Origin of the sequence: Vibrio sp. MMG023, assembly GCF_021654215.1 — a bacterium.
Classification (GTDB): Bacteria; Pseudomonadota; Gammaproteobacteria; order Enterobacterales; family Vibrionaceae; genus Vibrio; species Vibrio jasicida.
Genome location: NZ_JAKFZP010000016.1, coordinates 1 through 48881, shown reverse-complemented (window position 1 = coordinate 48881; position 48881 = coordinate 1). Strand labels below are relative to the sequence as shown.

Here is a 48881-nt window from a genome sequence, read left to right as displayed (position 1 = left end):
CAATCGTGTTCCTTCCTAGTTATGATTCGCCGTGATCATTATTGATCCCGACGCGCCAGAAATTGTTATTTTATGCGCCAACGCCTGTTAGCGCAATATTTGGACGCATTGATCTTTAAAAAAAGCTGGACTTTTTTTCAGCTCAAAGCGTTTTAATTAGTAACCACGGTCTGCAATGATTTTATCTGCGAAGTTTTTCGGTACTTCAGCGTACTCGTTAAACTCCATAGAGTAAGACGCACGGCCTTGAGTTGCAGAACGTAGGTCCGTTGCGTAACCAAACATCTCAGATAGTGGTACTTGAGCGCGGATGATCTTAATACCAGCCACACCATCGTCCATACCTTCGATCATACCGCGACGGCGGTTAAGGTCACCAACAACATCACCCATCCAATCTTCAGGAGTAGTTACTTCAACATTCATCATTGGCTCAAGAAGAACAGGCTGTGCTTCTAATGAACCCTTCTTGAATGCCATCGAGCCAGCGATCTTAAACGCCATCTCGTTAGAGTCAACATCGTGGTAAGAACCATCAAACAGAGTGGCTTTAATATCTAATACAGGATAACCCGCTAGAACACCGCTGTTCATTTGCTCTTCGATACCTTTCGCTACCGAGTTGATGTATTCCTTAGGAACAACACCACCCACAATTTCGTCAACAAAGACAAAACCTTCGCCAGGTTCAGATGGCTCCAGTTTGATCCATACGTGACCATACTGACCACGACCACCAGATTGACGTACAAATTTACCTTCAACTTCCGCGTTGCCACGGATTGTTTCACGGTACGCAACCTGAGGTTTACCAACATTACAGTCAACGCTGAATTCACGTTTCATACGATCAACGATAATATCTAGGTGAAGCTCACCCATACCAGAGATCAGTGTCTGACCTGTTTCGTCGTCCGTTTCTACGCGGAATGATGGATCTTCTGCCGCTAGTTTACCTAGTGCAATACCCATCTTCTCTTGATCGGCAACAGAGCGAGGCTCTACCGCGATCTGAATTACCGGATCAGGGAACTCCATGCGCTCTAGAATCACTTTGTGGTTCTGGTCACATAGCGTGTCACCTGTTGTAACGTCTTTCAGACCGATAGCAGCTGCGATATCACCAGCGCGAACTTCTTTAACTTCTTCACGCTTGTTCGCATGCATCTGTACGATACGACCGAAACGCTCTTTCTTGTCTTTTACTGAGTTGTAAACTGCATCACCTGAGTTCACAACACCTGAGTAAACGCGCATGAAAGTTAGCGTGCCCACGAATGGGTCAGTCGCGATCTTGAATGCTAGTGCTGAGAACGGTTCGTTGTCGTCTGCGTGACGCTCAACTTCGTTCTCTCTTTCGTCGATGCCTTTAATTGCAGGAACATCAACTGGCGATGGCAAGAATTCAATCACTGCGTCTAGTACTGCTTGAACACCTTTGTTTTTGAACGCACTACCACAAGTAGCCAGTACGATTTCGTTGTTTAGTGTACGAGTACGTAGAGCTTGTTTGATCTCAGCTTCAGACAGTTCACCCTCTTCAAGGTACTTGTCCATTAGCTCTTCAGTTGCTTCCGCTGCCGCTTCAACTAGGTTGTTGCGCCATTCTTCAGCAAGCTCTTGCATGTCTGCTGGAATTTCGTCGTATGTGAACGACATGCCTTGGTCGGCTTCATTCCAGTTGATCATTTTCATCTTGATTAGGTCGATAACACCACGGAAATCATCTTCTGCACCAACGTTCAGTTGGATTGGAACAGGATTCGCACCAAGACGGTTTTTAATTTGGTCCACAACGCGTAGGAAGTCTGCACCTGCACGGTCCATCTTGTTTACAAATACCATACGTGGAACGTGGTACTTGTCAGCTTGACGCCATACAGTTTCAGACTGAGGTTCAACACCAGATGAACCACAGAACACAACAACTGCACCATCAAGTACGCGCAGAGAACGCTCTACTTCGATAGTAAAGTCAACGTGTCCAGGGGTATCAATGATATTTACGCGGTGCTCTTGGAATTGTGCTTCCATACCACGCCAGAAAGTAGTAGTTGCAGCTGAAGTGATAGTGATACCACGTTCCTGCTCCTGCTCCATCCAGTCCATGGTTGCTGCGCCATCGTGAACTTCACCGATTTTATGAGACAGACCAGTGTAGAACAAAATACGTTCAGTAGTGGTTGTTTTACCAGCATCTACGTGAGCACAGATACCGATATTACGGTAGCGCTCAATAGGAGTTTTGCGAGCCACGATTGAATCCTCTTAACTTAGAGATAGGGACTATTGCTATAGCTAAAAATGCTATCCCCTAGATATAGCAATAGTTCCTAGCATAGGCATAGGAACTAAAGAAGTGCTGCAAGGAACCTTGCAGCACTGAAAAGGTATTACCAACGGTAATGTGCGAACGCTTTGTTTGCGTCAGCCATGCGGTGAACGTCTTCACGTTTCTTAACCGCAGTACCTTTGTTCTCAGACGCGTCTAGCATTTCAGCAGCTAGGCGTTGAGCCATAGATTTTTCACCACGCTTACGCGCAGCTTCAACCAACCAACGCATAGCAAGTGCGTTACGGCGAACCGGACGAACTTCTACAGGTACTTGGTAAGTTGAACCACCTACACGGCGAGATTTAACTTCTACCGCTGGGCGAACATTTTCAAGAGCTTCTTCAAAAATAGCTAAGTGGTCTTTACCAGACTTTTCAGCCATAGAATCTAGTGCAGTGTAAACAATTTTCTCTGCAGTAGATTTTTTACCGTCAACCATTAGGATGTTAACGAATTTTGCCAGCAGTTCAGATTTGAACTTTGGATCTGGAAGGATCTTACGCTGACCAATGACGCGACGACGTGGCATGGATTTTCTCCGTTGTCTTCTTCAGGTTTTATCCAAAACTTTTCAGTTTTTTCAAAAAATTAAAAATAATTTAGTGTTTGGCCTTACTTAACGGAATCCATTAAGACTTAGGACGCTTCACACCGTACTTAGAACGACCTTGTTTACGGTCGTTAACGCCAGCACAGTCAAGTGCACCGCGAACAGTGTGGTAACGTACACCCGGAAGGTCTTTTACACGACCGCCACGGATTAGTACAACACTGTGCTCTTGAAGGTTGTGACCTTCACCGCCGATGTACGATGTAACTTCGAAGCCGTTTGTCAGACGTACACGACAAACTTTACGAAGTGCTGAGTTAGGTTTTTTAGGTGTAGTTGTGTAAACACGAGTACATACACCACGTTTTTGTGGGCACGCTTCTAGTGCAGGCACGTTGCTTTTAACAACTTGCTTTGCACGTGGCTTACGTACCAACTGGTTAATAGTTGCCATTAACTAGCTCCTGATTTACTTGAAAGTAAGCTTTGTGAAAAATCTATCCCTAACGACTCTTGGCAGTTAGGGACGCAAAATTCTATGCAGCAGTGAGAGGTGTGTCAAGAAATATACGGATCTTTTTTGTTCAATTAGGGTAATTCGTCCGTAAAGCTCAATCGACAGGAATAAAGGGCTAATCCCAAGTCAGAGATTTCGCCTGTTTTGTCGTGAGTTCGACAAAACCTGAATAGTTTATAACGGTAATAGACGGGCTTATACGATTGGTGATTCCGCGAGCTTCGATATCACTCTGTAAAGCAAACACAGCGGGGCCTTTTACCTTTGTAAATGCTTTATGTTGAGGGTTAGCGGCATAAACCGCCTCTTCAATCAGCAAGACATCATCTTGCTCACTGTACAGTGCCATTGCATCGTCTAATGCTGCTACGGATTTGATGATATGTAACATGGCTTCCTCAGAATGACAGCAGTTTGCTAGCTTGTTGCAGTTTAGCTTTGAGCTGCTCGGTATTTAGAGACTCGGCATCAATGACTAAATCGGCTTGAGCCAAGCCACGCTCGGCAAGCGAATCAGCACAAACAAACACTTGCTCAATATCGTACAAGTCGAACAGCTTTAGCATTGGTGCGTAGTCTTTGCTTAAGATGCCATTTGGCTCCTGTCCAAGCAGTAACTGGTAGACACCATCACCAACAAATAAGACGGTGATGTCTTCACAGTACGCCGACGCCGCTAGCAGCGCATCCACACCTTCACGCCCCGCATTACTACCATGAGGTGCGCTACGAAATAGGTAAGTTAACTGACTCAAAACTGCACCACTCTATCTTGCGTTAACATAGCTTCGGCTAAGCTGCCCAAACCGGCTTGTTCGAACCCTGTCGCTAGGTTGTTCTGCTCAAGACCATGTTGATTGGCTTCATCTTCGCTGATGATACCGCGACGTAAAGCCGCTGCCACACACGTTTCCAAACGAACATCGTGTTGCTGTGCGAGTAATTGCCATGCTTTAGCTAGGTCAAACTCATCATTGGCGGGCACACTCAGAGCTGTACCATTGGTGACGCCGTCTTGATAAAAGAACACACTCACTAGAGTGTGTTCTTGTTCAATGACTGCTTTAGCAAATTGGTATGCACTGCGTGCCGATTGGCTGCCGTAAACCGGACCGTTCACCACTAGCGTGTAAGTTAATCCACTCACGCTTATTCGTCCTCAGTTTTACGCTGACGAATGTAAAGGTAAACCGTATGCTTAGAAATGTTTAGACGATCAGCAACGCGGTTGATGGCGTCTTTAATATCGAAGATACCTTTATCGTACAATTCCATGACGATCTGACGGTTTTTCGTATTGTTCGATACCGATTTGTCTGCATTGATTTCTTCAATCGTGCGCTCAACGGTTTGATCGACAAGTTCTTCAACATCGCTGGCGAAGTTTACTGAAGACGCCGCCTCTTTTGCTTCTTGTGTCGGCATAAAAGATTGCAGCACTTGGGAGAACGGCGCATCAAGGTTGACGTTAATACAAAGCAGGCCAATCACTCGGTTTTCACCATTGCGAATAGCAACGGTGATCGACTTCATGAGTACACCACCTTTTGCACGGGTGAAGTACGAACGTGAGAAGTTACGTTCAGAGCCTTCAATGTCTTTCAACATCTTTAGCGCTAAGTCGGTAATCGGAGAACCGACCTGACGGCCAGTGTTTTCACCATTGGCGATTTTGATTGCAGAGGTATTGAGATCTTCAAGAGAGTGAAGAACGATCTCACAAAAGGGACCAATCAAACTGGCGATGCCGTCCACGACCGCTTCGTAAGATCTCAAGATGATTTTATCGTGCTCAGAAAATGGCATCACGTTGACAGATTCCATTTCGAGCAACATCTCCGCATTTATTGTTTCTGTAGTTGTCATAAGCCTTCGAGCGAAAAATCAACAAATTGGTGTAAGTTTATCAGAAAATTTGAAAGGCAACCTAGCAAACTCATCAACTAGTGACCTAGAACAAAAAAGGCCCGTAAAACGGGCCTTTTTTCATCGAGTTATCGCTGTCTGTTATTACTTAGCAGCTTGATCGTTCTCAACTTTTAGTAGTTCAACTTCGAATACAAGCGTTGAGTTAGCTGGGATGCTTGGTGTGTCTTGATCACCGTATGCTAGCTCTGGCGGGATAACAAATTTGAACTTAGAGCCTACAGGCATTAGCTGAACACCTTCAGTCCAACCAGGGATAACGCGGTTTAGTGGGAACGTTGCTGGCTCACCACGATCGTAAGAACTGTCGAACTGAGTACCGTCGATCAGAGTACCTTTGTAGTGTACTTGAACCGTATCAGTGTCTTTTGGCTTCTCACCTTCAGCAGGCGTGATTACTTGGTAAAGTAGGCCAGAATCTGTCTTAACTACGCCTTCTTGCTTTTCGAACTCAGCACGGAAGTCATCACCTGCTTTCTTCGCTTCAGCCGCTTTTTCAGCGGCTTGCTTTTGCATCTTCTCAGCAACACGCTTATCTAGAGACTCTAGAGCAGCACGAGTTTCTTCCTCGTTTAGCGCAGCTTTGTCTTTGAATACGTCTTCGATACCTTTAAGAACTAGGTCTTTGTTTAGGTCGATACCGATTTCGCTTGGCTTATCGATACTCGTGCTCAGGTAGTTAGCAAATGAAACACCGATCGCGTACGCCGCTTTGTCATCGTCGGTTTTAAAGTGAACTGCTTTACCAGTTTCTGCTTGAACTTGTTCTGCTTGAGGTGCTGCTTCTGGTTTTGTTTCTTCTTTTTGACAACCTACCGCTAGCATTACTGTTGCAGCAAGTAGCGACACTTTTAAAACTGATTTCATTAAATTCTCCCAATAATGGCTTAGCCACTGGTTGTTGTGCACAAATCTTCGATGAGACTAGTGAAGACAATCGTTATACCAATATACTAGCTATATGTCTTAAGACACAAACCGGATTATTAGATGTGATGCAAAGAATTTCTCATTTATTCCTATATTTAATTGTCATCACCACGTTAAATGGATGCTTTTTTACCGATCATGACGTTCAACGTTGGTCACTCGAACCACAAGGTTCCACCAGCTTTGCGCTCAGTCGAGATGGCCGATTTGCACTGCTGTACTCCAAAGAGCACCAGTTAGTTCTTTGGGATTTGGAGCAAAACAAACAACTCGCAAAGCTGGGTGAACTCGATCAAGCTGCCAATGTGGTCTCCCATATTCGCATTTCGGACAATGGCCGCTATGCCGTCACTGCAAGCCAAATGAACTTCGCAGTATGGGATCTCGGATGGACTCAAGCCGAAGGACTTTGGTCTATCGATGACGCGCTAATTCGAGACGTTGATATCACCAGTAACGGAGAACAAGTGTTGCTTGGCCTGTCCAACGGTAAAGCGATTCACGTCAACTTAGTCACTGGTCGTAGGCTAGAGTTCCTTGCACACCAAGAAAAAGTCAATTCTGTCGCTATCTCGCCCAACGGGCGTTTCGCTCTAACGGGTGGAAATGATTACAAAGCTTACTTATGGGATACCGAAACAGGCCAAGTACTGCGCAGCTTTGAACACGAGCAACGCGTGGTAAGAGTCGCGCTTCAACGTGATGGGAAACTGGCCATGACGTCCGATGGCGGTAATCAAGCCATCATCTGGGACTTAGAAACTGAAGAAGAAGTGACACAGCTAAGCAGTTGGTCTCGTCAGTTGATATTCTCCACGGCTAGATTCTCAGACGATGGCAACTTATTAGTTACAGGAACGCCTTCAGGACGCGTGATGGTTTGGGATACTCACACAGGTAAACGAGTGGATAGATTTGAAGTCGAGCCGAAAAAAGATACTCGCCCTCCTCGTGCGGTCGTGTATGATGCAGCCTTTGATTCCAAGCAACGTATAATTACTGCCACTTCTGCGGGCATTGCCCAAGCTTGGCAGCTAGAGAACGGATCATGACAGAAAAACTTATTCAGCAATTGGAAGCTCGCATTAATGACTTAGAGTGTCAGCTTGCGTTCCAAGAACAGACGATTGAAGATCTGAACGGTGCCTTGTCACAGCAGCAACTGCAAATCACCAAGATGCTCGATCAGATGAAATACGTGGTAGGTAAAGTGAAGAATATGGATTCGTCGAATTTGGCCGATCCATCAGAAGAAACACCACCACCGCACTACTGATTCATCCGAATCCTAGTGCAGTAAATAACACAAAGCCCAGACTCTTATCTGGGCTTTGTTGTCTTTAGGAAAGCGAATCGCTACTCGTCAGAGTAAATGTTTACGCTCAACTCACCTTGAGTGTTGATCCCTGCTCGATACATACCAGAACTGTTCATCGCAAAGTGCAACTCACCTTGTGCATCGATGGCAATTAGACCGCCCTCTCCGCCCATCTCTTTAAGTTCACCTTGGATGATATGTTCACAAGCCGTGTGGACGTTTTCTTGCAAATAACGCATGCGCGCTGCGACATCTTCCGCCACTCGTTTACGGATAAAGAACTCGCCGACACCTGTAGTGGAAACCGCTACAACACCATTCTCTGCCACCGTGCCGCACCCAATCAGAGCGGAATCTCCCACGCGACCGTATTTCTTGTTGGTCACACCGCCAGTGCTGGTTGCTGCCGCTAAGTTGCCTTGTTGATCCAATGCAACCGCACCAACCGTACCGTGTTTACGGTCATCTGGGTAACGGGACTCGGAAAGAGCAAACAAGCCTTTCTCGCGCATAGAAATCAGTTGTTCATAGCGACGATCAGTGAAGAAGTAATCTTGCTCGGTGTACTCGTGGCCTTGTTCGAAAGCAAATTTCTCAGCGCCCTCGCCAACTAACAGCACATGGTTGCTGTTTTTCATTACATCACGAGCGAGCTCAATGGGATTCTTAATATGACGAACACCGGCAACAGCACCTGCCTCTTGGTTTCTACCATCCATTACAGAGGCGTCCATTTCTACCATTTCAGTATGAGTAAGAACCGAGCCTTTGCCTGCATTGAAATTAGGGGAGTCTTCTAGCACTTTTACCGCAGCAACGACCGCATCTAAGGCTTCACCACCTTTTGTTAAGATTTGATGACCCGCTTTCACCGCAGCTTCTAAATCCGTCAAAATGGATTGTTGCAGTTCATCGCTCATCTGTGCCCGCAAAATGGTACCTGCACCACCGTGAATGGCAATCGAGAAAGGTTTCGTCATCGCTTTGTCCAACTGTTATTCCTTGTATGATTTGCACTACACCCCAGATAAACAAAAAGCGCAAGTTGAAACCTCAACTTGCGCTTTTCAAAGCTTGTTCTAGATAATGCTATCTAGAGGAAGAGCGTGCGATTAGTGAGAACCGCAACCGCCGCCGCCACAGCATTCGTGGTCGTCAGCTTTTTCTTCGCCACCGCAGCAGCCGCCTTCGTGGTCATGGTCGTGACCGCCACAACAACCGCCACCTTGGTGGATGTGACCGTGTTCGATCTCTTCAGCTGTTGCTTCACGAGTAGCCATAACTTCAACTTCGAAAGTTAGTGTTTGGCCAGCTAGCATGTGGTTGCCGTCTACAACAACTTCGTCGCCATCTACTTCAGTCACTTCTACAGGGATTGGACCTTGGTCAGTGTCTGCTAGGAAACGCATGCCAACTTCGATTTGCTCAACACCTTGGAATACGTCAGCAGGAACGCGCTGTACTAGAGCGTCGTTGTGATCGCCGTAAGCATCTTCAGGAGCTACTGTTACTGAAAACTTGTCGCCAGCCACTTTACCTTCTAGCTCTTTCTCAAGACCAGTGATTAGGTTGTTGTGACCGTGTAGGTAATCAAGAGGCGCGTCAGCTGTTGATTGATCAACAACAACACCGTCTTCCATCATTACTTTGTATGCAAGGCTTGCAACAACGTTCTTTTCAATTTTCATACTAACTCCAGGGAGATTAACTGACTTAACCAAAATGGGGTTAAGTACCGAGATGGTAGTATTATGGGGATCAATTAACGAAGTTCAATTACTCAGGCTTAAAAATCCCGATCATTTCTTGTTCTGAGTGTTTATTTTTTTCTACAGATTGCGGTTTACGCTGCTCGGTGTAATCACAATCTACACATTCAACTAACTCGATATTGTTCTCAATCCACCAGCGCAACGTATCTTGCTGGCTACACTGCGGGCAGCTTGCACCCGCGATAAAACGTTTCTTGGCTTTCACTTTTGTTCCTTTTCCCGCTTAATACCGTGCGGGTACTACTTCCAATGATTTGGCGACTGTTGATCGCTTTCCATTTCGCGACCGAAGATTTCTTCTAGTTCTTTGCGTGCCTCTTTCGAGCGTTGAGCAAGTTCTTTATCCTCATTATGTTGAGGCAATAAGTCTTTGAGCATAGCATTATCTAGTTTACGAAAATGTGCTTCTGCCCGCTTTGCTTGATACGGATGCATGCCTAGTTCTACGAGCGCTTGGCGACCTAGATCTAATGCGCCCAAAAAGGTTTCACGCGAGTAGTTTTGCACACCGTGATTCATTAACTGATAAGCTTCCACACGGCTGCGTGCACGCGCAAGGATCTTCAAATTCGGGAAGTACTCACGACAAATGTCGACAATCGCCATCACTTCGTCAGGTGAATCCGTACAGATCACTAAGGCTTCAGCTTTATCCGCACCTGCGGCACGTAACAAATCAATCTGAGTCGCATCACCGTAAAACACCTTATAGCCGTATTTACGCAGCAAGTGAATTTGGCTCGCATCACTTTCTAGCACCGTGACTTTGATCTTATTGGCATACATCAAGCGCCCAACAATCTGACCAAAACGACCGAAGCCGGCAATGATCACGCGCGGTCGACGATCCACCACATTGGTCGTCACGCTCTCTTCTTCTTGATTGAGCGTGTGAGCAAACCACTTCTTTTGCCCCATGAGCAACAGCGGCGTCGTCACCATCGACAAACTCACCACAACCAATAAGAAGGAAACTTGCTCTTTGGTTAAGATCCCTTCTTGGCTTGCCGCGGTGAAAATCACAAACGCAAACTCACCACCTTGGCTCAAAATCGCCGCCATACGACTACGCGACTTTGCGCGAACTCGGGCGGTACGCGCCAGAACGTAGAGCACCAAACCTTTAACTACAACAAGGGCAATCACGGCACTAATAATCGCAAACGGTTGAAGTGCTAATAAGCCCAAATTCACCGCCATACCAACAGCGATAAAGAACAAGCCAAGTAGCAGACCTTTAAAAGGTTCTATCGCGATTTCCAGCTCATGACGATATTCACTTTCCGCCAGCAATACGCCCGCTAAGAAAGTACCGAGTGCCATCGACAGCCCCAGCTTTTGCATCGCAACAGAAATGCCAAGTACCACTAGAAGAGCAGCAACGGTGAAAAGTTCACGCACACCACTCATCACGACAAAACGAAATAAAGGGCGCAGTAAAAAGTGACCACCTATCAACAAACCGATCACTGAGGCTAACACCCACAAGGCATCCAGCCAATCACCGCCACTGGTGCCACCAGCGAGTAATGGCAACATGGCAAGCATTGGGATTACAGCAATATCTTGGAATAACAGTACCGCAAAGCCCGATTGCCCGGTTTCTGTGCCGGCTTGTCCTTGCTCTTCTATCACTTTAAGTGCAATCGCAGTGGATGAGAGTGCTAATCCCATGCCGATCACTAAGCTCACTTGCATGCTCAAACCAAACAGGCTGACGATGCTGCCAATCACGGCAGTCGTCACAATGACTTGAGCCCCCCCAAGTCCAAGTATTGGTCCACGCATTTGCCATAGTTTTTTGGGGTTTAACTCCAAGCCAATTAAGAACAGCAGCAACACTACCCCAAGTTCAGCAAAGTGGAGAATCGCATCCACATCGCTGATCAAACCCAGTCCCCAAGGACCAATTAAAACACCAGCAATCAGGTAGCCAAGCACAGAGCCCAAACCAAGTCGCTGAGCAATCGGCACTGCTACGACAGCAGCAGAAAGGAATACCACGCTGCTTTGAAGAAACTCACTGGTTATCGCCATGATGACCTCCTTGTACTCCCCACTCATTCAAAGGGTTGTTCAGCCATTGACGATATTGTTCCGCATGCTGATAACGCTCAATATCCGAGACATTACGTGACCAGTACAACACCAGAGGTTCCATCCAGTGCATTTGACAAAGAGCAGCGGTTAACTCGAAAGGTTGTAAGATCTGTTCTAATGGATATTTGTTATACCCAAGTGGGCTAAAGGCATCTTCTTTGCCTCCCGTGGTGATAACACTACGCCAATATTTACCTTCAAGTGCACAGCCATCGCCAAACGCAAACCCTTTACCTAGCACGCGATCTAACCACTCTTTTAGTAGCGCAGGGCAAGAATACATATAGAGGGGATGATGAAAAACGATCACATCGTGCGTCATCAACAGGTCGTGTTCGTAATTCACATCAATAAAGAAATCAGGATACGCACCATAAAGATCATGCACAGTGACGTGATCAAGTGATTGAATTTTTTTTATCATCACTTGATTGGCAATGGAGTTTTGCGGCTCAGGGTGAGCATAAATCACCAGAACTCTTGGGGGATAAGACGCTGCAACAGCCAAATGGTCGTCCTTGTTTTAATTTCTCAGGGAAAATTATCGTTATCAGTTTGTTATACTTTTTTGTATAGCATAATGCAATTAAAGGTCAGAGATCGACTTTTCCCGCCAATAGCCCTACTATTCACCGCGAGATAAATGACGAAGAAACGCGCGCTGCGCAAAGTGAACTAAAGCCCTATGATTACCTTTTCAGATATTCAGTTACTGCGTGGCGGTAAACCTCTTTTAGACCAAGCTTCTGCAACCATTCACCCTGCCGACAAAGTGGGTCTGGTTGGTAAAAACGGTTGCGGTAAATCTACCCTATTCGCACTCCTGAAAGACGAATTGTCGATTGACGCTGGCTCATTCAGTCAGCCGCAACATTGGGAATTGGCATGGGTAGCGCAGGAAACTCCCGCACTAGACCGCAGCGCAATTGAATACGTCATTGATGGTGATCGAGAGTTTCGCGGTCTTGAGCAACAACTGATGATTGCCGAAGAAAAAGACAACGGTACGTTGGTTGCAGAGATCCACGGAAAAATTGAAACCATTGGTGGTTACAGTATTCGCGCGCGTGCTGCCGAACTGCTTGACGGTCTGGGTTTTAGCCAAGAACAAATGAGCTGGAATCTGACCCAGTTCTCAGGTGGCTGGCGTATGCGCCTCAACTTGGCTCAAGCGCTATTGTGTCGTTCAGACCTACTGTTACTTGACGAACCAACCAACCACTTGGACTTAGATGCAGTAATGTGGCTGGAACGTTGGTTACAAAACTATCCAGGCACATTGGTTCTTATCTCGCACGACCGTGACTTTTTGGATCCAATTGTTGGTCGTATTATTCACATCGAAAACCAGCAGCTAAACGAATACACAGGCAACTACTCGTCGTTTGAAAATCAGCGCGCGCAAAAAATGGTGTTGCAACAAGCCATGTTCGAGAAGCAACAGAAACAGATGTCGCACATGCAAAGCTACATCGACCGCTTCCGTTACAAAGCATCTAAAGCCCGCCAAGCACAAAGCCGCATCAAAGCTCTAGAACGTATGGAAAAAGTGCTGCCAGCACAGTTCGATAACCCGTTTAACTTTCAATTCCGCGAGCCAGCGGCTTTGCCAAACCCAATCATGATGATGGATGAGGTATCGGCAGGTTACGGTGACAACCTGATCTTAGAAAAGATCCGCTTGAATCTGGTCCCAGGCAGTCGTATTGGTCTACTTGGTCGTAACGGCGCAGGTAAATCAACCTTGATCAAACTGTTGTCTGGTGAGCTAAAAGCGCAAGGCGGCGATCTCACTTACTCACAAGGCGTGAAGATCGGTTACTTCGCACAGCACCAACTAGAAACACTGCACCCAGAAGAAACGCCGCTACAACACATGATGCAGATTGCACCAGACCAAACTGAACAACAACTGCGTGATTACTTAGGTAGCTTTGGCTTCCAAGGTGATAAAGCACTGGAAAAAGTCGCACCGTTCTCTGGAGGTGAAAAAGCGCGTTTAGTATTGGCATTAGTTGTGTGGCAAAAACCCAACCTATTGCTACTCGATGAACCAACCAACCACCTAGATTTGGACATGCGCCAAGCATTGACCATGGCACTGCAAACCTTTGAAGGTGCGATGGTCATTGTTTCGCACGACCGTTACTTGCTGCGCGCAACAACGGACGACTTGTATCTGGTACATGACCGCCAAGTCGCACCATTTGATGGTGACCTCAATGACTACTACAAGTGGCTAACAGAGCAACAAAGAGCCGAGCGTAAAGAAGCACAAGCGGCACAACCAGAGAAAGACAACAACAACAGCGCTGCGGCAAAAAAAGAGCAGAAGCGACGTGACGCAGAATTTCGCAAACAGACAGCGCCAATTCGCAAAACCCTGACACAGTTAGAAAATAAAATGGATAAGTTAGGCGAAGCATTGGCATCAGCAGAAGAGCAATTATCGGATAACTCTCTGTATGAAGCAGAAAACAAGGCTAAACTTAATGAAGTGTTGGCACTTCAAGCGTCGAGTAAATCTGAGCTTGAAGACGTAGAGATGGAATGGATGTCTGCTCAAGAAACGTTAGAGCAGATGGAGCTAGAGTTTAATCAATGACAAAAGAGCACGCAGAATACACTCTCACCCTAGAACACCTTTGGCAGTTCAGTCTGCAATTTTATGGTGTGCGAGAAGTGAAGGAAGCGTGCTTGTCGTTGCAAAATAACTATCACGGCAATGTGAATCTACTACTGCTGCTCAGATGGCTCGATGAGCAGCAAGTCATTTTCCAAGAACAGGACTGGCATTTAGTTCAAGGTTGCCTTGGTCGAAGCGAAACCCTTCTGCACTCCTACCGTGAGTTACGTCGCCATCTAAAATCGCAAGTCAACGATGCCCTTTATCGCGAAGCACTACAGTTCGAACTGCAGTTAGAAAAACAACAACAATCCGACCTCGTTGACTGCGTCAACTCGTTAAAATTAGTCAGTAACGATGGCGATCCATTAACGCTAAGATATTGTCGGCAGCTCGGTGGTGAGCACCTTCAACAAGCGTTTTCCCTTCCAGTTCCAAAAATTCAGCATCCATAAATCAGTCATAAACCAGTAAAATATCTATACTAAAGCTATAAAGGATTATATTAATAAGTTCTTCAGCGAACATTGAAGGACCATATAAGAGCAGTTAGGTATGACACAATTTTTCGCAGCCGCCGGGATTAAGAACCCGCACCTTCAGACGCTATTACCGCGCTTTATTCGCAAGAAAGCGCTGTTTACGCCTATTTGGCAAACACTCGATACACCGGACGGTGACTTCCTCGATTTGGCGTGGTCCCAGCAGCCAGATTCCGAAGCCGCACGCAACAAACCAATCTTCGTCCTCTTTCATGGCTTGGAAGGCTGCTTCTACAGCCCATATGCGAACGGTTTGATGAACGCCTTCTCTAAATCGGGTTGGCTCTCAGTGATGATGCACTTTCGTGGTTGCAGTGGTAAGCCAAACAAGAAAGCCCGCGCCTATCATTCTGGCGAAGTAACGGATGCTCGTTTCTTTCTTGAGCAGCTCAATCAGCAGTTCCCCAACAATCCAAAAATCGCAGTAGGGATCTCCCTCGGCGGTAACATGCTGGCGAACTATTTAGCTAAGTACAAAGGTGACCCGATCTTGAGTGCCGCGACGATTGTCTCTGCACCGCTTGATTTAGCGGCATGTGCCAATCGTATTGAGCAAGGCTTCTCGAAGGTCTATCGACGTTACTTACTCTCTTCACTAAAGCGTAATGCACTGCAAAAGCATGACTTAATCCAAGGCGAACTCGCACTGTCGTATAACTCGATCAAACGTGTGACTCGCTTGTATGAGTTCGACGACTTGATCACAGCCCCTCTGCATGGCTTTAAAGACGCACAAGATTATTACGATCAATGTTCTGGCTTAAGCAAGCTGCAACAGATCACTCTACCGACGCTGATAATCCACGCAAAAGACGATCCGTTTATGACGGAAGAAGTGATCCCGAAATTTGTGTTGCCAGATAACATCGATTACCGACTTTATGAGCATGGGGGGCATGTGGGTTTTCTTACGGGAACCGCTCTCAAACCAAAGTTTTGGTTAGAAGAAGCCCTACCTGCTTATTACGAAAGTATCGCTGCGGAGTACCTTTCTGCTGTATCCGTGCCACGAACACAGTAAACTACTTAGGCGCGCCAGACTCCAACCCAAGGCGCGCTTAAACATCATAAAAGTTTGAGGTATTTATGGTCATCCCTTGGCAAGACATCGCGCCAGAAACGCTGGAAAATTTGATTCGTGAATTCGTACTACGTGAAGGCACCGACTATGGCTCGGTCGAAGTTTCACTGCAAAGTAAAATCGATCAGGTCAAATACCAATTAGAAAAAGGTGAAGCACTCATCGTCTTTTCTGAGCTACATGAAACAGTAGATATTCAATTAAAAGCAAAGTTTTAGACCCTTCACATTTTACCGTATCCCACTCGATGACAAGGGCTTGTTACGTGCTATAGTGGGTTATCGACCGTGCAGCATACGCATGCTGCACTTTACAGGTAAGTAATTTTCGACAAGGTTTGTCATGTCAGCTAAACATCCAATCATTGCGGTTACTGGTTCATCCGGTGCCGGTACCACCACCACATCTGAAGCCTTCCGCAAGATGTTCAATATGATGAACGTCAAACCTGCATGGGTCGAAGGCGATAGCTTTCACCGTTTTACTCGTCCAGAAATGGACGTCGAAATCCGTAAAGCCCGCGAGCAAGGCAAACACATCAGTTACTTTGGTCCACAAGCCAATGACTTTCCGGGGTTAGAAGAGTTCTTTCGTCAGTTTGGTGAAGATGGCACTGGCAGCGTGCGCCGTTATCTGCACACCTTTGATGAAGCAGTCCCATATAACCAAATGCCGGGCACCTTTACACCTTGGCAAGATCTGCCAGAAAACAGTGATGTCTTGTTCTACGAAGGCTTGCATGGTGGCGTGGTGGATGGCGATGTCAATGTGGCACGTCACGTCGACTTTCTAATTGGCATGGTGCCAATCGTCAACTTAGAATGGATTCAAAAGTTCGTTCGTGACACGCGCGATCGTGGTCACTCAAGAGAAGCGGTCATGGATTCGATCGTGCGCTCAATGGATGACTACCTAAACTACATCACCCCGCAGTTCTCCCGGACGCACATCAACTTTCAGCGTGTCCCAACGGTCGATACATCCAACCCACTCAATGCCAAAGGCATCCCAAGTTTAGATGAGAGTTTTGTTGTCATACGCCTTCGCGGCATAAAGAATGTCGACTTTCCTTATTTACTGGCAATGATTGATGGCTCATTCATGTCTCGCCACAATACTATTGTGGTACCGGGCGGTAAGATGAGCTTTGCAATGGAGCTCATAGTAAGGCCGATTCTGCAGCAACTTATCGAAACAGGGAAAATTGGCTAAAAACCTTGCCATCGTAGTGTTTACTTTTCATACCGTGATCATGTGCACAGTTTTGCTTACAAAATCTCAATGATGGCACGATTAAAATCAAGAAATCGTTTTCGAAAAAGGATACTATTTCTAACCGAAACACAAGAGAGCTTGCAGCATATAAAAAGTGCTCTTATTCTAGTAGGCCAATTCAGGCTTAGCTAAAATATGGATAGCGCAAGCGTACCCTGCAGAGGAAGTGAGATATTATGGTTCTAGGTAAACCTCAAACCGACCCAACATTAGAGTGGTTTCTTTCACACTGTCATATTCATAAGTACCCATCAAAAAGCACGCTAATTCACGCGGGCGAAAAAGCAGAGACTTTGTACTACATCGTTAAAGGTTCTGTTGCGGTTCTTATCAAAGACGAAGAAGGTAAGGAAATGATCCTTTCTTACCTAAACCAGGGCGACTTCATTGGTGAACTTGGTCTATTCGAAGAAGACCAAGAGCGTACAGCTTGGGTTCGCGCTAAATCTCCTTGTGAAGTGGCTGAGATTTCTTTCAAGAAATTCCGTCAACTTATCCAAGTTAACCCAGACATCCTAATGCGCCTTTCTGCGCAAATGGCTCGTCGTCTACAAGTTACTAGCCAAAAAGTGGGTGACCTAGCGTTCCTAGACGTAACTGGTCGTATCGCTCAGACTCTTCTGAACCTTGCTAAACAGCCAGATGCGATGACGCACCCAGACGGCATGCAAATCAAGATCACTCGTCAAGAAATCGGTCAAATCGTTGGCTGTTCTCGTGAGACAGTAGGTCGTATCTTGAAGATGCTAGAAGAGCAGAACCTAATTTCTGCGCACGGTAAAACTATCGTTGTTTACGGGACTCGTTAATCTCGATTAACGTTTAAAAAATTTAAAAGCCACCAAATGCAAGTTTGGTGGCTTTTTCTTTTTTGGGAATCGGGAACGGAAAGCAAAGAATCGAGAGTCGAGAACACTGCGTTCCGAGAGCGGACTTCGTCCTACGAGATATAGCCCTCTCAGATTCCGGGAGTTAAAACCTCCCGCAGTGAAGCGTTCCGGCATCTAGAGGGCGTAGCCTCTTCTTTAACCGTTGGTGCTTTCGAAGATCTTATCTGCCGATGCAGCCACAAATCCTGGGTACAACTCACCGTTATCCATTGGATAACGCTTAGCAAACTCATAGAAGCCACCAGGAATCACCTCAACACCTTCAGTAAAGCTCACTGGCACTTTGTCTGCCATGGTCGATGATTGCTCTAGTAGCACCTCTGGCGTGCCTTTTACTTCACCGCCATTCTCGTTGATGGTGAAACCAGCAGTGCGTAGGTAGTCGTTCACTTGCTTCACTTCTTGATGCTGGTTGAGTTGATTAACGCTCACTGTGAAGTGGTTAGCTCCGTAACCGTGCGCGGCAAGCCAAGAAGCGTATTCACTCTCTTTCGCCAAGGTTTGGAAGTCAGCGTAACTGAGGTTCCACAAACGTCCGCCGTATAAGAAATCACTGCCGGTCAGTTTAGAAGCATCAACCTGCTCTACCAATTTATGAACAATGGCCTGTAGCTCTGGTGAGCACTCATCCACTTTCAATTCACTGATGAAGACTTTTGGTTGTTTTGGATCTGGGTGCTCAAAATGTTTTGCTACCAGCTTTTTGCTTTCAAATACGTAGTCACCACAGGCTTTGTAGCCCACCACCAAGAATGGCTTCGCTAACGTTTCAATGCCTAGGGGATCGACATTAAACGTACGTAGAGCAATATGGTCATTAATCAGAGGCTCATCTTCTTGAAGAAGTTGATGGACTTTAGCTGCGGAAGGACAAAGACGTTTAATGTAGTCTTGCCATAGCGATTCAAATAACACATCGGGCGTCATAACGACTCCTTGTTATGCAATGTAGAGTTAGGGGTAAGAGAAGTTGACCGCTCGTTCACAGCCCGGAGGCTGTCCAGAATCACGAACGAGCGGTCATCAACCTGTGACGGTATGTGTGGCATAAGTGCCAGTCAGTCAACACGCACTGGAGAGTCTTAAGCTCGCCTTTGGCGTTTGCCAGCGCGCTTACCAGAATCCTAACTTGGTAAATAGCTCCGGCAGAGAGAAGCGGCGATACTTTGTCGCCGCTTCGTTTTTCTCTATTACAGGCTTACACCCGGACTCAATGTGGCAGGCAAGACCGTCTCTTGTCCTTCCATTGATGCCATTGGATACGCACAGTAGTCTGCTGCGTAGTAAGCACTTGGACGTAGGTTGCCCGATGCACCCGGACCACCAAATGGTGCATCACCACTTGCGCCCGTTAGCTGGCGGTTGCGGTTCACGATGCCGGCACGAATGTGGTCCACGAAGTATTCCCACTCTTGGTCGTCGGTTGAAACCAGACCCGCAGAAAGGCCAAAGCGTGTATCGTTAGCTAGTTCTACCGCTTTCTCTAGCCCTTCGTAGCGCACAACTTGCAGAAGTGGACCGAAGTACTCTTCATCTGGCAGTTCAGCAATGTTCGTCACATCAATAATTCCTGGAGAAACAAATGCCGCTTCGCCTGCTTTCGCTTCAATCAAGCTTTCTCCACCAAGTGCTTGTAGGTTTGCTTGTGCATCCAGAATGAATTTAGCTGCCGCGACCGAAATCTGTGGTCCCATAAATGGCGCAGGTTCTGCAAATGGTTGGCCGACTCTAATATTGAGTGTCGCTTCCACCAGCTTAGTAATGACGGCATCACCCTTGTCGCCAAATGGAATGTAAAGACGACGTGCACAAGTACAGCGCTGACCTGCACTGATAAAAGCCGATTGGATGATGGTATAAACCGTCGCATCTAGGTCGCCGTAGTTATCCGAGATAACCATCGGGTTATTGCCACCCATTTCAAGCGCCAGCATTTTGCCCGGCTGACCAGCAAACTGACGATGCAGAACATGACCGGTGTTTGCACTACCGGTGAACAGCACTCCATCAATGCCTTTCGCATCCGCAAGCGCAATGCCAGTTTCTTTCGCGCCTTGGACTAGGTTAATCACGCCTTTTGGTAGACCGACCTCCTCCCACAGCTTCATAGCGAGTTCACCCGTCCATGGCGTTTGCTCAGACGGTTTAAAGACAACGGTGTTACCAGCCAGTAGTGCTGGCACGATGTGACCGTTTGGCAAGTGACCTGGGAAGTTATAAGGACCGAATACCGCCATCACACCCAGTGGGCGGTGGCGCAATACAATTTGGTTGCCTGCGGCTTCACGTGCAGCTTCACCCGTACGGTCGTGGTAAGCACGGATGGAAATCGCAATTTTACCTGCCATTGCTGCCGCTTCGGTGCGTGTTTCCCAAATCGGCTTACCGGTTTCTTTGGCAATCACTTCGGCGATTTTTTCGCTGTGCTCTTTTACTTTTTCAGCAAAAGCCAACACGATCGCTTCTCGCTCTGCAAATGGGCGCTTCTTCCAATCAACAAACGCTTCACGTGCCGCCGAAACCGCTTGGTTCACTTGTTCTGCCGTTGCACCGTTGCCTTGCCATATCACTTCTTGGTTGTACGGCGACAGAGACGTAAATCCTGCACCCTGACCTTGTACCCATTCACCTGCAATCCAATGTGTCATTGTTTCTATCCTTAAATTCTGTCGTCAGTTACTGCGGAAGAAGGCGAACAAAATCCCCTTCCTCAACCAAAAGCGCATCAGCAAGTTCAGGAGCCAATACAACGCTTTGCGTTTCAGCGTCGTAAGCCGCTTTTGCAGCTGCAGCACGGAAGTTCTCGAATGATGAGTTACACATCAAGAAGTCTTGAGTACTGGTATGCTCAGAGATTTTGACTTGGGCACGGAACGAGTGACGTACCGATTCGATATTGCGTAGGTCACACTCCACCGTTGGGCCACCATCGAAGATGTCGACGTAACCACGGTTAGTAAAACCTTCGCGCTCAAGCAGCTTCAATGCTGGACGTGTGTTGTCGTGCACTTTACCAATCACGGCTTGTGCTTCTGGGCTCAATAGGTTGATGTAGATTGGCAACTTCGGCATCAAGTCGGCGATAAAGCCTTTCTTGCCGATACCAGTTAGGTAATCCGCCAGAGTGAAATCGATAGAGAAGAAATGCTCTTGAAGCCACTGCCAGAATGGTGAGTTGCCCTGATCATCAGAAACACCACGCATTTCAGCAAAGATAGTTTCCGAGAAGCGTTCTGGGTGCTCTGCCATCATTAAGAAACGACACTTAGACATCAGACGCCCGTTCAAGCCACCACGGAATTTCTCGCGTAGGAACAAGGTACAGATTTCGCTGTTACCCGTGTAGTTGTTACCAAACGTCAGCAGCTTAACCACGTTGTTTACGCCAAGCTTTGGTGACGAGTGCACCACTTTACTGATGTGGTAAGAATAAAAAGGCACATCCCAGCCGATTGAAGCTTCAATACCTGTGGTACCTGCGACTTCACCAGTTTCAGATTCAAAGCCCACCATTAGGTAGCCTTCATCACCGGCTTCGTTCACGTCAGGTTTGCCAAAACTGTACTCTGAATGTTTAATTCGATTGGTTAACAGTTCTTCGTTAACCGGTAGAGATGTAAACCCATGACCAGACTCAACCGCACAAGTGTGCAGCGCGTCATAATCCGACATTGCGATAGGGCGAACTACTAGCATCAATACTCCCTCCAGATGCAAGAAGATCCTAACTATATTGTAGGAACAATACCCCCATCAGAGATCCTTGATGGGGGTTTCTAGGTTGACGATAAATGGGGACCGCGCTTAGACCAGTGTTGCGATCGCTTTATCTAGCTTCGCCAAACCTTCTTCGATTTCTTGTTGTGTGATAACGAGTGATGGTGTGAAACGTACGACATTGGCACCCGCAACCAATACCATGAGACCTTGTTTACCCGCAGCAACCAGTACGTCACGCGCACGACCTTGCCACTCTTCGTTCAGTGCAGCACCAAGCAGTAGACCTTTACCGCGCACTTCAGAGAAGATGTTGTATTTCGCGTTGATCTTATCTAGACCCTCACGGAACATCGCTTCGCGCTCTAGTACACCAGCCAGTACTTCTGGTTTAGTCACTTCATTAACGACCGCTTCGGCAACGGCACATGCTAGCGGGTTACCGCCGTATGTCGAACCGTGCGTGCCGACTTTCATGTGTTCAGACAGTTTCTCTGTCGTCAGCATGGCACCGATAGGGAAACCGCCGCCTAATGATTTCGCAGTGCTTAGAATGTCTGGCGTAATGCCTAGACCTTGGTATGCGTAGAAGTGACCAGTACGACCGTTACCAGTTTGAACTTCATCGAAGATCAGCAGTGCGTTGTGCTTGTCACACAGCTCGCGAACCGCTTGAGCGAATTCAGGTGTTGGTGGAATGATGCCGCCCTCACCTTGTAGAGGCTCCATCATCACCGCACAAGTGCGATCAGACATATGTGCTTGCAGCGCTTCGATATCATTGTAAGGGAGGTGCGTTACGTCGCCTGGTTTAGGACCGAAACCGTCAGAGTAAGCCGCTTGGCCGCCTACCGTTACGGTGAAGAAAGTACGACCGTGGAAACCTTGTTTGAATGCGATGATTTCAGATTTCTCAGTGCCATGAACGTCTGCTGCATAACGGCGCGCCAGCTTCAGTGCTGCTTCGTTCGCTTCTGCGCCAGAGTTAGCAAAGAACACGCGCTCGGCAAAGCTCACTTCTGTTAGCTTCTTCGCCAGTCGAAGTGCAGGCTCGTTAGTCATAACATTACTTAGATGCCAAAGCTTGTTACCTTGCTCAGTCAATGCGTTCACCATAACTGGGTGACAATGACCAAGACAGCTCACCGCAATACCACCAGCAAAGTCGATGTATTCATTTCCGTTCTGATCCCAAATACGTGAACCTTCACCTTTTACAGGAATCATTTCCATCGGGTTATAGCAAGGTACCATTACCTCATCGAATAAACCGCGCTCTACTTTGTTTTCCGTTGTCATTGCACATTCCTTCTTGATACCGCATGCCTAGCAGATAAGCGAATTTAACCAGCACTCTTTGCCAGCAAATAATGTTTTGCATTTAAGCTAATACGGCATTGTATTTACATTTGATTAACCATTTCAATAGTGATTTATTCTTTTCGTATGCGAGCGTAACACCTCATACTCACTATCTATGATTATTTATGCACCAAGAAACGCAAATAGAGAAGCGATTTTTTATAAAAACCATGCATGACAAGGTTCAGAAAGAAATGAGAAAAATGAATAGGCCCTACCTAATTGGCAGAACGCATAGTTTTGCACTCCCCTTCTCAGGCACAAAATATGAAGAATTTGTTAAGAAAAGTGATCGCGATCAGATCGTTTTACGCGCAAGAAAGTTTGCGAGTAGTTCGTGGCCTTGTTCTGTCTTAATTGACTCTGGATGAAACTGTACTGCATCAATTGGCAGGGTTTTATGCTGATAACCCATGATTTCATCCATGGTTCCGTCAGGCAACTCAGTCCACGCAGTCAATTCAAACACCTTTGGTAACGTACCGTTTTTCACCACAAGAGAGTGGTAGCGGGTTACCGTCAATGGGTTGTTAAGGTTTTTAAACACACTGCGACCGTTGTGACGAATTGGTGATGTCTTGCCGTGCATCACTTGTCGAGCACGTACCACTTCCCCTCCAAACACCTGTGCAATCGCCTGATGACCAAGGCAAACGCCCAAGATAGGTAACTTACCGGCAAAGTGCTCAATGGCTTGTAGAGAGATACCCGCTTCGTTAGGAGTACATGGCCCTGGAGAGATCACCAAATGAGTTGGGTTGAGCGCCTCAATGCCTTGGATGTCGATTTCATCGTTACGCACCACCTTTACGTCTGCACCAAGTTCGCAGAAGTATTGGTAAAGGTTGTAGGTAAAAGAGTCGTAGTTATCGATGATCAACAACATAAAAGGTCGGTTGCTCCAATCCGTTTTGGCAATGCTTACGTGGTGATCGCCACGTTCGTGACAATCAAGGGCGGTATTTTGCTATACCAAGCAAGAAAGGCAAGTTTTTGCTGAATAAAAAGGCCAGCATAGGCTGGCCTTTGGTCTTTACAGCTATTTAGGAACTGTTTGTCAGGAAATGAATTCGCTTAGCGGCGACGGCGGAATAAGCCTAGACCTAACAGCGCAATTAGCGCGCCAAAGCCAAATGAGCCACCATCATCATCGTCTGATGGGTTAGTGCTCGACGGCTCTAACGTAACATCGCGAGAATCACTGAACTTAACGGTGTTGCCCGTCGAATCTGTCACTTTCTCTTCTAGTACGTACTGGCCTTCTGTTGGAGCTTTGTCGAATTCCACACTGACACTGCGAGCATCAATGTCCGCTTGTGTCAAAGTTGCACTCGCTTCGTAGCCATCAGCATCAGAGGTTGACGACGCCGCTTGAGTTGCTTCCATTAGGCTTACCGTCACGATATCACCAACAACTGCGTTTGGTGGCAGACGAACTTCCACCGCTAGGTTTTCACCTGAGCTTGGTAGAACGATGTCTGTATCCGGGAAATCAATCGCGATGATCACTGGATCGTGGTCAGATGCCGAGAACGCATCTTTGTACTTCGGCATATCACCGGTGTACTTGCTGCTGTATTCGAACAAGTTACTTTCTAGTGAGTTAATGTGCCAATCTTCAATCGCCACCACTTTTTGTGCCAAGCTGTTGCTCGCCAACGCGTGGTCTAGGTTACCTAGCTCACCAGAGTAGGTGTATGAGAAGGTGTCTGCGCCGTGAAGTACCGTGTTCAGGTTATGGTAACCGTAACCTTTTTCAATTTTGGTCTTCTCTACTTGAAGCTCACCACCACCAATGGTTGTGTAAGCAGCAGTGTAGATATCACGGCCGTATTTCTCTTTCGAGTAATCAGTCAGTGTAAGCAGAGGATCTTCCATGCCGTAGGCGTTTAGGTCACCCATTACTAGCACGTCACCTTCAATGCCTTTCAGAGCGTCACCCACAACGTTGGCTGCAGAAACACGGAAGTTGTTACAGTTGCCTTGCAGATCCGCCGGCTCAGAGTCTTCTACACCCGCAATCCATTCTTCAATACATTCAGAGCCTTTCGATTTGAAGTGGTTAACCACAACAGATAGATCTTTACCGGTCTCTTTCACTGTAAAGGTTTGTAGCAGGCTATGACGCTGGTATTTGTCGTAAGCCGGGTTGCCTTCTGCACCGTCATTACGCGTAATGGTGTTTTCTTCGATGTGCTGCTCTGGTGTCACAATCACTTTCGCAACTTCTTTTGGCGTCACTTCGTTTGCACGGTATAGGATCGCCACCATGATCGCATCACTACCAAAGTATTCGTCTTGGTATTTGTCTTGATCCGCGATTTCAACGTAAGTGTAATGATCTTCTGTGTCTTCGATTTCAGCATTCAATGCATCCACCAAGTTCTTCACCGCACTGCTGTCACCAAAGCCGTTGTTTTCGACTTCCATTAAGCCAATGATGTCAGCGTCCATCTTATTCATCGCCGCAACGATTTTCGCTTGTTGGATCAGGAACTCATCGAGGTTTTCTGCCCCACGGTTTTGTCCGGTTGGGTTTTCATGACCGCTGTCAGCCACAGAGTTGAAGTAGTTCAGTACGTTAAAGCTCGCGATACGCAAATCTGAATCCGCAATCGCTGGCGCATCTTTACGAGCCACGTCGAAGTCTTCACCTGAAGTCACGAAGTTGGTGTTATCGACTTCATTGGTCGCAATCAGGCGGTATTCGTTGTAGCTGTAAGCCACCACGCCTTGTAGACCTTCTACTCGCGAACCAAGACGAATGTGCTGTTCAGAAGAGCCATCTTGGTCTGCATCTTTCGCAAAGTCAGGGTAGTAAGGAATTTGGCCGTTTGGTGCTTTGCCATCAGATTCTAGGTATACGCGGTTCGCTGCGTTGTCTTTTGCTAGCTCAACAGCTGCATCACTCTCTGCTGCGTGTAATTGAGTCGGCTTAAACAATGGCGCTTCATGAGACAACATCATGTTGTTACGACGTGAATCGTAGTCGTAAGAGAAGTTACGAGTCACAAACAACTCGCTTGCTGATTTCAGTTCAACTTGCATGCCTTCATGACGCTCTAGCGCATCACGTAGTGTCTCACCTTCTTTGATAACAAGATCGGTAACTCGAGGAATATCCGATGTGCCGGTTTTCACATAACTGTTAGCATCAGAAGCTAGCTGAGTATTGCTATAATACTCTTGAACTTTACCTTTCACACAAACAACATCGCCTGATTTTAGATTGGTATCCGCGGCATCGGTATGAATGAACAAGCCTTCTGAAGTCTTGTCGTTGTTGTCGCTTTCTAACGCTTGCAGGTAGAAACCTTTGGTTAGGCCAGTAGTAACAGCAGTCACGACACCAGTTACGAAATGATCTTCGTCAGTAATGTATGGATAACCATCAATAAATGGTGACGAATCGCCTTCACCTTGAATATCTTGAATGGTGGTGAAGTTAGGTTGCTGACCGTCTACTTCACAAGCGAATGGTGCTGGTGGCTCCGTCGCATTTAGCTCACCAAGACCGTCAATGTTGTCTTTCTCAAATGCCGTCCAATGAGATGCATCATAAGTAGCAGAAGGGGTTAGTGCATCACTGTTACGAACCAATGTGGTATCTTTACCAAAATCTACGTCACCCATCACACCGATGATGTCATGCACTTCGCCATCTTTAAGCAGTGCGATCGGGTCGTCACCGTTAAAGTTCGCAACGCTTTTATCTGTGATATCCGCGACAGCTTTGATGGCATCGCTCGCGTCACCATGAGCCAGTACATACACTTGGTTAGCTTGTAACGTCACTTGGCTAAGGTCGAGTGTGCTCCCCCAAGTACCGCCACCGTTTGATGATTTCGCTAGCTCGTAACCGGTTAGCGTTACCGCTGCATCGCCCGTGTTCGCGATTTCTACGGCTTTGTTGTATGAGCCACCTTCAACATATTGGGAAAGGATAATTTCTGCGTTAGCATTGGCACTAAGCGCGCTGGCAATCGTCAGTGCAAGTAAAGAGGGTTTGATTAACGTATCCATTGTCGTACCTGATATTTATTTAAATGCAAACTAAGCCCTGAGCAGAGCCCACCATTTGTGCCTACTATCAGGTTTATTTATGAAATAAATAAGAAACACCAGTAAAAGCCGTGAAATATATCACACGTGAATACGCAAAATTATGCCAGGGCTGCCCATTTAAACAGTTTTTGTAACAAATACAGTAACTAAACCAATAAAGGGCTAGAATTAGACTTATTACCCAGTTTTATATTTCTCAACATGTTATGTGAATATCTGGATATTTATTTTGAATTCACTTGATTCTAGTAACCAAAACTAAACATTAATCAATGCTAATTTAGAATAACAAAACTTATTATTCCCTTCCTTTTTTACCGTGTGAATCAAAATAAGCTTTCTGGCTATTTAAGCTTGTAGCTCTCTAGGCATAAAAAAAGCTCCACCGATGGTGGAGCTCTTAAATTCTGAATGCTCTTTAGCAACTATGGGCGAGCAACAAAACCTACTGCTTCGTACGCTTTCTTCAACGTTTCAGCCGCACGTGCCGATGCTTTCTCAGCACCTTGCTTCATCACTTCGTTCATGTAAGCGCGGTCAGCACGAATGCGATGGTATTCAGCTTGAATAGGCTCAAGCATAGTCACCAACGCTTCACCAACGTCTTTCTTGAATGGACCGTACATTTCAACGCCTTGGTATTTCGCTTCAATCTCTTCAAAGCTCATGCCTGTTGCCGCAGAGTACAGACCCATTAGGTTAGAGATACCCGCCTTGTTGTCCCAATCGTGAGCGATACGCGGTGGTGTTTCTGTGTCAGTTTGCGCTTTGTTGATCTTCTTAATGATCGACTTAGGCTCTTCCAACAGCGTGATAACGTTCTTACGGTTGTCATCAGATTTAGACATCTTCTTCGTTGCGTCTTGAAGGCTCATTACACGCGCGTTTACCGTCGGAATGTAAGGCTCTGGCACTTGGAAGATTGGCTGCTCTGGTGAGTAGATGTTGTTAAAGCGGTTAGCAATATCACGCGCTAGCTCTAGGTGTTGCTTCTGGTCGCTACCTACAGGCACTTGGTGCGCGCCGTAAAGCAGGATGTCTGCCGCCATCAGTACTGGGTAGTCAAACAGACCCACGTTTACATCACCAAACTGGCTTGAGCTGTCGTTTGAGTAACGTGCAGATTTGTCTTTAAACTGCGTCATTCGACCCAGTTCACCCATTTGAGTGTAACAGTTAAGAAGCCAACCAAGTTGAGCATGCTCTGGTACGTGTGACTGAACAAATAGCGTGCTCTTCTTCGGGTCAACACCAACTGCCAGACAGATCGCCAGTGCGTCTAGAGTCGCTTCATGCAGCGCTTTAGGGTCCTGACGAACCGTAATAGCGTGAAGGTCTACCACACAGTATTGGCAATCATAATCGTCTTGCATCTGCTGCCATTGACGTAGAGCACCCAAGTAGTTACCGATACTTAGTTCACCTGAAGGTTGAACACCACTCAATACAATGGGTTTGCTCATTAGAATGATTCCTTTGACTTCTTAATCTAATTAAATGAAAAAAACCGTGCAGTAATAGGTGCACGGTTTACTCAGTGTACTCATTAACGAGTATTTTGGAAGCTCTTTTGTAGCCGTTATGCAGAAACCGCTACAACGTCCAATAATTCTGCCAAACTGTCAGCGACGAAATCTGGATTTGATGCAGAAATAGGTTCACCGTGGTTGTAACCATATGTCAGACCAAATGAGGCGCAACCTGCGTTCTTCGCTGCAAGAATGTCGTTTTTCGAGTCGCCAACCATCAGCATTTCACTAGGTTGGATTTGGTGCTTTTCCATCAGCCAGTTCAGTGCTACTGGGTTTGGTTTTTTCTCTGGGAATGCATCACCGCCAAGAACATCAACGAAGTATTTTGCGATGTCGTGCTTTTCCAAAACGTCAGGCACAAACTTTGAAGGTTTGTTGGTCACCAACGCCATAACAAAGCCCGCTTTGTGCAGCTCTGCTAGTGTCTCTTTTACCGTTGGGTAAAGGTGACTTAGCTTGTGACCGCTTTGCTCGTAGTAATCATCAAACAGTACACGCGCTTTTGCACGAAGCTCTTCACTCAACTCTGGGTTGATGGTCAGGCTTTGGCTTAGTGAGCGTCCAATCAGCACGTCTGCGCCGTTACCAACATAGTCACGAACTTGTTCTTCTGAAACAGATGGAAAACCAAGTGCTTGAACGGCTTGGTCTGCCGCAACCGCTAGATCCGGCACGCTATCAAGCAAAGTACCGTCTAGGTCAAAGGCAATGAATTTAATGTCTTGTTGAGTCATAACTTCCCTGAAGATTTTTATTTATAAATCGGTGAAAACGACAAAGGATGGCACCCCATCCTTTGTTTTTATCATTTTGTCTGACTTTGCAGTAACTGTTTGTTTATTAAAATGGTTTAGCAATTACTTTGCAGCAATACGCTGACGAACCGCTTCAAACAAACAAATACCTGATGCCACAGATACGTTCAAACTAGAAACGCTGCCAGCCATTGGGATCTTAATCAAATCGTCACAGGTTTCGCGAGTTAGACGACGCATACCGTCACCTTCTGCACCCATTACGATAGCAAGAGGGCCAGTCAGTTTCGCTTGGTAGATATCGTGCGTTGCTTCGCCTGCTGTACCAACAAACCAGAAGCCTTGCTCTTGCAGTGTACGCATAGTACGAGCCAAGTTGGTCACTCGGATCAATGGCACGACTTCTGCTGCGCCACAAGCAACCTTGCTTACGGTGGCATTCATCGGTGCAGAGCGATCTTTCGGTACGATGATCGCCGCCGCGCCGGCTGCATCAGCATTACGAAGACATGCGCCTAGGTTGTGTGGATCCGTCACGCCATCCAATACCAACAGCAGCGGTGATTCATGCTGCGCTAGGATGCCATCAATGTCGTTTTCATTAAGCTGTTTCGCAGCTTTAACACGCGCAATGATGCCTTGGTGGTTAGCACCGTGTGCTTTGTCATCTAGCGTTTTACGAGTCATTTGTTGAATCGAAACACCACAAACCTGAAGGTCATTCAGGATTGGCATTAGACGATCGTCTTGGCGGCCTTTTAGGACGTATGCTTCGATAAAACGCTCTGGTTCGCGTTCTAATACCGCTTTCACTGCGTGAATGCCGTAAATAAATTCGTTACTCATTGTTTAACCTGTTGTTCTGGTCGTCTTGCCCTCGCCAATCTACTCCTGTTCGGACTAGATTGGCGCTTCAGCCTACTCAGCGTCGCTCTTAGTACGCTTAGTCTTTCTCGGCTTACTGTGTGGCTTTTTCTTGCGTGCTTTCTTCGGCTTTTTCGTACCTTCAGCGTCACCGCGTTTCGCGCTACCTTTGCGAGCACTGCCTGCTTCCGCAGGTTCTGGGTGCTTGGTCGGTTCAATCATCGGCTTCGCGCGAGTACCGCCTTTGGTTGCCGCACGTTTTTTCTCTTTTGCTTTGCGTTTGGCATCTGCTGCGCGTTTCTTCGCAGTCTTACCTTTGCCGCGTAGCTTACGGCTTGTTTCGATTAATTCAAAGTCAATTTGCTTGTCATTTAAGTTGACCGCAAGCACTTTCACTTTCACCGCATCGCCTAGGCGATAGATGTTACCGAAGCTTTCACCGATAAGTCTTTGACCAATCGGATCAAATTGGTAGTAGTCGTTCGCTAGCGTTGAAATGTGCACCAAACCATCGATGTGCAGCTCAGTCAGACGAACAAAGAAACCAAAGCTGGTCACGTTGGCAATAACACCATCCAGCTCGTCGCCAACATGGTCTTGCATGTATTCACACTTCAACCAATCAGCCACTTCACGAGTTGCGTCGTCTGCACGGCGCTCTGTCATCGAACATTGCTCACCGTAGAAGTCCATGTCGTCAAACGAGTAGTGGTAACCACCCGTTGGGGTCCAACGATCTTGATTGCGACCTTCTTCTTTGGCAATCAGATATTTGATTGCGCGGTGCAGCAGCAGGTCTGGGTAACGACGAATTGGCGACGTGAAGTGCGCGTAACGCTTCAGCGCCAAACCAAAGTGGCCGGCATTGTCCGCGTTGTATACTGCTTGCTTCATTGAGCGCAACAGCATGGTTTGAATCAGCTCTTTGTCCTGACGCTCCGCAATCTGTTTTACCAAGTCTGCATAGTCGGTTGGTGATGGTTCAAGACCGCCCTTCAAATCCAAGCCAAGCTCACTTAGGAAATCACGGAAACCCTGCAAGCGCAGTTCACCCGGAGATTCGTGAACACGGTACAATGCTGGCTCTTTTGCCTTCTCGACATAAGACGCTGAGGCGATGTTCGCTAGGATCATACATTCTTCGATGATCTTATGTGCATCGTTACGAATCACAGGCTCGATGGTTTCAATCTTACGATCGGCATTGAAGATGAACTTAGCTTCAACGGTCTCAAATTCAATCGCACCACGGTTGTCACGAGCGTCTTTTAGCACTTTGTACATGCTGTGCAGTTCTTCTAGATGAGGCACTAGGTTGTGGTAGCGCATACGCAGCTCTTCATCACCTTCTAGAATCGCCCCCACTTTGTTGTAAGTCAGACGTGCATGTGAGTTCATCACCGCTTCGTAGTGCTTGTACCCTGACAGCTTACCGGTGTCAGAGATGGTCATTTCACACACCATACACAGACGATCAACTTGTGGGTTAAGTGAACACAAACCGTTTGATAGCACCTCAGGTAACATTGGCACAACTTGCGATGGGAAGTACACCGAGTTACCACGGTTGATGGCTTCTTTGTCCAGCGCAGAGTCTGTACGTACGTAGTAACTTACGTCAGCAATCGCTACCCATAAACGCCAACCACCGCTCTTTTTCTTCTCACAGTACACCGCATCATCAAAGTCACGAGCGTCTTCACCATCGATGGTCACCAACGGTAACTCACGTAAGTCAACTCGACCCACTTTTGCTTCTTCTGGGACTTCTTCGCCTAGATTTTCAATTTGTTTATCGACAGCCGCTGGCCAATCGTGAGGAATTTGGTGAGTACGAATCGCGATTTGCGTTTCCATACCCGGAGCCATGTTTTCACCCAGCACTTCAACCACTTTACCCATCATGCCACGCGAACGAGAACCACGGTCAGTGATCTCAATCACCACCACGTTACCCATACGAGCACCTGCTTTGTGCTCATTTGGGATTAGAATATCTTGGCTGATACGCGAGTCATCAGGCACAACGTAAGAGTAGCCGTACTCTAGGAAGAAACGACCAACGATCTGCGTGTTACGCTCTTCTAAAACACGTACTAAACGCCCTTCACGGCGACCGCGCTTGCTGTTATCCGTCGGTTGAACCAAAACGAAATCACCATGAATGATGTGTTTCATTTGGTGATGAGGCAGCACAATGTCATTATCCTTGCCGACACTGCCTTCAGGACGCACCCAACCATGACCATCTTTATGGCCAATTACGTAACCTTTTACCATCTCGAGTTTTTCTGGTAGCGCGTAGCACTGACGACGCGTAAACACGAGCTGGCCATCACGCTCCATCGCGCGCAGTCGACGGCGTAAACCTTCGTATTGATCTTCACCTTTTAGCTTAAGCGCTTCAAACAAATCGTTGCGATTCATTGGGACGCCAGCTTGCTGCAGAAACTCAGTGATGAACTCTCGACTTGGAATTGGGTTTTCGTAATTTTTGGATTCACGATCTGCGAATGGATCGTTTGGAATATTGTCTGACATAGGCGTGCCTATCTAGCAAGGAAGGTATAGAGCTAGTATATCCGAGTCTCTTGATAAGCTACAGAATTGCTTTGAAAAAAGAATGATCTTGAAAGGATGAGAGAGACACACGTAAAACTAAGGACGTGTAAGCAGGATCAGCAGCTCTGAGTTGTCGCGAAGCAGTTCATCAATAGTGCAACCGTCTAATTCAGCTAAGAAAGCCAATTTCGCTTTTGCTAGCTTCTCTTTTAGACGACATGCTGGCGTAATGTGACAAAACTCGACATCACAATTTACCAAATCTAATGGCTCTAGATCGCGTACCACACCACCGACAGTAATTTCTTTTGCCGGCTTCATCAAACGAATGCCGCCGTTTTTACCACGCACCGTATGTACATAACCTAACTGACCCAGACGGTTGATCACCTTCACCATATGGTTACGTGAGACACCAAATAAATCAGTTACTTCGGTAATATTTGTAAGCTCATCTTTGGGCAAAGAAGCCAAGTAAATCAGGGTTCTTAACGCGTAATCGGTAAAGCTAGTTAACTGCATGTTGCTATCCTCTCTAGAAGCAAAAGTGTAATTCTTTTCTTGATCGAAAGATACATTTGAGATACAACTTTAAACATGCATTACAAATACAACTTTAAATAGGAAGCCATTATGCTCAGCAACCAAACCATTGATATCGTGAAAGCAACCGCACCACTTCTTGCAGAAACTGGCCCGAAGTTGACTGCGCACTTTTATGACCGCATGTTCACCCATAATCCTGAGTTGAAAGACATTTTCAACATGAGTAACCAGCGTAATGGTGACCAACGTGAAGCTCTATTTAATGCTATCTGTGCTTATGCAAGCAATATCGACAACCTACCAGCCCTACTTGGTGCAGTAGAAAAAATCGCCCACAAACACACCAGTTTTATGATCACTAAAGATCAGTACCAAATCGTTGGTACGCACTTACTGGCTACCATTGATGAGCTGTTTTCTCCTGGTCAAGAAGTGATTGACGCATGGGCAGAAGCCTACGGCGTGCTAGCAAACGTGTTCATTCAACGTGAAGAACAAATCTACCAAGAAAATGCAGCACTTCAAGGTGGCTGGCGTGGTCTGCGTGAGTTTGAACTGGTTGGTAAACAACTTGAAAGCGAGAACATTTGTAGCTTCGTCTTCAAACCGGTCGATGGTGAAAAGGTTTCTGAGTACAAACCGGGCCAATATCTTGGTATCTACATCAACAGTGATAAGTTCGAAAACCAAGAGATTCGCCAGTACAGCCTATCTTCTGCGGTACAAGAAAACACTTACCGTATCTCGGTAAAACGTGAAGACGGCGGCAAGGTATCGAATTTCCTGCATGACGATCTCAACATCGGCGATAAAGTGCAGCTAGCCGCACCTGCGGGTGACTTCTTTATGGACGTAGAAGCAAGTTCACCCGTTGTTTTGGTTTCCGCTGGTGTCGGTCTAACGCCAACACTTTCAATGCTTGAGAGCCTTGCTGAACACAAAGCACCTGTAACTTGGGTACACGCAGCAGAAAACGGCCAACAACACGCATTCAAACATCATGTGAATCAAATTGTTGGCGCAAAAGAGAATATGAACTCGCTGGTTTGGTACAACCAACCAACGGCAGAAGATAAGTTGGGTGAAGACTTTCATTTCACCGGCTTTGTAAACCTACACGAAATTGAAGCAGCAGTGAAACAAGACAACGTTCAAGTTTACTTCTGCGGCCCTGTTGGTTTTATGCAGCACGTAGCGAAACAACTGCTTGAACTTGGTGTTCCGCAAGAGCAATTCCACTATGAATGCTTCGGTCCACACAAAGTCGTTTAATCGCTAACGATTACGTTTAGGGAAAAACAACAAAGCCCACATGATGTGGGCTTTGTTGTTTTTATTGGCAGAGTGTTATGAAGCTACTGGTGTTTTAAGAGTACATCTACCAGAAAGTATCGCGACGCTTGGCTCGCGCAATGATGTTTTGCGGCATACGTTGCTCTAAACCATTTCTTAGCACCGCAATACGCTTATGTTTTCTCTGATCTGCCGTGACTGAGTTGTATAACCAACGGTAAGCATCTTCGTAATCCAGTGGGCTACCGTAATCACGTAACAATAACTCAGCAAGATGAATACGCGCATTAAGGTTCCCCATTGCCGCCGCTTCTCGCAGGTATGGGATTGCACGCTCTTTATCTTGTTGAACTAAGGTACCACGAGAGTAGTAGCGCCCAAGCTGCTCTAATGCAGCAGGTAAACCTTGGTGTGCAGCGTTTTCCATATAGTAGAGACCAAGTTCAACATCTTGCTCTACACAAACGCCCCACGCCAGCATGTCGCCGTAGAGAAACTCATACGACGGTAAATTAATTCTTGTGGCACGTGCAACAATATCTTCCACCAACTGGCAGTTATCCGCACGCACGCGTTCTAAATGCTTATTTTGTTCAATAAGCTTAATTAACTCTGCTTCGGTATAGATGGGAACTGGTGCCCCCACATCGGCAACATCTGCCCTGACCGACGTTGCACTCAGCATCAATAACAGTGAAGCAGCCACTGTTCGTAACTTCATAAATGTACTCTTTAAGGATTCTGAGAAATCAAAGATCGGTGAAGGATCTCCTCTGCTTGATAACCTTATCGGCAAACGTCAGTTAAGCTTTAGACAATTTTTGCCTCTTGTTTAAGCTTAACGGCAACAATTTGCCATATCGAGTTTATTTTTCCGTCAGTGCAGCCAAGTTACAGATACAAAAAAGCCGACTCGAAAGTCGGCTTTTATAATCTCTAACGAGTATCGATTAAGATTCGAATGGGTGAACCTTGATGATAGTTTCGTTACGATCTGGACCTGTTGAAACGATGTCTACAGGCACGCCAGTTAGCTCTTCAATACGCTTGATGTAGTCTAGAGCTGCTTGTGGTAGCGCGTCGATTGACTTAGCACCAAATGTGTTCTCAGACCAACCAGGCATTGTTTCGTAGATTGGTGTCGCTTGCTCAAATGACTCAGCTGCCATTGGAGAAACTTCTAGGATAGAGCCATCTTTCATCTTGTAACCAGTACAGATTTTTAGCTCTTCTAGGCCATCTAGAACGTCTAGTTTAGTTAGACAGAAGCCAGAGATAGAGTTGATTTGGATTGCGCGACGCATCGCAACAGCATCGAACCAACCAGTACGGCGTAGACGACCAGTTGTTGCACCGAACTCATGACCAACTTCACCTAGATGCTTACCAACAGGATCTTGCTTGTCTAGACCGTCGTATAGCTCAGTCGGGAATGGACCAGAGCCAACACGAGTACAGTAAGCTTTAGTGATACCAAGGATGTAACCGATATGACGAGGACCGAAACCAGAACCTGCAGCAACACCACCAGCAGTCGTGTTAGAAGAAGTTACGTAAGGGTAAGTACCGTGGTCGATATCTAGCAGTGTACCTTGCGCACCTTCGAACATGATCTTGTCGCCGCGCTTACGTGCTGCGTCTAGTTCGTCAGTTACGTCGATAACCATTGAAGTTAGTAGCTCAGCGTAGCCTTTAGCTTGCTCAAGTACTTCTTCATAGCTTACTGGTTCAGCTTTGTAGAAATGCTCTAGTTGGAAGTTATGGAATTCCATTACTTCTTTTAGTTTCTCAGCGAACGCTTCCATATCGAATAGGTCGCCAACGCGTAGACCGCGACGAGCAACTTTATCTTCGTATGCTGGACCGATACCACGACCTGTTGTACCAATAGCTTTTTTACCGCGAGCGATTTCGCGAGCTTGGTCCATTGCAACGTGGTAAGGAAGAATTAGAGGACATGCTTCAGAAATGAAAAGACGCTCGCGTACTGGAATGCCGCGCTCTTCAAGAGGTTTCATTTCTTTAATTAGAGCTTCAGGCGATAGCACTACACCGTTACCGATAACGCATTTTACGTTATCGCGAAGGATACCTGATGGAATTAAGTGAAGAACGGTTTTTTCACCGTCAATTACAAGTGTATGACCTGCATTGTGACCGCCTTGGTAGCGTACCACGTATTTTGCATCTTCAGTTAAAAGGTCTACAATTTTACCTTTACCTTCGTCACCCCATTGGGTGCCTAGAACGACTACGTTATTTCCCATCTTTCCAAGTCTGATTGCTAGTTAAAAATGGATTCTAGCACCGAATCCCCCTTCTTGCAGTCATTTTTGTTCACAGAGTTGATACTAGAATGCAAACATCACCGATGTTGTTCATTTCGAAATCACTACATCACTGATAATATTTACCTTTCTTAAATCCACAAGGAATCGCAATGTCTGAGTCTATTTGGCTGGCTATCGGGCTGGTTTTGATTGTAGAAGGAATTGGACCACTGATTGCCCCAAACGGTTGGCGTAACATGGTGGCTCAGTTGAGTGACCAACCAGATAACCAGTTGCGTCGGATTGGTGGTTGTCTGGTCGTCGCCGGAGCGGTCATCGCGATAATGATGAGTTAAGCCGCCAGCGCTTATTTTCCAGCAGATATAAAAAAGGCTCCATATAGGAGCCTTCTGTCGTTTAGCAATTCGCTTATTCAGCTTTTGCGCCTTTCGCGTTATTCATGTACTGGAAGAACTCACTCTTCGGATCAAGTACAAGAATGTCATTCTTAGAGCTGAACGATTTCTCGTAAGCTTTTAGAGAACGAAGGAAGCTGAAGAACTCAGGATCTTTGTTGTAAGCATTCGCATAGATCTTCGCAGCTTCTGCATCCGCCTCACCTCGTGTTACACGAGCTGTTTTGTCTGCTTCTGCAAGAATTGTTGCCACTTCAAGCTCGGCTTGTGCACGGATAACTTCGGCTTTCTCACGACCTTGAGAACGGTGCTTACGAGCTACCGACTCACGTTCTGCACGCATACGACGGTAGATTGATTCACTGATCTCATCTGGTAGGTTGATCTTCTTCATACGGAAGTCAACGATGCGAACACCCAAATCTTTCATTGCGCTGTCGCGTGTGTCTTTCAACACTTCAGACATGATTAGGTCACGTTCACCATCGATTTCCAATGCTTCACGAGCTGCTTCAGTACTTACTTCCTCGCTGGTTGCGTCTTCTGGAAGTACGTCGTTGTTACGTGGACCAGATACGATTTGCTTGATTTCACGAGCACCGATTTCTGCACGTAGTACGTCCGTTACCTTACGCTCAAGAAGCGCCTCGGCAGTCAGCGTATTGCCGCCACCTGTTGCTAGGTAGTAACGACCGAAATCTTCGATACGCCACTTCACGTAGGTATCAATGATTACGTCTTTTTTCTCAGACGTTACGAAACGGTCAGCACGGCCATCCATTGTTTGGATACGCGCATCTAGTGTTTTCACGCGGTCAAACAAAGGCATTTTGAAGTGCAGGCCCGGCTCGTAAATACGAGTGATGTCGTTGTTGTCTTTTAAGACACGACCAAATCGAACCACAATACCGCGGTCACCTTCAGGAATCACGAACAGTGACATCAGCATTAATGCCAGAGCGATTACCAGTACAGGGATCATTAACTTACGCATTCTTAGTATCTCCCTTGACGTGTACCCGTTGAACGAGACTGCGTGTTCGAAGTGTCTTCTTGAGTACGCTCAGATTCAAGTTGAATGTGGTCGTATGTTGAAGTCGATTTCGATTTACGTTTAGAGTCTGATTGACCATCTTGGCCTGCCAATTTATCAATTGGAAGGTAAAGAAGGTTGCCGCTGGATTCAGAGTCAATCAGCACTTTCGATGTGCTTGAGTAAACTTCTTCCATTGCGTCAATGTACAGACGATCTCGAGTTACGCCAGGAGCCGCTAGGTATTCAGGCAGTAGTTTTTCAAACTGAGCCACTTGACCAAGCGCTTCGTTCGTCACACGCTCGTTGTAACCTTGTGCTTCTTTCTTCAAACGCTCTGCTCGACCTGTTGCCTTCGGCAAGATTTCGTTTTTGTAAGCTTCTGCTTCACGGATGAAACGCTCTTCATCCTCACGTGCCGCAATTGCATCATCGAACGCATCTTTCACTTGCTCTGGTGGACGTGCAGACTGGAAGTTCACATCTACAATCACGATGCCCATATCGTAGCTATCGATGATTTGATTCAGTGTTTCTTGCGTTGTTTGACGGATTTGCTGACGACCACTGGTTAGGATGCTATCCATCAGTGAGTCACCAATTACTGCACGCAGAGCTGAGTCGGTTGCTTGACGCAAACTGTCATCAGCATTCGTTACGCGGTATAGATATTTGTATGGGTCAGCAACACGGTATTGAACGTCCATCGCTACTGTTACTACGTTTTCATCTTTAGTCAGCATTAGACCTGATGCACGTAGTGAACGAATCGCTTGTACGTTAACCGCTTCGTATTCATCAATGAAACGAGGACGCCAGTTCAGACCTGGGTCTACGATACGGTCGTATTTACCTAAACGCAGTACGACACCGCGCTCTGCTTCACCGATGGTGTAAAAGCCAGCGAAGAACCATACTGCAATCGCGATAACTGCAATGACACCAAAGCCAATCGCACTACCACCACCGCCGATAGGTGAACCACCGCCGCCGCCTTTTTTACCAAATTTGCCACCCAGCTTTTGACTCAGTTTGCTGAACACTTCATCTAAATCTGGCGGACCTTGATCTCGGCCACCAGGACGCTGGCCACCACGATTATTATTACCCCAAGGGTCATTATCGCGGCCATTGTTGCCGTTGTTATTTCCAGGCTCATTCCACGCCATTAGAAAGCTCCATCATTTGATATGACGTTATACTGTAGCAGTCCTTTAAGTGACTATAAAGTCGACTAAAACTGCCCCTTCTCTTTTTTCAAGTCTAGACCAATCTACCTGTTGCATTCGAATATCGATCAACAAGTTACCTTCCTGGTCATATTCCTCACGTTGAATACACTTCATTTGGAAGAATGTACTACGGAATCGTCCTTGATACTGTGGAGGAATTCGCAACTGATGCTCAACCATTTGCGACGCCAAACGTTCTGTCAGCGCATCAAATAGGAGATCAATGCCCAATCCATCCATCGCAGAAACCCAGACCGCTCGAGGCACGCCTTCCTCATCACGTTCAATACGAGGATTTTGCTCTTCTAGATTGTCAATCTTGTTCATTACTACGAGCGTCGGCACTTCATGTGCGTCGATCTCTTCTAATACTTCATGAACAGCTTGAATATTCTCACGAAAACGCTCGTCACTGGCATCAACAACATGTAACAAAATGTCAGCTTCTTGCGTTTCCTGCAAGGTTGCTTTGAAGGCAGCAACCAAATCATGTGGTAAATGTCGGATAAATCCAACGGTATCTGCAAGAATTGCAGGCCCCACATCGTCTAACTCTATCTTACGTAAAGTTGGGTCAAGAGTAGCAAATAATTGATCTGCCGCGTAAACGCCAGCTTCTGTAATGCGGTTGAAGAGTGTCGACTTACCCGCGTTGGTGTAACCCACAAGAGAAATCGTTGGGATTTCTGCTCGATTTCGGGCGCGGCGCCCTTGTTCACGCTGCTTCGCAACTTTTTCGAGACGGCGAAGGATAGCTTTAATTCTGTCACGCAATAATCGACGGTCAGTCTCTAACTGAGTTTCCCCCGGCCCACGTAGACCGATGCCGCCTTTCTGCCTTTCAAGGTGCGTCCAACCACGAATCAAACGAGTAGAAATATGACGAAGTTGGGCTAGCTCTACTTGCAGCTTACCTTCGTGTGTTCGTGCTCGTTGAGCAAAGATATCGAGGATGAGACCAGTGCGGTCGAGGACTCGACATTTGCACAGTGCTTCGAGGTTACGTTCTTGGGCAGGAGAGAGGGAGTGATTAAAAATCACAATTTCAGCACCAGTTAATTGTACCGCAGTAGCAATTTCTTGTGCCTTACCCTCTCCGACATAGTATTTCGGGTGTGGGGATTGACGACTGCCAGTTACAACTTGCAGTGCCTCTACCCCAGCGGAAGAAACCAGCATTTCAAACTCAGCCAGATCTTCCCATTCACCTTCTTGCGTGAAGTTGATATGAACAAGTACGGCTCGCTCACCGGATTCATAACGGTCAAACAAGCAATCAACTCCTTATTTTAGCAATACTAAATGAAGAATTAATCTTCAGATTTCTCTTGTGGACGATCACCTTGAGGACGATCACCACTGTGGTGGCTCACTGGACGAGCCGGAACAACGGTAGAGATTGCGTGCTTGTACACCATTTGATTTACAGTGTTTTTCAGCAGGATCACGAATTGATCGAAAGATTCGATCTGACCTTGTAGTTTAATACCGTTCACAAGGTAGATAGATACCGGGATACGCTCACGACGTAGCGCATTTAGGAATGGGTCTTGTAGAGATTGCCCCTTAGCCATTTTATTTTCCTTATTTAATTTGTAGTTGTAATTATTTAGCTAGTGGTGCAATGCAAAAGGTACTGCTTTTTGCATCTGAGCTAAACGAATCAAAATGCACCCTAAGTAATTAGCAGCATAGTATAAAAACCGCCAATAACAGATCCTTTGAGAGTGCGATCACGCAAAAACGATCACATTATACACAGCTATCTCAATCAGATGCTATTGCTTCTGACATGGTTTCGAGTGCTTGTTCAATGTTGTCGCTATCCAACCAAGTTAAATCATTCCAGCTGCGTAACCAGGTGATTTGACGCTTGGCCAATTGACGAGTTGCACATACGCCACGAAAAACAGCTTCATCACGAGTGCACTCCCCGTCTAAATACTCCCACATCTGTCTGTAACCAACACAACGTATTGATGGAAGATCAGGGTGAAGATCGTCACGCGCATACAACGCTTTCATTTCTTCTTCAAAACCTGCTTCCATCATCTTCTCGAAGCGCAGCTCAATTCGACGGTGAAGTTCTGCCCTGTCCATGGGAGCTATTGCAAACTGTTTGACTCGATAAGGTAAGCTATCACCTTTAGTTTGAGTCAACTCAGTAAGAGTTTTACCTGAAATGCGGAAAACTTCCAACGCCCTCGATAAACGCTGAGGATCGTTTGGATGGATTCTCGCAGCTGATACAGGATCAATCTCTTTCAGCTCATCGTGCAACACTGACCAACCTTTAGTCAATGCTTCTTGCTCAATTTGCTGACGAATTTCAGGATTTGCAGCAGGAAGAGGTGATAGGCCATCAAGTAATGCTTTGTAATACAGCATGGTACCGCCGACTAAGAGCGGAATTTTCCCTTCTGCAACAATGTCATCCATTGCTTGTAGGGCATCACGACGAAAGTCTGCCGCTGAGTAAGATTCACTAGGATCTAAGATATCAATAAGACGATGCGGTGCTAGGCTCAGTTCGCGTTCATCAGGTTTAGCCGTACCAATATTCATGCCCTTGTAGATCAATGCGGAATCGACGCTAATGATCTCAACCGGATATTTTTGGCGTAGGCGAATGGCGAGCTCTGTTTTACCTGATGCAGTTGGTCCCATCAAAAAGAGGGCCAAAGGTAGTTTGTCTGTCATGGCTTTAATTTGGCAATCGAGGCAGAGAAATCAACAGCAGACACAAAATGGGTGTCTTCCAATGGCAATTGACCATGTCTTAGCTGTTCAAGTTCCGCAATAATTTGAATGGCTTCAGAGAGAGTATAGTGGCTCTTAACCGTTGTGACTTGCAACGCAAGCCAATCAATCAGCTCAGATAACAGCGACGCCGTTGCCATCTCTCCCGTCAAGCGAGTTTGCGCGTAAGATAACAGATCTGGTATCAGATTTTGTAAGTTTTGTTGGCGCAACGGGGCCGGTACTCCCATGACCATCAACGCTTTATCATTTCGTGATTTTAGCTGGATACCAAGCTGAGCAAAATCTTGCTGATAATCTTGTGCTAATTGAACCAAGCTCGATTCCAACTTGATCGATAATGGTACCAGTAACGGTTGAGCTTTTAACGCTCCGTCACTTGGTGTGAGCTGACCTTTGGTCCGATAAAACTCCGCTCTTGGCAACGCGACCAAAGCTGCGCCACTGTCGCTGCTCATCAACACATACTGTTCGTCCACCACGGCTAAAGCTTTGCTAAGTGCCGTAACGGGAGAGAGTTCTGTCTCTGTTGATACGCTTACCGCCTCTCCGATCGTTTCAGTTTGAGGCTCAAAGTCTGGCGTTTGAAGCAATTCATGATAAGCACGCACTTCTTGTTTACTTGGCGCAGGCTCTGCATGACGTTGCTCTCTGTTAGAACTTGGTTTAGGTGCAGGTTTTGATTCAACCCAATCTGTTCGTCTGAAAGAATCCGCCGGACGTGCTTCTCGCACAGAAGAATCACTTGGTGCCCTATCGCGAGGTTTCGCTTCATAGTCTGAACGCCCCGGATAAGCTGGAGTGTTATCAATCGCTTGATAGACATGCTCTGGCACAGGAGAATTCACAGGCTCTGGTGCACTGACTGGTTCTTGATTTTCCGTGCTTGCCTCAAAAAATTCAACAGGGTCGGCATGGTGGAACGCGGATTCGTTGACGTGAGGTTTATCAATCACCGAGCTTTGCGCAAGCGCATCTGCCAAAGCTTGATAGATAAAGTCATGCACTAAGCGGGCTTGATGGAAACGCACTTCATGCTTGGCTGGATGCACGTTAACATCCACTTGATGCGGGTCCAGTTCAATAAACAACACATACGCAGCAAACTGATCTGGCTTAAGGCTGGTTTCATAGCTTTGGCGAATCGCATGATTGATCAACTTGTCACGCATCATTCGTCCATTCACATAACAGTACTGCAAATCGCTTTGCTGTCTTGCTCCCTCCGGCGTCGTGATCCAGCCGTGAAGCTTCAACCCTTGATGCTCCAGTTCAATACGCAGCATATTACGCACAAAGGCGTTACCACATACCGCCGCAATACGCTTTTCAGTTTGCTGTTGGTTCTTTGCCGCGCGGTATTGACGGATCATTTTGCCGTTGTGGCGTACGTTGATGGTAACGTCAAAGCGGCTCAGTGCGATACGCTTCAAAAGCTCATCAATGTGTGCGAATTCCGTCTTTTCAGTTCTAAGGAATTTGCGACGTGCCGGCGTATTGAAAAATAGGTCTAATACTTCAACCGAGGTGCCTATCGGATGTGCAGTCGGTTGGAGCTTAACTTGCATATCTCGACCTTCAGAGTAAGCACTCCACGCTTGTTCTTGTGCTGCTGGGCGAGAAGTCATGGTAAGGCGCGAGACCGAGCTGATACTCGCTAACGCCTCACCACGGAAACCCAGACTCATGATGGCTTCAAGATCGTCCAATGTGTGGATCTTAGAGGTGGCATGACGACTGAGCGCCAGACCTAACTCATCTTTAACAATCCCTTTGCCGTTATCGCGCACGCGAATTAGCTTGGCGCCACCTTTTTCGATATCGATATCGATTCGAGTCGCGCCAGAGTCGAGACTGTTTTCTACCAGTTCTTTCACGACAGAAGCGGGTCTTTCAACCACTTCTCCTGCCGCGATTTGGTTTGCCAACCGAGCTGGCAAAATCTTAATGGTCATGATGAGTTATAAGCTCACTTATTTGTTTGGAATGATCAGTACCTGTCCTACGGCAAGCTCGTCAGAACGCAGGTTGTTTGCTTTACGAATGCTTGAGACGCTAACGCCATACTTCGATGCAATCTTACCTAGGTATTCACCACGAGCAACTTTGTGCTTGCGGATTGGCTTGTCTTTCACTGCGACAGTGATCTTCAGCTTCTGACCGACCCAAACCGTGTCTGATTTCAGATTATTTTCACGACGAATATCGGCAATCTTCACTTTGTAATGACTGGCGATCTTACCGAGGAACTCACCTGATTTAACCGTGTGTGTGATTGTCTCAGTTTCCACCGTATTAGGTTTATTTGGAATCGAGATAGAAACCGCACCAGAGCCCGGAATCTTCAACTTCTGACCGACCGCCAAACCACTAGATTTAAGTTTATTCGCACTCATGATGGCTTTGGTCGACGTTCCGTATTTTTGCGCAATCACAGATAAAGACTCACCTCGTTTTACCGTGTGAACAGCAGACTTCGATGAAGAAGAGAACACCGTACCTTCTGGTGGATTATCTTTTAAGTACTGAACAACGGCTCTAGTGATCGCACGCGCTAACTTGTCTTGGTGAGCACGTTGGAACAATAACTTCTCTTCCGTTGGGTTCGAGATAAAGCCGGTTTCAACCAGTACTGAAGGGATCTGTGGAGAGCGTAAAACCGCAAGACTGGTATTGATTGGTTTTGAGTTATGCAAACGAGCGACTTTGCCCATTTCCCCCAAAATACTCGTCGCCAACTTGTAACCTTCTTTCTGAGAATGGCTGAACTGAAGGTCTAACAAGGTCTGGTTAACATTGCGGTCATTGGTGTTACTGACAAACGCAGTACCAGAGCCACCTAGGATCTCAGACTGTTTCTCGTGGTTTTCAACCCAACGAGAAATTTCTGTGTTTGCTCGGCGTGTATTCAAAACGAAGACAGAGCCACCGCGTGGTTTTGGTGAAGTAAAGGCATCCGCGTGAATTGATATCAACAGATGAGCATCATTTTCACGTGCAATCGCAACACGACGGTTCAAGTTAACGAAGTAATCTCCGGTACGCGTCATGCGAGTTTTGATACCCGGAACGGCATTGAGTTGCGCCGACAGTTTACGAGAAATACTCAGTACCGCGTCTTTTTCGTATTTACGACGAGATGGGCCAATAGAGCCAGGATCTTCACCGCCATGACCAGGGTCGATCACAATCAAAATTTCTTGAGCGCGCTGTACCGTGCTCATGTCTTTGTTGGTCGTTGTTGGCTTATTTGGCTTAGCCGCTGGTGTCGCTGTCTTTTTGCCATGTGGCAGGTCAATGACGAGACGATGACCATATTGACCACCCGGCGTCGGGCTGAGCGTAAACAACTCGGCTTTAACACCTTTTTTCAACTCAAACACCAAACGGTAAGTGTTTTTATTAGGCGGAGAGCTTTTGCGCACTCGCTTCAACACTGGACTATCCGTCACAGTGACAGGCAACTTCGCTTGCATTGATGTGTTTTTGAGATCCACAACAAGGCGATCCGGCCCAGATAGAGAGAAATAGGAATAGTCAGCTTCCGCGCTTAAATCGATGACGACACGAGTCTCATCAGGTGAAGGCCATACTCGGAAACTTTTAACAACGTTAGCAAACGCTAAATTGGGGATGATAAGGAGAAGAGTGGCAACTAACGCTGCCACCGCTCTAAATTTTGAAAGACTCAACATAGCTCCAATTGACTGAGTAACTGCACACCATATTCATTATTCGCCGTTAATTCGGCTACACGCTGCTCGCCTTGGTAACGAATGTCCACATCAAGATCTGGCTGTGGCAGCAATCCTTGCCCTTTTTCTGGCCATTCAACTAAGCAAATCGCATCATCAGTGAAATAATCGCGAATCCCCATGAACTCAAGTTCTTCAGGATCCGCAAGACGATAAAGGTCAAAGTGATAAACTTGCCACTTATCCAACTGATAAGGTTCAACCAAAGTATAGGTTGGACTTTTTACATTGCCTTGATGACCAAGAGCACGGACAAAACCACGACTAAATGTTGTTTTACCCGCACCCAGATCCCCGTGTAGATAAATAGTGGTTTGTTGAGAACAAAGCTGAGCCAATGCGGTACCAAGTGCTACCGTTTCATGCTCATCTTTAAGATTAAATTGTTTCGTGCTCATTGATGTATCTCTAACTAATGATCGTTGACTATATAAAAATCAAAAGAACAGGAATAGTAAACTGTGTTGGTTTTGAGAGACAAGCTCTCAAATGTCATATATGCGAAAAAAGTAGTCAAAAAGACAAATCCTAATTCCCTGATTCTATTGAATGCATAAACAGATTTGGTCACATCAAAGTCAACAGTCGATGACTTTGTTTCAAAATCTATTTCTCGACTTTATGTCTAGACTTTCTGGTAGCACCAATGAGTAAGATCCGGTAAGATCCGCCCCCCTTTATCTCGGTGATAAAACATGAACTTCGAACAACTCGCTCAACAAATCAAAATTTGGGGTAAAGAGCTCGGCTTTCAGAAAGTCGGTATCTGCGATGTTGATCTTAGTGAACATGAGGCGGCTCTGCAAAAATGGCTTGATGCTGGCTATCACGGTTCAATGGATTGGATGGCTCGTCATGGCATGATGCGCGCAAGACCAGATGAACTTTTGCCGGGAACCGTACGCGTAATAAGCGTACGCATGAACTACCTACCTCCGGAAGCCCACTTCGCCTCCAACTTAGCTAACAAGAATCACGCATACATTAGTCGTTATGCGCTTGGACGCGATTATCACAAGCTAGTAAGAAAGCAACTGAATAAGCTTGGCAAGCTTATCGAGCAAAAAGTAGGACAGTATGGCTACCGTCCATTTGTCGATTCTGCTCCTATCTTAGAAAGACCTCTTGCTCAGAAAGCGGGGCTAGGCTGGACAGGCAAACATTCACTTATCTTAGATAAAGACTGTGGATCTTGGTTCTTTCTTGGCGAATTGCTGATTGACCTGCCATTGCCAGTAGATGAACCAAGCGTCGATCAATGTGACAAATGTAAAGCATGCATTACTTCCTGCCCGACTCAAGCAATCGTTGAGGATAAGGTGGTGGATGCGCGTCGCTGTATCTCTTATCTCACCATCGAATTTGATGGTGTGATTCCTGAAGAGTTCCGTAAGCCAATAGGCAACCGCATTTATGGTTGCGATGACTGCCAATTAGTCTGCCCTTGGAATCGATACGCAGAACTAACGGAACAAGAAGACTTTCATCGCCGAGATAGCTTTGAAGAGCCTGATTTACTGACAATGTTTCATTGGGATGAAGCGACCTTCCTTAAACAAATGGAGGGATCGGCGATTCGTCGAATTGGTCATGTTCAATGGCTGCGTAATATTTCTGTCGCACTTGGCAATGCAGAATATAGTCAACAAATCATTGAAGCACTGGAAAACAGACGTGGCGAAAGTGAATTGCTTGATGAACATATCGAATGGGCATTGACGCAACAAATTAATCAGCTTCCGACCAATGAGTCCGACTCGGTAGAAACGAAGAAAAAGCGGTTAATCCGGATTGTCGAAAAAGGCCTACCAAGAGACGCATAAATGCGTAGCTCATATGCAAGAGATTGAAAACATTTTTTGCCCGATCAATTCATGACCTTGTTCTCAATTCTGTAATGTGGAAAAAAATAAGAGTATTGAGAGAAAATAGGTTATAGAAAAAAGTTAAACACAACCTAAAGAAATGATTAGGATCAAAAAAACACAAAGTAATGATCCAAATTTAACGCACCCGATCCGCAATAAAAGCACCTTTTACCATATATAACAACAACTTAAGCGTTTAATAAAAAGTTTAGCCGCTGTCAGATTTGGAAAAGATCTTTCTTTACAACCTTTAAACCCCAAGCAGAAAACACTTTATCAACCAACTTATCCACAGAACGATATATGTGGATAACTCTGTTAATTAAAGATGTGAAAACGCCCCGAACACCAGAATATTCATTGGTCAGCCGTCTCGTCTCATGTTTAAAACACAAACGAAATCGTCCGACATCATTCGATGCGGATTAGAGTTTTATTTTTCAGGGATTGATGCTTCTCAGCATTATGAAAAGAGCGATGTGGCTGGATGTAACCTCTATTGCAAATAGAGTTACATTCATCGATGGTTTGAGTTAGTGACTAAAACTATCGCTTGAAAATTGGTTGCGGGAGCCGGATTTGAACCGACGACCTTCGGGTTATGAGCCCGACGAGCTACCAAGCTGCTCCATCCCGCGTCCGTATATTATCGATTAATACGATAATAGAAACTGGAGCGACACACGAGGTTCGAACTCGTGACCTCAACCTTGGCAAGGTTGCGCTCTACCAACTGAGCTAGTGTCGCAATGTCACTGTTAAGCACAATGAGGGCTTATTCCACATTTCAAAAAGAAAGTGGAGCGACACACGAGGTTCGAACTCGTGACCTCAACCTTGGCAAGGTTGCGCTCTACCAACTGAGCTAGTGTCGCAATGTCATTGTTAAGCACAATGAGGGCTTATTCCACATTTCAGAAAGAAAGTGGAGCGACACACGAGGTTCGAACTCGTGACCTCAACCTTGGCAAGGTTGCGCTCTACCAACT

Annotated in this window: 45 protein-coding genes and 3 tRNA genes; 11 read left to right on the top strand and 37 right to left on the bottom strand. The window is 46.3% G+C overall.

Annotated features, from left to right (window positions below; all coding sequences use genetic code 11):
- Positions 1-156 precede the first annotated feature (156 nt).
- The 8 genes from fusA to fkpA form a co-directional block, all read right to left on the bottom strand.
- Positions 157-2256 carry an elongation factor G gene (gene fusA, locus L1076_RS25950; protein WP_038871960.1) on the bottom strand — a complete coding sequence of 700 codons (2100 nt, stop codon included), beginning with the start codon at positions 2254-2256 and terminating at the stop codon, positions 157-159.
- Between the two features lie 137 nt (positions 2257-2393).
- Complete coding sequence (rpsG, locus tag L1076_RS25945; protein WP_005438390.1) at positions 2394-2864, bottom strand: 30S ribosomal protein S7; 471 nt, start codon at positions 2862-2864, stop codon at positions 2394-2396.
- 100 nt (positions 2865-2964) lie between these two features.
- Positions 2965-3339: a 30S ribosomal protein S12 gene (gene rpsL, locus L1076_RS25940; protein ID WP_004399892.1), complete on the bottom strand. Its 375-nt coding sequence runs from the start codon at positions 3337-3339 to the stop codon at positions 2965-2967.
- 178 nt (positions 3340-3517) lie between these two features.
- Positions 3518-3793 carry a sulfurtransferase complex subunit TusB gene (gene tusB, locus L1076_RS25935; protein ID WP_038871962.1) on the bottom strand — a complete coding sequence of 92 codons (276 nt, stop codon included), beginning with the start codon at positions 3791-3793 and terminating at the stop codon, positions 3518-3520.
- A gap of 7 nt (positions 3794-3800) precedes the next feature.
- Positions 3801-4157, bottom strand: coding sequence for a sulfurtransferase complex subunit TusC (gene tusC, locus L1076_RS25930; protein WP_038871964.1), 357 nt, complete (start codon positions 4155-4157; stop codon positions 3801-3803).
- Positions 4154-4549, bottom strand: coding sequence for a sulfurtransferase complex subunit TusD (gene tusD / locus L1076_RS25925; RefSeq protein WP_054757245.1), 396 nt, complete (start codon positions 4547-4549; stop codon positions 4154-4156). The genes tusC and tusD overlap by 4 nt, the downstream gene beginning before the upstream one ends.
- A gap of 2 nt (positions 4550-4551) precedes the next feature.
- Positions 4552-5268, bottom strand: a complete 717-nt coding sequence (locus L1076_RS25920; protein WP_038871970.1) for a transcriptional regulator — start codon at positions 5266-5268, stop codon at positions 4552-4554.
- 144 nt (positions 5269-5412) lie between these two features.
- On the bottom strand, positions 5413-6195 hold the full coding sequence (gene fkpA, locus L1076_RS25915; protein ID WP_038871973.1) for an FKBP-type peptidyl-prolyl cis-trans isomerase: 783 nt from the start codon (positions 6193-6195) through the stop codon (positions 5413-5415).
- A gap of 128 nt (positions 6196-6323) precedes the next feature.
- On the opposite strand from fkpA, the gene L1076_RS25910 reads away from it, so the two are divergent.
- The gene (locus tag L1076_RS25910) at positions 6324-7310 is read left to right on the top strand and encodes a hypothetical protein (RefSeq protein ID WP_237304737.1); all 987 of its coding nucleotides are present in this window, start codon (positions 6324-6326) and stop codon (positions 7308-7310) included.
- Positions 7307-7534, top strand: coding sequence for a SlyX family protein (locus L1076_RS25905; protein WP_005438375.1), 228 nt, complete (start codon positions 7307-7309; stop codon positions 7532-7534). The genes L1076_RS25910 and L1076_RS25905 overlap by 4 nt, the downstream gene beginning before the upstream one ends.
- An 80-nt stretch (positions 7535-7614) precedes the next feature.
- Here the strand turns inward: L1076_RS25905 and L1076_RS25900 are convergent, their stop codons facing one another.
- The 5 genes from L1076_RS25900 to kefG all read right to left on the bottom strand — a co-directional run bounded on the left by L1076_RS25900 (position 7615) and on the right by kefG (position 11956).
- Positions 7615-8556 carry an isoaspartyl peptidase/L-asparaginase gene (locus L1076_RS25900; RefSeq protein ID WP_237304735.1) on the bottom strand — a complete coding sequence of 314 codons (942 nt, stop codon included), beginning with the start codon at positions 8554-8556 and terminating at the stop codon, positions 7615-7617.
- A 132-nt stretch (positions 8557-8688) separates the two neighbouring features.
- Positions 8689-9264 (bottom strand): peptidylprolyl isomerase, encoded by a 576-nt coding sequence (gene slyD / locus L1076_RS25895; RefSeq protein ID WP_038871977.1) that lies wholly within the window; start codon positions 9262-9264, stop codon positions 8689-8691.
- A gap of 88 nt (positions 9265-9352) precedes the next feature.
- Positions 9353-9553, bottom strand: coding sequence for a YheV family putative zinc ribbon protein (locus L1076_RS25890; RefSeq protein WP_010443959.1), 201 nt, complete (start codon positions 9551-9553; stop codon positions 9353-9355).
- Positions 9554-9588: 35 nt separating this feature from the next.
- The gene (gene kefB, locus L1076_RS25885; protein ID WP_039975437.1) at positions 9589-11385 is read right to left on the bottom strand and encodes a glutathione-regulated potassium-efflux system protein KefB; all 1797 of its coding nucleotides are present in this window, start codon (positions 11383-11385) and stop codon (positions 9589-9591) included.
- A complete protein-coding gene (gene kefG, locus L1076_RS25880; protein ID WP_038877278.1) occupies positions 11369-11956 on the bottom strand; it encodes a glutathione-regulated potassium-efflux system ancillary protein KefG in 588 nt (195 codons plus the stop codon). The genes kefB and kefG overlap by 17 nt, the downstream gene beginning before the upstream one ends.
- A gap of 177 nt (positions 11957-12133) precedes the next feature.
- On the opposite strand from kefG, the gene L1076_RS25875 reads away from it, so the two are divergent.
- The 6 genes from L1076_RS25875 (at position 12134) to crp (ending at position 17781) form a co-directional block, all read left to right on the top strand.
- Complete coding sequence (locus L1076_RS25875) at positions 12134-14053, top strand: ABC transporter ATP-binding protein (protein WP_237304733.1); 1920 nt, start codon at positions 12134-12136, stop codon at positions 14051-14053.
- Entirely contained in the window at positions 14050-14529 is a 480-nt protein-coding gene (locus L1076_RS25870; RefSeq protein WP_038871985.1) for a TIGR02444 family protein, read from the top strand. Before L1076_RS25875 ends, L1076_RS25870 begins: the two co-directional genes overlap by 4 nt.
- Before the next feature lie 100 nt (positions 14530-14629).
- Positions 14630-15637 (top strand): hydrolase, encoded by a 1008-nt coding sequence (locus L1076_RS25865; protein WP_038871988.1) that lies wholly within the window; start codon positions 14630-14632, stop codon positions 15635-15637.
- A 65-nt stretch (positions 15638-15702) separates the two neighbouring features.
- Positions 15703-15915 carry a YheU family protein gene (locus tag L1076_RS25860; RefSeq protein ID WP_038877274.1) on the top strand — a complete coding sequence of 71 codons (213 nt, stop codon included), beginning with the start codon at positions 15703-15705 and terminating at the stop codon, positions 15913-15915.
- Positions 15916-16039: 124 nt separating this feature from the next.
- Positions 16040-16909, top strand: coding sequence for a phosphoribulokinase (locus L1076_RS25855; protein ID WP_005432770.1), 870 nt, complete (start codon positions 16040-16042; stop codon positions 16907-16909).
- A gap of 239 nt (positions 16910-17148) precedes the next feature.
- Complete coding sequence (gene crp / locus L1076_RS25850; protein WP_005381432.1) at positions 17149-17781, top strand: cAMP-activated global transcriptional regulator CRP; 633 nt, start codon at positions 17149-17151, stop codon at positions 17779-17781.
- A gap of 216 nt (positions 17782-17997) precedes the next feature.
- Here the strand turns inward: crp and L1076_RS25845 are convergent, their stop codons facing one another.
- From L1076_RS25845 to nsrR, 11 genes are all read right to left on the bottom strand, one after another.
- Positions 17998-18789, bottom strand: a complete 792-nt coding sequence (locus tag L1076_RS25845) for a DUF1338 domain-containing protein (RefSeq protein ID WP_237304731.1) — start codon at positions 18787-18789, stop codon at positions 17998-18000.
- Between the two features lie 263 nt (positions 18790-19052).
- Complete coding sequence (gene astD, locus L1076_RS25840) at positions 19053-20510, bottom strand: succinylglutamate-semialdehyde dehydrogenase (protein ID WP_042605514.1); 1458 nt, start codon at positions 20508-20510, stop codon at positions 19053-19055.
- A 28-nt stretch (positions 20511-20538) separates the two neighbouring features.
- Positions 20539-21558: an arginine N-succinyltransferase gene (astA, locus tag L1076_RS25835; protein WP_038871998.1), complete on the bottom strand. Its 1020-nt coding sequence runs from the start codon at positions 21556-21558 to the stop codon at positions 20539-20541.
- Positions 21559-21666: 108 nt separating this feature from the next.
- Entirely contained in the window at positions 21667-22878 is a 1212-nt protein-coding gene (locus L1076_RS25830) for an aspartate aminotransferase family protein (protein ID WP_038872001.1), read from the bottom strand.
- A 361-nt stretch (positions 22879-23239) separates the two neighbouring features.
- On the bottom strand, positions 23240-23827 hold the full coding sequence (locus L1076_RS25825) for an aminodeoxychorismate/anthranilate synthase component II (RefSeq protein WP_038872003.1): 588 nt from the start codon (positions 23825-23827) through the stop codon (positions 23240-23242).
- A gap of 188 nt (positions 23828-24015) precedes the next feature.
- On the bottom strand, positions 24016-26964 hold the full coding sequence (locus L1076_RS25820; protein ID WP_237304729.1) for an ExeM/NucH family extracellular endonuclease: 2949 nt from the start codon (positions 26962-26964) through the stop codon (positions 24016-24018).
- A 467-nt stretch (positions 26965-27431) separates the two neighbouring features.
- Positions 27432-28469 (bottom strand): tryptophan--tRNA ligase, encoded by a 1038-nt coding sequence (gene trpS, locus L1076_RS25815; RefSeq protein WP_005432761.1) that lies wholly within the window; start codon positions 28467-28469, stop codon positions 27432-27434.
- 116 nt (positions 28470-28585) lie between these two features.
- The gene (locus tag L1076_RS25810) at positions 28586-29272 is read right to left on the bottom strand and encodes a phosphoglycolate phosphatase (protein WP_005382834.1); all 687 of its coding nucleotides are present in this window, start codon (positions 29270-29272) and stop codon (positions 28586-28588) included.
- A gap of 123 nt (positions 29273-29395) precedes the next feature.
- Positions 29396-30139: a 23S rRNA (guanosine(2251)-2'-O)-methyltransferase RlmB gene (gene rlmB / locus L1076_RS25805; RefSeq protein ID WP_237304727.1), complete on the bottom strand. Its 744-nt coding sequence runs from the start codon at positions 30137-30139 to the stop codon at positions 29396-29398.
- A 72-nt stretch (positions 30140-30211) separates the two neighbouring features.
- The gene (gene rnr / locus L1076_RS25800; protein WP_237304725.1) at positions 30212-32698 is read right to left on the bottom strand and encodes a ribonuclease R; all 2487 of its coding nucleotides are present in this window, start codon (positions 32696-32698) and stop codon (positions 30212-30214) included.
- 117 nt (positions 32699-32815) lie between these two features.
- Positions 32816-33241 (bottom strand): nitric oxide-sensing transcriptional repressor NsrR, encoded by a 426-nt coding sequence (gene nsrR / locus L1076_RS25795; protein ID WP_038872016.1) that lies wholly within the window; start codon positions 33239-33241, stop codon positions 32816-32818.
- A 111-nt stretch (positions 33242-33352) separates the two neighbouring features.
- Here nsrR and hmpA point away from each other — a divergent pair, with 111 nt between their 5' ends.
- Positions 33353-34537, top strand: a complete 1185-nt coding sequence (gene hmpA, locus L1076_RS25790; RefSeq protein WP_237304723.1) for an NO-inducible flavohemoprotein — start codon at positions 33353-33355, stop codon at positions 34535-34537.
- A gap of 106 nt (positions 34538-34643) precedes the next feature.
- Here hmpA and L1076_RS25785 read toward each other — a convergent pair whose 3' ends face one another.
- Positions 34644-35279, bottom strand: coding sequence for a tetratricopeptide repeat protein (locus L1076_RS25785; RefSeq protein ID WP_237304721.1), 636 nt, complete (start codon positions 35277-35279; stop codon positions 34644-34646).
- Positions 35280-35508: 229 nt separating this feature from the next.
- On the bottom strand, positions 35509-36825 hold the full coding sequence (locus tag L1076_RS25780) for an adenylosuccinate synthase (protein WP_038877261.1): 1317 nt from the start codon (positions 36823-36825) through the stop codon (positions 35509-35511).
- A gap of 173 nt (positions 36826-36998) precedes the next feature.
- Here L1076_RS25780 and L1076_RS25775 point away from each other — a divergent pair, with 173 nt between their 5' ends.
- A complete protein-coding gene (locus L1076_RS25775) occupies positions 36999-37184 on the top strand; it encodes a DUF2065 domain-containing protein (RefSeq protein ID WP_038872028.1) in 186 nt (61 codons plus the stop codon).
- 73 nt (positions 37185-37257) lie between these two features.
- Here L1076_RS25775 and hflC read toward each other — a convergent pair whose 3' ends face one another.
- The 8 genes from hflC to tsaE form a co-directional block, all read right to left on the bottom strand.
- Positions 37258-38238 (bottom strand): protease modulator HflC, encoded by a 981-nt coding sequence (hflC, locus tag L1076_RS25770; protein WP_038872031.1) that lies wholly within the window; start codon positions 38236-38238, stop codon positions 37258-37260.
- A 2-nt stretch (positions 38239-38240) separates the two neighbouring features.
- The gene (hflK, locus tag L1076_RS25765; protein WP_038872033.1) at positions 38241-39446 is read right to left on the bottom strand and encodes an FtsH protease activity modulator HflK; all 1206 of its coding nucleotides are present in this window, start codon (positions 39444-39446) and stop codon (positions 38241-38243) included.
- A gap of 45 nt (positions 39447-39491) precedes the next feature.
- Positions 39492-40781, bottom strand: a complete 1290-nt coding sequence (gene hflX / locus L1076_RS25760) for a ribosome rescue GTPase HflX (protein WP_038872035.1) — start codon at positions 40779-40781, stop codon at positions 39492-39494.
- A gap of 38 nt (positions 40782-40819) precedes the next feature.
- Positions 40820-41083, bottom strand: coding sequence for an RNA chaperone Hfq (hfq, locus tag L1076_RS25755; protein ID WP_005438329.1), 264 nt, complete (start codon positions 41081-41083; stop codon positions 40820-40822).
- 193 nt (positions 41084-41276) lie between these two features.
- The gene (gene miaA, locus L1076_RS25750; protein WP_237304719.1) at positions 41277-42209 is read right to left on the bottom strand and encodes a tRNA (adenosine(37)-N6)-dimethylallyltransferase MiaA; all 933 of its coding nucleotides are present in this window, start codon (positions 42207-42209) and stop codon (positions 41277-41279) included.
- Entirely contained in the window at positions 42206-44224 is a 2019-nt protein-coding gene (gene mutL / locus L1076_RS25745; RefSeq protein ID WP_104035656.1) for a DNA mismatch repair endonuclease MutL, read from the bottom strand. Before mutL ends, miaA begins: the two co-directional genes overlap by 4 nt.
- 18 nt (positions 44225-44242) lie before the next feature.
- Positions 44243-45964: a LysM peptidoglycan-binding domain-containing protein gene (locus tag L1076_RS25740; RefSeq protein ID WP_237304717.1), complete on the bottom strand. Its 1722-nt coding sequence runs from the start codon at positions 45962-45964 to the stop codon at positions 44243-44245.
- Positions 45958-46422 (bottom strand): tRNA (adenosine(37)-N6)-threonylcarbamoyltransferase complex ATPase subunit type 1 TsaE, encoded by a 465-nt coding sequence (gene tsaE / locus L1076_RS25735; RefSeq protein WP_038872042.1) that lies wholly within the window; start codon positions 46420-46422, stop codon positions 45958-45960. The genes L1076_RS25740 and tsaE overlap by 7 nt, the downstream gene beginning before the upstream one ends.
- A 297-nt stretch (positions 46423-46719) precedes the next feature.
- Here tsaE and queG point away from each other — a divergent pair, with 297 nt between their 5' ends.
- Positions 46720-47847 (top strand): tRNA epoxyqueuosine(34) reductase QueG, encoded by a 1128-nt coding sequence (gene queG / locus L1076_RS25730; RefSeq protein WP_237304715.1) that lies wholly within the window; start codon positions 46720-46722, stop codon positions 47845-47847.
- A 606-nt stretch (positions 47848-48453) separates the two neighbouring features.
- Here the strand turns inward: queG and L1076_RS25725 are convergent.
- From L1076_RS25725 to L1076_RS25715, 3 genes are all read right to left on the bottom strand, one after another.
- A tRNA-Met gene (locus L1076_RS25725) sits at positions 48454-48530 on the bottom strand.
- Between the two features lie 34 nt (positions 48531-48564).
- A tRNA-Gly gene (locus L1076_RS25720) sits at positions 48565-48640 on the bottom strand.
- 51 nt (positions 48641-48691) lie between these two features.
- Positions 48692-48767 (bottom strand) — tRNA-Gly (locus tag L1076_RS25715).
- Positions 48768-48881: the final 114 nt, after the last annotated feature.

What these genes read in the sequence shown, in the direction of transcription:
- L1076_RS25910 (WP_237304737.1), top strand. Translation starts at nt 6,324, where the DNA reads ATGCAAAGAATTTCTCATTTATTCCTATATTTAATTGTCATCACCACG.
- L1076_RS25860 (WP_038877274.1), top strand. Translation starts at nt 15,703, where the DNA reads ATGGTCATCCCTTGGCAAGACATCGCGCCAGAAACGCTGGAAAATTTG.
- astA (WP_038871998.1), bottom strand. Translation starts at nt 21,558, where the DNA reads ATGCTAGTAGTTCGCCCTATCGCAATGTCGGATTATGACGCGCTGCAC.
- L1076_RS25810 (WP_005382834.1), bottom strand. Translation starts at nt 29,272, where the DNA reads ATGACTCAACAAGACATTAAATTCATTGCCTTTGACCTAGACGGTACT.
- nsrR (WP_038872016.1), bottom strand. Translation starts at nt 33,241, where the DNA reads ATGCAGTTAACTAGCTTTACCGATTACGCGTTAAGAACCCTGATTTAC.
- tusB (WP_038871962.1), bottom strand. Translation starts at nt 3,793, where the DNA reads ATGTTACATATCATCAAATCCGTAGCAGCATTAGACGATGCAATGGCA.
- L1076_RS25740 (WP_237304717.1), bottom strand. Translation starts at nt 45,964, where the DNA reads ATGTTGAGTCTTTCAAAATTTAGAGCGGTGGCAGCGTTAGTTGCCACT.
- L1076_RS25775 (WP_038872028.1), top strand. Translation starts at nt 36,999, where the DNA reads ATGTCTGAGTCTATTTGGCTGGCTATCGGGCTGGTTTTGATTGTAGAA.
- L1076_RS25820 (WP_237304729.1), bottom strand. Translation starts at nt 26,964, where the DNA reads ATGGATACGTTAATCAAACCCTCTTTACTTGCACTGACGATTGCCAGC.
- L1076_RS25825 (WP_038872003.1), bottom strand. Translation starts at nt 23,827, where the DNA reads ATGTTGTTGATCATCGATAACTACGACTCTTTTACCTACAACCTTTAC.
- rpsL (WP_004399892.1), bottom strand. Translation starts at nt 3,339, where the DNA reads ATGGCAACTATTAACCAGTTGGTACGTAAGCCACGTGCAAAGCAAGTT.
- mutL (WP_104035656.1), bottom strand. Translation starts at nt 44,224, where the DNA reads ATGACCATTAAGATTTTGCCAGCTCGGTTGGCAAACCAAATCGCGGCA.
- rpsG (WP_005438390.1), bottom strand. Translation starts at nt 2,864, where the DNA reads ATGCCACGTCGTCGCGTCATTGGTCAGCGTAAGATCCTTCCAGATCCA.
- L1076_RS25870 (WP_038871985.1), top strand. Translation starts at nt 14,050, where the DNA reads ATGACAAAAGAGCACGCAGAATACACTCTCACCCTAGAACACCTTTGG.
- L1076_RS25905 (WP_005438375.1), top strand. Translation starts at nt 7,307, where the DNA reads ATGACAGAAAAACTTATTCAGCAATTGGAAGCTCGCATTAATGACTTA.
- kefB (WP_039975437.1), bottom strand. Translation starts at nt 11,385, where the DNA reads ATGGCGATAACCAGTGAGTTTCTTCAAAGCAGCGTGGTATTCCTTTCT.
- astD (WP_042605514.1), bottom strand. Translation starts at nt 20,510, where the DNA reads ATGACACATTGGATTGCAGGTGAATGGGTACAAGGTCAGGGTGCAGGA.
- tsaE (WP_038872042.1), bottom strand. Translation starts at nt 46,422, where the DNA reads ATGAGCACGAAACAATTTAATCTTAAAGATGAGCATGAAACGGTAGCA.
- rnr (WP_237304725.1), bottom strand. Translation starts at nt 32,698, where the DNA reads ATGTCAGACAATATTCCAAACGATCCATTCGCAGATCGTGAATCCAAA.
- crp (WP_005381432.1), top strand. Translation starts at nt 17,149, where the DNA reads ATGGTTCTAGGTAAACCTCAAACCGACCCAACATTAGAGTGGTTTCTT.
- hmpA (WP_237304723.1), top strand. Translation starts at nt 33,353, where the DNA reads ATGCTCAGCAACCAAACCATTGATATCGTGAAAGCAACCGCACCACTT.
- hflC (WP_038872031.1), bottom strand. Translation starts at nt 38,238, where the DNA reads ATGCGTAAGTTAATGATCCCTGTACTGGTAATCGCTCTGGCATTAATG.
- fkpA (WP_038871973.1), bottom strand. Translation starts at nt 6,195, where the DNA reads ATGAAATCAGTTTTAAAAGTGTCGCTACTTGCTGCAACAGTAATGCTA.
- L1076_RS25875 (WP_237304733.1), top strand. Translation starts at nt 12,134, where the DNA reads ATGATTACCTTTTCAGATATTCAGTTACTGCGTGGCGGTAAACCTCTT.
- L1076_RS25865 (WP_038871988.1), top strand. Translation starts at nt 14,630, where the DNA reads ATGACACAATTTTTCGCAGCCGCCGGGATTAAGAACCCGCACCTTCAG.
- hflK (WP_038872033.1), bottom strand. Translation starts at nt 39,446, where the DNA reads ATGGCGTGGAATGAGCCTGGAAATAACAACGGCAACAATGGCCGCGAT.
- L1076_RS25900 (WP_237304735.1), bottom strand. Translation starts at nt 8,556, where the DNA reads ATGACGAAACCTTTCTCGATTGCCATTCACGGTGGTGCAGGTACCATT.
- hfq (WP_005438329.1), bottom strand. Translation starts at nt 41,083, where the DNA reads ATGGCTAAGGGGCAATCTCTACAAGACCCATTCCTAAATGCGCTACGT.
- L1076_RS25845 (WP_237304731.1), bottom strand. Translation starts at nt 18,789, where the DNA reads ATGACGCCCGATGTGTTATTTGAATCGCTATGGCAAGACTACATTAAA.
- L1076_RS25920 (WP_038871970.1), bottom strand. Translation starts at nt 5,268, where the DNA reads ATGACAACTACAGAAACAATAAATGCGGAGATGTTGCTCGAAATGGAA.
- L1076_RS25830 (WP_038872001.1), bottom strand. Translation starts at nt 22,878, where the DNA reads ATGACAACGGAAAACAAAGTAGAGCGCGGTTTATTCGATGAGGTAATG.
- miaA (WP_237304719.1), bottom strand. Translation starts at nt 42,209, where the DNA reads ATGACAGACAAACTACCTTTGGCCCTCTTTTTGATGGGACCAACTGCA.
- L1076_RS25855 (WP_005432770.1), top strand. Translation starts at nt 16,040, where the DNA reads ATGTCAGCTAAACATCCAATCATTGCGGTTACTGGTTCATCCGGTGCC.
- queG (WP_237304715.1), top strand. Translation starts at nt 46,720, where the DNA reads ATGAACTTCGAACAACTCGCTCAACAAATCAAAATTTGGGGTAAAGAG.
- slyD (WP_038871977.1), bottom strand. Translation starts at nt 9,264, where the DNA reads ATGAAAATTGAAAAGAACGTTGTTGCAAGCCTTGCATACAAAGTAATG.
- trpS (WP_005432761.1), bottom strand. Translation starts at nt 28,469, where the DNA reads ATGAGCAAACCCATTGTATTGAGTGGTGTTCAACCTTCAGGTGAACTA.
- rlmB (WP_237304727.1), bottom strand. Translation starts at nt 30,139, where the DNA reads ATGAGTAACGAATTTATTTACGGCATTCACGCAGTGAAAGCGGTATTA.
- L1076_RS25785 (WP_237304721.1), bottom strand. Translation starts at nt 35,279, where the DNA reads ATGAAGTTACGAACAGTGGCTGCTTCACTGTTATTGATGCTGAGTGCA.
- L1076_RS25780 (WP_038877261.1), bottom strand. Translation starts at nt 36,825, where the DNA reads ATGGGAAATAACGTAGTCGTTCTAGGCACCCAATGGGGTGACGAAGGT.